The sequence below is a fragment of the Desulfovibrio sp. DV genome (assembly GCF_001936595.1).
In the GTDB taxonomy this organism is placed as follows: Bacteria; Desulfobacterota; Desulfovibrionia; order Desulfovibrionales; family Desulfovibrionaceae; genus Solidesulfovibrio.
Genome location: NZ_MLBG01000027.1, coordinates 1 through 41,859 on the forward strand (window position 1 = coordinate 1; position 41,859 = coordinate 41,859).

The window sequence follows — 41,859 nt, forward strand, 5'->3', positions numbered from 1 at the left end:
TTCACGCCGGCCGACCACAACGGCCTTGACGAGACCGCCTTTGTCATGGTCACCATCGCCGGCGGCGATTTCAAACTGTTGCCCCAAGCGCAATAATCTCCGGCCCCACCCGGTTTCCTTCCCGCCCGGAATCGACTACAAGGCGGGACACGAATCGACGACACCGACGTTTTCCGCGCAACGGAGAGTCCGTTGCGCGGAAAACGCGCTTGAAGGAGCGAGCCATGCGCATCAAAGCGATCCTCCTGGCCCTTTGCGCCCTTTTTGCCGCCACCGGCCCGGTCCGCGCCGCCGAACCCATCCGGCTCGGTGCGGTGCTGTCCGTCACCGGACCGGCCTCGTTTCTCGGCGAACCCGAGCGCAACACCATCCAGATGGAACTGGACAAGATAAACGCCGCCGGCGGCGTCCTTGGCCGGCCCGTGGAAGTCGTCATCCTCGATGACGAGACCGACGTGAACAAGGCCGTTTTGGCCGTTGATCGCCTCATCAAAAAGGAAAACGTGGCCGCCATCCTCGGCCCCACCACCTCGGGCAACTCGCTTGCCGTCATGGGCAAGGCCGCTGCCGCCAAGGTGCCGCTTATTTCCTGCTCCGCCGCCGAAAAAATCACCAAGCCGGTGAATCCCTATATCTACAAGGTCGCCCCGTCCGACCGGCTGGCCGTGGCCCGCATCCTGACCCACGCCAAGGGCAAGGGATACAAAAAACTCGCCATCCTCACCGTGTCCGACGGCTTCGGCCAGGCCGGGCGCGAGGTGCTCAAGGAGCTGATCCCGGCCGGGGGCTTTGAAATGACCGCTGATGAGGTGTTTGGCCCCAAAGACACCGACATGACCGCCCAGCTGACCAAGATCCAGGGCACAAGCCCCGACGCCGTCATCTGCTGGGGCACCAACCCCGGACCGGCCGTGGTGGCCAAAAACCGGGTCCAGCTCGGCATCACCACCCCGCTCTACATGAGCCACGGCGTGGCCTCGAAAAAATTCATCGAACTGGCCGGCGATGCGGCCGAAGGCCTGCTCCTTCCTGCCGGCAAGATCACCGTGGCCGAGAAACTCCCGGACACCGATCTGGAAAAAACCCAGCTCGTGGCCTATGCCAAGAGCTATGACGAGCGCTTCAAGGCCCCGGTCTCGACCTTTGGCGGACACGGCTACGACTCGCTCCATCTGGCCGTGCGGGCCATTGCCGACGCCGGCTCCGACAAGCCCGAAGCCATCCGCGACGCACTGGAAAAGATCAAAGGCTTCGCCGGCATCGGCGGCATCTTCACGTTTACCCCCGAGGACCATGCCGGTCTTGGTCCCGACGCCTTCATCATGCTTGGCATCGAGAAGGGCGACTGGGTCATTGTTGGTCAGTGATGTTTGCCGGCGCGCCCCAATACATCGTTTCAGGACTCACCCAGGGGGCCGCCTATGGTCTGATCGGGCTTGGGTTCACCATGATCTTCAACACCACCGGCATCATCAACTTCGCCCAGGGCGAGTTCGTGATGCTCGGCGGGATGTTGTCGGTGTGCCTGCTGGGGGCGGGGCTGCCCCTGCCCCTGGCCATCGTGGCCGCCTGTCTGGCCACGGCCGTCATCGGCGGCCTCATGGAACGGCTGACCATCCGGCCGCTGGCCGGTGCGCCGGCCGTTAACGCCGTCATCATCACCATCGGCGTCTCCATTCTCCTGCGCGGCGGGGCCATGCTGGCCTTTGGCAAGGACACCGTCGCCCTGCCGGCCTTTTCCGGGGTCAAGCCCATCCTGGCCCTGGGCGCGGCCATCCAGCCCCAGAGCCTGTGGGTCCTGGCCGTGACGCTGGCCCTCTTGGCCGCCCTCAAGCTCTTTTTCTCCGCCACCATCCAGGGCAAGGCCATGCTGGCCTGCGCCTGCCAGAAGAAAGCCGCCAGCCTCGTCGGCATCTCGGTGGCCCGCATGGCGCTTTTGTCCTTCGCCATAAGCGGCCTGATCGGGGCCACGGCCGGGGCCATCCTCGCCCCCATCACCATGACTGCCTACGACGTCGGCATGATGCTTGGCCTCAAGGGCTTTGCCGCCTGCATCCTGGGGGGCCTGGGCAATCCCTTCGGCGCAGCCGCCGGCGGGCTGCTCCTTGGCGTCCTGGAATCCTTTGGCGCAGGCTACGTGGCCTCGGGCTACAAGGACGCCTTTGCCTTCATCGTCCTGCTCCTGCTGCTCTTCGTCAAACCCTCGGGCCTTTTTGGCAAGGCCGGGGTGGAGCGGGTATGAAGCGTCCCATTCTTGGCCAAAACGCCGCCCAGGCGGTTCTTTTTTTCGCCCTGCTCCTGGCCGTGCCCTACGGCCTGCCCAACGAATACTATTTGAGCATCTGCATTCTGGGGAGCCTTAACGCCGTCATTGCCGTGGGCTTAAATCTCCTCATGGGCTACGCCGGGCAGGTCTCGCTTGGCCACGCCGCCTTCTACGGCCTCGGGGCCTATGCCACGGCCATCTGCACCACCCGCTTCGGCCTGCCCATCCCGGTCGGCATGGCCGCCGGCGTCACCCTGGCGGCAGCCGTGGCCTGGATCGTGGCCCTGCCCACGCTCAAGCTCAAGGGCAACTATCTGGCCATGGCCACGCTTGGCTTTGGCATCATCGTTTCCATCGTCTTTAACGAGGCCGTGGACCTGACCGGCGGCCCGTCCGGCTTCGTCGGCATCCCCCGCCTCGCCCTTTTCGGCCACACCTTCGAGTCCGACCACGGCTATTACAATCTCATGGCCGTGGTTCTCACCCTGGTCGTGCTCCTGGCCTTGAACCTCATGAAATCGCGCACCGGCCGGGCGCTGCGGGCCCTGCACGTCAGCGAAAAGGCCGCCTCCAGCCTTGGCGTCGACATCGCCGCCCACAAGCGCTTCGTCTTTGTCCTGTCCGCTGCCCTGGCCGGTCTGGCCGGGGTGCTCTACGCCCACTACCTGAGCTTCATCGCCCCGGCCTCCTTCGGGTTCTCCTTCTCGGTCCAGCTCGTGGTCATGGTCGTCCTCGGCGGCATGGCCAGCGTCTGGGGCTCGGTTGCCGGCGCGTTCTTTTTAACCGCCCTGCCGGAAGCGCTCCGGGAGTTCGAAGACATCGACATCCTGGTCTACGGAGCCATCTTAGTGCTCACCATCATGTATCTTCCCGACGGGCTGGCCGGCGGCATCAAACGCCTTTCCCGCAAACTGCGGCGCACCGGGGTGGATGATGCCCGCAGCTAACGCCGTCTCCCCCGCCCCGCCGGCTCCGCTGCTCGACGTTTGCGCCGCAACCGTCCGTTTCGGCGGCATCCACGCCCTGACCGAGGCCGATTTCGCCATTGCCCGGGGGTCGGTCACGGCGCTCATCGGCCCCAACGGCGCCGGCAAGACCACCATGTTAAACGCCATCACCGGCATGGTGCCGCTCACCTCCGGCGACATCCGCCTGGACGGGGCCGACATCGCTGGCCTGCCCCCCCACAAGCGGGCCGCGGCCGGCGTCGTGCGCACCTTCCAGAATCTCGAAGTCTTCACCTCCATGTCCGTCCTGGAAAACGTCATGGCCGGCCGCCATGCGCTCACCCGCTACACCGTGGCCGCCAGCATCCTGCGCACCCCGGGATTTCGTCGCGCCGAAGCAGCCTGCCGCGAAGCAGCCCTGGACTGCCTGGAGTTCGTCGGACTGGCCGATGAGGCTGATACCCCGGCCGGAGATCTGCCCTACGGCAAACAACGCCTCCTGGAGATGGCCCGGGCCCTGGCCGCCGACCCCAAGCTGCTGCTCCTCGACGAGCCGGCCGCCGGACTCAATTCCAAGGAAACAGCCCGACTCGGCGACCTCATCCGGGCCGTGTGCGACCGCCGCCACGTCACCGTCGGTCTGGTCGAACACGACATGGAATTGGTCATGGCTGTGAGCGACCACATCACCGTGCTCCACTTCGGCCACCCGCTGGCCGCCGGCACACCCGACGCCATCCAGGCCAACCCGGAAGTCATCAAGGCGTACCTGGGTGAGGACGAGTGATGTGAGAGGGAAGAGGTAGAGAGAAGAGAAGATGCCTCCGGCGGCCGGGGGGATGATCCCCCCGGACCCCTGCAAAGGGGAAAGTTTTAAAAGGGTTGCTGCTGGGGTGTAAGATGTCCCAACCAACCGGCATCCCCCAGGTGGGATTCCAAAGGGCTCAGCCCTTTGGCCGCCGGAGGCTCTCGAAATTTTGCAACAGCCGTAAAGTAAATAATCTGTCCCCCGCCCAGGGGGTCCGGGGGGATGATCCCCCCCGGCGGAGAGGTCCAGGAGAGGCAGCGCCTCTCCTGGCCGCCGGAGGCAAACCCCACAATGCTGACTCTTCGTAACATCGATATACACTATGGCCGGGTGCACGCGGTGCGTCGGGTGTCGCTCCATGTCGCCCCGGGCGAGATCGTGGCCCTGATCGGGGCCAACGGCGCGGGCAAGACTACGCTGTTATCCGCCATCTCCGGCGTCATGCGCGTCTCCGGCGGCGACATCGAATTTGACGGCCGCTCCATAGCCACGGAAAAGCCCGAGCGTATCGTGCGCCTGGGGCTGTCCCATGTGCCCGAGCGGCGGCTGGTCTTTGGCCCCATGTCGGTCGAGGACAATCTGCTCCTTGGGGCCTATACGAAATTTCGCCGCCGCGAAGTGGCGGCCGATCTGGAAGAGATTTACAGCATGTTCCCGGTGCTGCTCGACCGCAAAGGCCAGCAGGCAGCCGCCCTCTCCGGCGGCGAGCAGCAGATGCTGGCCATTGGCCGGGCGCTCATGGCCCGGCCGCGCTGCCTGCTTTTGGACGAACCCGGCATGGGCCTTGCCCCCCAGATCTGTAAGGAAATCTTCCGCCACGTGGCCACCCTTCGCCGCGACAAGGGCCTGACCGTCCTTTTGGTCGAGCAAAACGCCAAGAGCGCCCTGGCCGTAGCCGACCGGGGCTACGTGCTGGAGACGGGCCGGGTGCTCCTCTCCGGCACCTCCGAAGAGCTGCTCGCCAACCACGACGTCCGCCGCGCCTATCTCGGGCGAGAGAAGGATAATTAAGAGAGAAGAGGAAAGAAAGAAGAGAAGATGCCTCCGGCGGCCGGGGGGATGATCCCCCCGGACCCCTGCAAAGGGAAAAATTTTCAAGGGGCGACTGTTGTTGCAGCAACAGACGTTGTTCCCCATGAACCCCTTGCCTTCCAGGAGGGATTCCAAAGGGGTCACCCCTTTGGCCGCCGGAGGCACTCTTTCTCTCACTCTCACTCTCACGGGAGCCTGACCATGCGCGAATGTTTTGAGCCGAAATTCGAGACCATGGAGCGTCGGGAGCTGGCCCAGTTGCAGTTGGAGCGATTGCAGGAAACGCTGACCCGCGTGGCCCGCAACGTGCCGCTGTATCGCAAGCGCTTTGCCGAGTTGGGCGTCGATCCCGAAACATTCTCCGATCTGGCCGACGTGCGCCGCCTGCCCTTCACCACCAAGGCCGATCTGCGCGAGGCCTATCCGTATGGGCTTTTTGCCGTGCCCCTGCGGGATGTCGTGCGCCTGCACGCCTCGTCGGGTACATCGGGCAAGCCGGTGGTGGCCGGTTATACGCGCAATGATGTGAAGACCTGGTCGCGCCTCGTGGCCCGGGTCATGGTCGCGGCCGGCGTGTCCCGCGACGACGTGGTGCAGATTGCGCTCGGCTACGGCCTTTTCACCGGCGGTATGGGCTTTCACTACGGAGCCGAGACGGTCGGTTCGGCCGTGATTCCGGCCTCGAGCGGCGGCACGCGGCGGCAGGTGGCCATCATGCAGGACTACCGCACCTCGGTTTTCGTGGCCACACCAAGCTACGCCCTGCATCTGGCCGAGACGCTGACGGCCATGGACGTCAACGTCAACGCGCTCTCCCTTCGCTACGGCCTGTTCGGAGCCGAGACCTGGACCGAGGCCATGCGCGGGGCCATCGAAGACCGGCTCAAGCTCACGGCCACGGACAACTACGGCCTAAGTGAAATCATGGGACCGGGCGTGGCCGGCGAATGCCTGGAAAAAGCCGGTATGCACGTGAGTGAAGACCATTTCCTGATCGAGATCGTCGACCCGGCCACCGGCGAACCTCTCGCCGACGGCGAGGAAGGCGAACTAGTCATCACCACCCTGGCCAAGGAAGCCTACCCCATGATCCGGTTTCGCACCGGCGACATCACCCGCATCATCCCCGAGCCCTGCCCCTGCGGGCGCACCATGCGCCGCATCGGCCGCATCCTCGGACGCTGCGACGACATGCTCATCATCCGGGGCGTCAATGTCTTTCCCTCGCGGGTCGAGGCGCTGTTGCTCGAAGTCGAAGGCGTCACCCCCAACTACCGCATCGTGCTCACCCGCCAGGGAGCCCTGGACGAAGCGCTGGTCGAGGTGGAACCTTCCGAAGATCTGCTCTTTGACCGCATTTCCGAACATCAGGCCCTGCTGGAAAAGCTCGAGCGCCGGCTGGCCTCGGAACTCGGCGTCGGCTTTGCCGTGCGCTTCGTCGAACCGGGCAGCCTCACGCGCAGCGAGGAAGGCAAGACCATCCGTGTCGCCGACCGCCGCGGCCTGCTATTGGGGAAGTAGGGAAGAGTAGAAAAGAGAAGAGAAGAGAATCGGGGCGCTGCCCCGAGCCCCTCCGGGGGGATCATCCCCCCGAACCCCCGGAAAGGGTGGGGTTGGGGGATGGGAAGCGTTTTAAACCGTGCACCGGAGCGAATGCGCGGCCGGGCAAGCAGAGAAGAAGAGAATCGGGGCGCTGCCCCGGCCCCGCCGGGGGGTTGATGCCGAAAAGCGGCCCGGGAATCTGGCGATTCCCGGGCCGCTTTGCATGTGGCCTAGCGCGTCTTTTGGATCACGGGCGGCTGCCAGCTCCCCTGGCCGGGCGGCAGCACGGACGGTGCCTCGGTCCTTGGCCAATACAGCCGCAGGACCAGATAGATCGGCCCGTCCGGGGCCGGCAGCCAGTTGGCTGCCTTGTCTTTGCCCGGCGCTTTGTTTTGGATGTAAAGCGTCAACGAACCGTCCGGATTCTTGTGCATCTGCGGCACCATGGGCGCGTTGATGAGATAGCGGTTGATGGGGTTTTTGATCAGCAACTGGGTCTTGCCGTCATACATGGTCAGAGACCAGAAGGCGTTGACCGGCGGATACTGCCCGGCCGGGAAAGTGATGGCGTAGTCGTGCTTGCTGCCGTCGAGCAGTTCTCCATCGGCCAGGGTTTTGGTCATGGGGTAGACGGCTTCCACTGCGTCGTTGCCATAGATGCCGGCCTTGGCGGCGGCGGCTCGCAGCAGCCAGTCGCCGTTGTAAAAGGACCGATCGCCAAAAGCCGAAGCCACCCGCCAGCCATTGATGTCCTTGCCGACGGTTGCCACAGCCTGATCCACTTTGGCCGAACCGGCCTGCATTCCGAGCAGGATTTCCGCCTTGTGGGCCAAGGATAAGTCCTTGAAGTTGAAGGTCTTGCCCGGCCCGACACCGATACGGGCAAGCTTCTCCCGGATGGCCGCCTCTTCAGGCCCGGCCGGGGCGAAGGCCAAGGCAAAATCCAGATATTCAAAGAACTCGAGCTTCACCAGTTCCTTGTCGATTTTCGGGAAGGCGATGGCCGACGGCGCGGCCGGCGGCTGCTTTTTCAGATAAGCCGAGAGCGGGCGCGCTTTGTAGCCGGACTGCACCTTTTTGACGTTGGCCATGTCCGTGGCACTCAAAAGCTGGGTCCGGAAAATCGCTATGGCGAACTGCGTGCTCGATCGGAAGACCGACTTGATTCCCGGCGGGACTTCGCCGGTATAATCCGGGCCGATGACCATGTAATCGCCAGCCTCCGTGCCTGTTGTCCGGCTGCCGACATATCCGAAGTTAAACGTATTGCCGTCCACAAGCTGTACGCTGTAGTAGCGTTTTCCGGGCACGGCCGGGACAGAGAGCACCATGGGTTCGGCCCGAAGATCCATCGAGAGGAACGAATACGGCGTATCGCTGTTTGGCGTAACAACAGCCGTGTCCTTATATGTCAGCACCTGGGAATCGTTGCAGAGCTGGTTGAATGGGGCCTTGTATTGTCCGGAATTGCGATCAATGGAATATTCATAAACGACTGCATAGTTCATAACGATAGGCAGTCCGTAAATGAAGCCTTCCTCCGCTATGGCTCGAATTTGTGCGAAATCGAGACGATCCTTGTCCTGTTCCCGGGCCTTGGCGACAACGTCGCCATGTCTGGCGCAACCAGCCAAAAGCAGCATCGTCGCCATGACGGCCAAGAAGGCACGCCGAGCCGGACCACCTTTCATGTTGGTTCTCCTGTGAAGTGGTGTTGAACGCGGGCAAAAGATCGCGGCGGCACCGTTGCACGCCCCGGTGCCAGTGCCGCATTCCGGGTATCTATACTGCGAGAATACAGAAAATCGGGAGTTGATGGCAAGGATTTATCGGGCGGCTGAAACGTGTGCGGGAAATACACCGCAACAGGGCAGGGCCCGGTGCAACAGTCCGGGTGAACGCCGGATGGGGGGACATTGAACCAGAAGCGGAGGAGCCTGCCCTGGGCAAACCACAAGACGCCGACGGTCCGGAGGATCTTGGCGATACGGCTGCCAACGGGTGGCGACTGAAGTTTCCACCCGAAAGGGCGAGGTCTATCGGCCGAGGTTGATTTCGCCGGTTTTTTTCAGGTGTTGCAAGAGCTTGGCATCGGTCTTGGCCAGGCGCGGAGCATCAGCCGCGAATGCCGCCAGGATCATACCGCAAAACTTCTCGCCCTTGTAGACTTCCACCCGGTAGACCGTGCCGGCCTTGTCCACGGAAAATTCCTTCTTGAGATCGGCCCTGGTCAGGGCTACCCCGGCCTCGTCGGCAAGGCCCGGCCTGGAAAAGCCGATGACATTGACCCGGTAGTCCCCGCCCGGAGCCACGGCAAAGCCCTTGCGCACGTCCACCACCTTGCCAAAGGCCACGTCCCGGCGCACGCCGTCGATGTCCATGGGCACGGCCCCGAGGCTCGAATCAAATTCCATGAACTGCGGATCAAGCTCGGTGACGTTGGTGTTGCCGAAATAGACCTTGAGGCTCTTGTCCGCCGACACCAGGGCGAGCAGCGGGCTGGCCGGCTGGTATTCCACGGCGCTGTCCTTTTTAAGCGGAATAAAGCGCAACCGCTCCCGGGCGTTTCGCAGATCAAGGTAGACCTTGTTGTCGAAAAAGGACACGGCCACGTTGCTTTGCAGCGCCTCGGCCACTTGGGGCGCGCCAAGCTCGAAGGTGCGTTCGTATTCCACGCCAAAGGATTTGAGAAACGATTCGATGACCCGCAGATGGTAGTAGGAGCGCATGGGCGGCGGCAGATTCTTGCTGCCCTCGATGCCAAAGGCCGGCTTGCCCTGGCCGATGGCAAAATACGTCAGGGTCTTGGCCATTTCCTTGGAGGTCTCGTCATCGAGCGTCTTGGTGTGGGTGTTTTTGACGTGGTAGGCGTGCAGCGGTTCGTAGAGATGGTCGTTGGCGGCGGACACGGCCCGCTCGGCCAGTTCCTGAAGATTGCCGAACCGGCCGGCCTCGGCTGTCTCCTGGTCGATGATGACTGACTGGCCCCACCGCAGCGGGCACTGCCACTCGGTGATATAGGTCGGGCTGTAATAGCCCCAGCCGTCGTGGAGGTGGAGCACGGCTGTCACCTGCTCATCGCGGATGATGGCCTTGATCTTCTGCACGGCCTCGTATTCCGGGTCTTTGGGGTCAAGCTCGGCGAACTTGCGGTTCATGTCGCCGTACACCCCGCGCGAACAGCGGATGATGCTCAAGAAATTGAGATTGGGCACCACCCAGACCGAGCCGGACTTGATCTTGTAGTGGGAAACCAGCAGGGCCGCAGCTGAAAAGCCCCCGGGTTCGTCGCCCTGGATGCCGCCGATGACCAGGATGGTCGGACCGGGACGGCCGGAATCGAGTTTGTGCAGGGTGAAATCGAGGTTGCCGCAGGGTGCGGCCGCAGCAGTCAGCAACAGAAGCAGCAAGGCCAGAATGAAACGCATGGGACCTCGACGCGGCGGGGTTTGATGGTTTGACCACGCCAAGTCTAGCCCAAACGCCCGGAAAAGTCATCTCGCCGGACACCCGTTTGCAGTGTGTTCTCCAAGACCGTCGCCCCACTGGCTGACGGCACGCCGCCCAAGGCCCGTACCAGGACCGCCTACACGGCCCGTTCATCCCGGAATCGACGTTCCCCCGGCAACAACGCGGGACGCCCGTGGCCGGACGTCCCGCTTCCTGACTGGTTCCCGGCAGAGGGGGAACTATTTCATATCCACAGTTTTGACCCAGAGAAGCGCATCCTGGGACAGGGGTTTGCCATCAAATTCTTTCACCGGGCCGGTGCCCATGGCGGCAAAGCCCCACCAGCCGGCCTTGGGCATGGCGTAGACAAACACGCCATTGGCGTCGGCCTTGATGGCCTGGGTGATGAAGCAGTCGTGGGGAGCGGTGGCCACGGCCTTCTTGTCAAAGCTGTTGGTACCCATGGCCGGGGCGTGGTTTAGATATTCCACCTCGATCTCGGCATCGGCCACGGGTTTGCCGTCGGCCAGGACCTGGCCCACAAAGACGTTGCCGGTATAAAGGCCGTAGGGCTTGGCCAGGGGCACGATTTCGGTGGCTAGGCCGACCGGCTTGCCCCAGTTGCCGGGAATGCCGCCGACGTTGAGCACCAGCTTGGTGATCTGCTGCATGTAGGACTTGTCTTCCGGCTCGAAATAAGGGGCCGGGACCAGGGCGAACACGTAGTCGCCGGGGCTGCGCAACTTCTGCTTGAAGGCATAGGCTTTGCCGGAATTGGTCAGGCTTTTCCAGGTGATGGGGGTCAGCCCCGCCTTGAGGTCGGTTTTTTGGGCCTCGCCTTCGGCACCGCGCTGAAAGACCATGAAGAACTGTTCCGGCGCGCCCATATCCATGGTGTGCCCGGCCTCGAAGGGATGGGTGAAGACAAGGCGCATGTCCACCTCGCCCCCCTTGTCCAGGGCGATTTCCGGGGTGTAGATCATCTGGAAGTGGGCGCTGGCCAGACCCGGCAGGGCCAGGGCGAGAACCAGGGCAACGAGCAGTCCGGCCAAAGTCTGTCTGTGCTGCATGTCGTCCTCCTGTTTGGGGTTTTTCCGCGTTATTCCAGGATCTTTTTGCCGTCGATCTCGATCTTGTGGCCTTCGCCGGCATCGTAGACGACAGCGTAGGCGCCCTCGGGTTTCTTGAAGGTGTACTTCGAAGTCTTGTCCATGGCCCCCTGCTCGATGACCTTGCCCGAGCCGTCCTTGACGATCAGGCCCACGCCCGAGGCCGAGGAACCGTCGGAAAAGCCGCCCTCGCAGGTGATGGTGCCGTCGGCGTTGTCAAAGCACGAGCACAAGGCGGTGTGGGCCAGGGCTGCGCCGGGCAGGGCCAGGGCCAGGGCGATGAGAGCGAGAGCAATTTTCATTCTCAATTTCATAGGAAAGCACTCCGGAAATCCGCGTCCGCTGCGGGTTGAGGTTTGGCGGGACAGGGGGCGCAGAGGCCCGGCCACAGTGCTTGCCGGGACAGGCGTCCCGACGGGTTGCTGTTTGGGGGCCGAGCCGGTTCGGCCCTGCCCGGCTTGGAATCAGGCGTTTTGCGCAGCCTCTTCGCAGGCTGCCGGAACCACGGGCCGGGGCCCCCGGTTGCGATGGGGAATGAGCCCGGCCAGGATGGTGGCGGCCACGGCCAGACCGTAAAAGCTCCACATGGCCGCGTTGCCGTCAAGGCCGAGCAGCCGGCCGCCGGTAAAAACGGCACTGGCCACAATGATGCCGACGAACATGGGGTAGAGGATGGCCAGCACCATCCACCTGGCCTCGCCGGTCTGGACCTTGATCATCATCGAAGTGGCCATGCACGGCGGATAAAGGGCCATGAAGAGCATGAGCGCCAGGGCATGGAGGGGCGTGAAATCAGCCTCGCCGTGTCGCATGGAGACCTCAAGCGACTGGTTGTCGTTGCCGCCGGCTTCGAGCTTGTAAATGGCTCCCATGGTGGCCACGGCCGATTCCTTGGCAGCAAAGGCCGAGAGCAGGCCGGCGTTGACCCGCCAGTTAAAGCCGGCAAACCGGGTAACCGGCTCCAGCGCCCGGCCGAGGATGCCGAGGAAACTCGTTTCCAGGCGCTCCCGGCGCATTTCCAGGCCGATGCTGTCGCGGCTCTGGGCAAAGGCCCGAACCCCGGCCAGGGCCGCCTTGGCCGCAGCGTCGGTGCGGGGTTTTAAAATAGCGAAGAAGTCCGGGTTTTCCTCGCGAAACCGGGTATCGACGGCCTTGGCCGCCTCGGCGTCGGTAACCCCTGACCGGGCCGCCTTGTAGGCGTCCTCGTAGCGCAAAAACCCAAGCAGCCCTTTGCCGTGAAGGACCGCCTCGAACTGCGAGCCGGCCACGGCCGCGTCGAGCCGGCTGCGGGAGGCGTCCAGCCGGGTCTGATAGGCGGCCTTGTGCTCGCGGCTGATGCCGGGAAACTGCAGCAGGACAAAGACGATGATGGCCACGGCCGCCACCACGGTGATGATCTTCCGGATGAAAAGGGCCACCTTCTCGATGGCCCGGGTAAACAGGTTGCGCAGGGTCGGCAGGTGGTACGGCGGCATCTCCATGATAAAGGGCGCGCTGTCGAGGTTCGAGAGCAGGGTCGAGGACAGCAGCCGGGCAATGGGCAGGGCCATGAACAGGGTGACCGTGGAAATGAAGAACATGGCTGCCGAGGCGTCGCCCGGAAAAAAGGCCCCGACCAAAAGGATGTAGAGTGGCACCTTGGCCAGGCAGTTCATGAGCGGAATGATAAGGATGGTGGCCAGCCGCGACTTGTCGTCGGGAATGGCCTTGCAGGCCATGACTCCGGGCACGCAGCAGCCGCCAAGATAGACCCCGGCCAGCACCATGGGCAGGGTGGATTGGCCGTGCAGGCCGTAGGATCGAAACAGCCGGTCCAGGATGAAGGCCATGCGCGGCATGTAGCCGGTGTCCTCCAGGCAGGCCACGCAGAAAAAGAGCAGGAAAAATATGGGGATGTAGTTCAAAAGCGAATTGACGGAATCCATGAACCACAGGCCAAGCGAGCGCAGGAGCGGGTCTTCGAGCATCCCGGCCGGAGGCAGGTAACCGGCCACAACGGTCTTGAGACCGGCCAAAAGCGGCCACGTGTAGTTGGTGAGCTTATACCCCCAGACGATGGAGACCTGATACAGGACAAAAAGCACGCCGATCAGGATAACGGGGCCGAGGTACTTGTGGCACACGAAATCGTCGATGGCGTCGGTCCGGGTTTTTTCCGGTCCGGCCGCCTTGACCGTGGCCGCCCGGGCCAGGGACCGGGCCAGCCGACGCCGGGCCAGGGCGGCAAAGGCGGCGACCGTCTCCCCGGACGACTCCCGGAAAGTTTCCTGACGCTCGGCAACCAGCGCGGAGAGGCGCACCGGATCGAAAAACACCTCGGCCACGAACTGCCGCGCCCCTTCGTCGTTTTCGAGCAGCCGTACGGCCAGCCAGCGCCGGGGCGCGCCCAGGTCGCCGCCCTTGGCCAGCACATCTTCCACGGCCTTGATGTGCGGCTCAAGCGGACCATAGTCCACCCGAAACGGTTCATCCTTGGCCGGCAGGTCCACGGCCGCCGTCATGACCGCGGCAAGCGCCTCGCGGCCCTGGCCCTTGCGGCCAACGCCCGTGGACACCGGCACGCCCAGGCGCTGGGACAGGATGTCGGTGTCGAGCACCTGGCCGCGCCGCCCAGCCACGTCCATCATGTTGCAATGGACCACCACGTTGCTTTCCAGTTCAAGCAACTCCACGGTCAGGCACAAATGGCGGCGCAGGTTGGAGGCGTCGATGACGTTGACCACCACCCGGGGATGGTCAAAAAGCAGAAAATCGCGGGTGACGCGCTCTTCCGGGGAGTACGAACTGACGGAATAGGCTCCGGGCAGGTCCACCAGCTCGCAGGTCCGGCCGCCGAGCTTGAAATGGCCGGATTTCTTCTCCACCGTGACGCCGGGAAAGTTGGCCACATGCTGGCGGGCACCGGTCAGCATGTTAAACACCGTGGATTTGCCGCAGTTGGGTTGGCCGGCCAAGGCGGCCAGGATGCGGCGGCTCATTGGGCCATCACCTCGACCAGCGAGGCCTCGCAGCGGCGCAGGCTGACCAGAAAGCCGCTGACCTTGATCTCGATGGGGTCGCGCAGCGGCGCATTGCGCACCACGAGAATCTCCTCGCCAGGCACCAGCCCCAGATCGCCCAACCGCTGGCCCAGACAGCCGTCGCAGCCGACCCTGGCCACCGTGCACCGTCCGCCCGGGGCAATGGCCCCCAGGTGCGTGCGGCCACTCGATGTGCGTTCGTCCATGTCCACCTCCGGCAAATGCCTGTGTCTTGGAAAATTCGTTTGAGGCTGCCAGGCAACACTCAGGAACAGGCCGCGGTTTCCTCTTCGGCTGCCGCGCCGCACAACCGGGCCATGAGCCGATCCACGCCGGCCAGGGCCTCGCGCACGCCCCTGGCATGGTCCTGGCCGGCCAGGGCGGCCTCCTCGATGGCCGTGGCCTTGGCCAGGGTTTCGTGCAGGGCCTGCCCGGCCCGGCCAAGGGGCGAAAGGGAGCGGCTGACGGTGTCGGCGCTGGCCTCGCCCTGGTTGCGGGCGGCCACGGCGTTGGCGGCGATGTCGGTCAGGGCTGTCCCGACCCTGGAGGACAGGGTCAGGAGATCGCCGGTTGCGGCATTGGCGGCCCGAAGCAGCCCGGCATTGCCCTCGGCCTGGGCCATGACCCCGCCCAGGCGGGCGGCGGCCTGGGCGGCGGCCTCCTTGGAGCGTTCGGCCAGCCGGCGCACCTCGTCGGCCACCACGGCAAAGCCCCGGCCGTGGTCCCCGGCCCGGGCCGCCTCGATGGCGGCATTCAAGGCCAGCATGTTGGTCTGGTCGGCAATGTCGGAAATGGCCTCGCCGGTGGTGGCGGCAAAGCGCAACCCATCAACCAGCGCCTCAAAAGAGCTGGACAGCCCCTCCATGGACTTGGCCACGCTGCGGCAGGCCCCTTCCAGGCCGATCTCCAGGTGATGCCCGGTTTCGGCGATGGCCGCCGCCTCCTGGGCCTTGGCCGCAGCGCCCAGGGCGTTTTCGGCTGCCTCGCGCACGGCGAGCAAGGCCGTGTCGAGGAGGGTAAAGGCCTCGCCCAGGCTGTGCGACTGGGAGGCGACCAGCTCGATGGTGGCCGCGCCGTCGGCCAGCAGGGACTCGGCCCGGACCGAGGCCGTCTCGATATGGCCGCGCACCTCACCCACCACCTCCGACACGGCAGCCAGCCGGGCCTGCCCGGCAGTGCGGTGGGCCTTGGCCGCGTCGCGCAGGGCCTTAAGGGCCTGCCTGTTTTCAGCAAACGCCTGCTTGCGCTGGTCCTCGGCCTCGGCCCTGAGGCTGGAAATCGTCTCGGACACCCGGGCGGCGGTGTCCCACACCCCGGCCAGGGGACTGACGGCCAGTCCCGGGGCCGGGAGATCAACGACCGGCTGGCCGGCCAACGCGGTGCCGAGTCCGGCAGCCAACTGGCGGGCCGGCATGTCCACCAGGGCGGCCCAGGCGACAAGTCCGGCCAGCAGCGTGGTCCCGCCGGCCAGGAGCACGGCGGCAGCCGGGGGCATGTCCCAGGCCGCGCCGGCTCCGGCGGCGGTGGCGGCCACGGCGGCCAGGAGGCCGGAGACGGCCAGGGAGGCGGGATGCGGGGCGCGCCAGCAAAGCGGTGCGTCGGCCAGGCCGGCCGCTGTCGAGTCGTCCATCATGTCCTCCGGCGGGCGGCGGTTAGAGCGCCACCAGTTTGAAGGCCAGGGCCTTGGCGTCCTCGGCGAATTCCTCGCCGCACTCGCAGGCAATGTCGTTGTCCTTGTCGTAGCGCCAATTGACCGTGATGCGCATTCCGCCGGCAGCGGCGATTTCGAGCATCTCGAACAAGTCGAGCAGGGCCTTGGACGAGGACGAATTGAAGTAGACCAGTTCCATGTCAAAGGTGACCGGCGCGGTCGGCTTGGCAGCCAGATAGGAGCGCAGCCAGGCAAAAATCGGACTGAAAAAAGCGGCGGCGTTTTCCGGGTAACACTCGCCTTTCATGCGATGCTGGTGGCTTACCGCATCGAAACGGATTTCGGGCGTGGAGCGCGTTGGCGCACTAACAAAGGGCTGCATGTCGGCTCCTCTAGGCAATGACGACGTCCAGGGCGAACCAGGCCAGATCGTCGGAGATGGATTGGATTTGGTAGCGCATGGGGCGAACGGACCGGCGGGCCATTTCCAGAAAGCCCAGGCCCGCGCCCCGGGACTGGTCGTCGGGACCCTGCTGGCGGCAGGATTTGTACAAGGCCTTAAGCGTCTCCCGGTCGGTGCCGGCCAGGACGTCGAGGCGTTCCCGGATACGGAGGGCCAGCGACTTGCGGATCAGGTTGCCGCAACTCAGGCACAACCCGTCGGGATCGAGGCGTATGATCAGTTCGCCCGAGGCCATGCGGCCGGTGGCCATGTCCACGGCGTCGGCAGCGTAGCGCAGGACGTTTTGCAGCTGCTCGACCAGCACGGCAAAGGCCATGGCCGCCCGGGTGCGGTTGGCGATCTCGAAGTCCACCTTGCGCCGGATCATGGAGCCAAGGCCCTCCACGACCTCCTGGGTCACCGGTCCCTTGAAGTACAGGACCACGCCGCCTTCCCGAAGCAGTTCACGGCATTTGTCGAATTGGGGGCCGCCAGTCATCAGATCCCTCCCAGGGCAATGGGGCGAACGGCCAGCACGGCCACATCGTCGCGGCGTCCGTTTCGGCCCCGGTGTGTTTCAAAAAGTTCGACCAGGGCGTCCCGGCGTCGGGCCAGGGGTTGGTCGCCCGTGTCGGCGAGCCACTGGCGCAAGGGACGCTTGCCAAGGGGCAGGTCGCGCCCGCCGCCAACCTGATCGGTGACGCCGTCGGAAAAAAGGACAAAGGCATCGCCCGGCAAAAGGGCCACCGGCACATTGGCAAAGACCGCCTCGGCCGGGGTCTTGGCGTAGCCAAGGCCCATGCGGTCCGGGCCGATCTCGACCACTTCGGCCCCGCGCTTGATCCAAAGCGGCCGGCGCGCTCCGGCGTAGACGAGCCGGGAGCAATCGTCGGCGTCGAGATAGACCAGGCCCATGTCCATGCCGTCGTCCACCTCGCCGCCACCCTGGAGGAGCAGCCACTGCTGCATGAACCGATTGACCTCGGTGAGCACCCCGGCCGGATCGCCCTCGAAGCGTTCCAGGCGCACCCGGTCCAGGGCCGCCTTGGCAATGAGGGTCATAAACGCCCCGGGCACGCCGTGGCCGGTGCAGTCGCCGATGCCGACAAAGACACCGCCCTGGCAGCGGGCGATAAAAAACACGTCGCCGCCGACCACGTCGCGCTGGTCCCACCATACAAAGCTGTCGGGAAAGACCTCGGCCAGTTCGGCCGGACTGGAGAGAAAGGCCCGCTGGATACGGGCGGCGTAATCCAGGCTGGACTCGATCTGGCGGTGGGCGCTTTCCAGATTGACCAGCGTGTCGTTGAGCCGCCGTTCGCGCACGGCCACGGCGTGGCCAAGCCAGTAGATCTGGCGGGCCAGTCCCGGAAAATCCCCGGCCTCGCCGCGCACCGGCGGGGCGCAAGCCGTGGCGTAGTTGCCCTGCTTGATGCGCATACAGCTGTCCATGAGCCGCCCGACCTGGTCGAACACGATGGATTTGCCGGCCAGGCGCACCAGCGGGTAATAGAGGATCACGCCCAGGGTGACGTAGCCGGCCAGCATGGCCTTAAGCGTCCCCTCGTCCAGGGCGGCCTGGCCGAACATCAGGGCCAGGGGAGCAATGACGACAAAGGGAAAGAGGATCAGCCCGAGTTTGGCCGGGGTGCCCAGTCCCGCCGCCATGAGGCCGGCTTCCCCGCTGCCGCGCCATTTTTCAAGAAGCCTTCGCACGGTTGCCTCCTTGCAGTCTCAGACGTCCCTGTCCGGCCGGGTTAGGCCGCAGACAGCGCTCCGGGCAGTGTTTTATTGAGACTGAAAACAACTTTCAAAATCAATTACAGCCGGGCAGCGTGCCCGGGCCGGCGGCTTCGCTTAGGCCATTTCGGCCGCCCCGCCCCGTAACGCCGGCCACAGTCCGCAATCCAGGCAGACCCGGTTGCGCCCGCTGCGCTTGGCGGCATAAAGGGCCTTGTCCGCCCGGGCCAGGCAGGCGGCCGGTTCGGGGTCCAGCCCCTCGGTGAAAACCGCCACCCCAAAGCTGGCCGTCACCCGGACGCACTGGCCGCCGGCCTCGACGCAAAGCCCCTCCAGGGCCCGGCGCAACCGTTCGGCCAGTTCCTCGCCGCCGGCCAGATCCGTTCCCGGACACAGCACGGCAAATTCCTCGCCCCCGACCCGGCCCACCATGTCCGCCACCCGCACGCTGTCGCGAAGCCTGCCGGCCACGGCCCGCAGCACCGCATCCCCGACGTCGTGGCCGTAAGCATCGTTGACGTTTTTAAAATGATCCACATCAACCATGATCATGCCAAGCGGCGCTCTGGAGCGGGCGGCCGCAGCCTGGGCCCTGACAGCGTTTTCGAAAAACCCCCGGCGATTGGCCAGGCCGGTCAGCGAATCGGAGGTGGCCCGGCGCACCAGCTCGTCTTCCAGGGCCTTTCGGGCCGAAATATCCTGGGTCATGCCGACCACGTGGCCGTCGGGTTCGATGACCGAGGCCCCAACCAGGCACCACACCGGCCCCCGGGGAGTGACCAGCCGCACTTCCATGCGCCGCACCCGGCCCGAAGCCTGCAAAACCTGCTCAAACACCCGGAAGTCGGCGTGATCAAAAAACAGGGAGGCAACCGTCGCGGTTTCGGCCAGGGCGGCCTCGCCAACACCTGCGCCTGGCCCGGGCGGCGGGGCCAGCAATTCGACCAGGGCCTGGTTGACGGTCAGGAGCCGGCCGGCGGCATCGGCCAGAAAGATGCCTTCGGTGGAATTCTCGAAAATGCCCCGGTACTGCTCTTCCTGCTGGCGCAGCCGGCGATTGAGGTCCACCATCCGGGCCTGGGTGCGGTCGCCGATGCGGGCCAGTTTTTCGGCCCGGCTGACCATGCGCGAGGCCAGATCGAGGAACTCCCCGGCCAGGGCCAGCACGCGCTGCGGATCATCGCGCACCCGTTCCAGGCGCTCCCGCATCTGGTCAAGGCTCTCGTCGGTCAAGCTCGCCACCGTATGAACACCCCCGGCGGCCCGTCCCGCCTCGTCTGTTCCGCAAGCCCAGGTGCCGCCGCGACGCAAACGTTTCGGGGGTGATAATTGAGAGCGATTGTCAATGTCAAGACGAATCGCGACTGCGCCGGGTGCGGGCCATTCCTGCCTGCTTGTGCGCCCCAGGATGCGCTGCGCAACAACAGTCTCGTAATATTTGAAAATAATTACGGTATGAACAACATCTGCCACGGCGGTCCGGGGACACGAATTTCCCGAACATGGCACGAGAGCATCCGTTCCGGAGAAACGACATCCTGCTGCCGGCCACTGTCCGGCCGGCGGACCGGTCCTGGCCAAGTGGCTGGCGGAAGCAGGCTACCCCTTCATTTTATTAACTATATTTCTCGACAAGACCTCTTCCCTCTTGGCCGCCTTCGCGTATACTGCGCGGAAGAGCATTGTGAAAATCCGCAATTGCCGAAGAAAATTTTCTTATAAAAGGACGTACCAATGACCAATCGAAGACTGTGGCTGATTGATGCCGGGTATATGTACAGGGGGCAATCCTATTACAATAGGGAATATAGCATCGACTACGTCAAATTGCGCAATAAACTGGAATACGAAAGCCCCATCTGGCGCGCCTATTATCTCAACTCCGTGCCCAATCCCACCCCCGATTCCCAGGTTGCCTTCTACAACTGGATGCGCTCCGCTCCGCCCCAGGGACCGAAAATCATCACCAAGCTCTACGAACTGCGCACCAGCGAAATAAACGAACTTTACTGCGAACAGTGCCGCCGCAAGGTTCCCATCACCTGCTCCCATGACCGGACCCATCGCCTGAGCCGCGAACAGCAAAAGGGCGTGGACGTCGGTCTGGCCACCCTGGCGCTCACCCACATCGAGAACTACGACACCCTGATCCTCTCCTCCGGCGACAGCGATCTCCTGGATGCCGTGGAATACATCACCGAAAAAAACAAACAGTTCGAGTTGCTCGTCTTTAAAAACGGTGTCTCAACAGATCTCCAGTGCCGGGCCGACCGCATCTGGTGGATCGACGACTTTGCCCAGGAAGTCGCCCGCGAACCCAGGCCCGTGGCCCCGTAACCCGCCAGAGACCGCCTGCGCATGCCGGCCGGGACCGCTGTCCCGGCCTTTTTTGCGCCCTCTTCCAAGGATTCGGGCGTATTATTCGCCCACCTGAAAGACGCTCTCCAAGCCCGTTCCCCCAGCCCCGGCCCATCCGCCGCCTTTTCCCGGCCGTGGCTGCCCGGACCCGGCCTTTGCGGGCTATTAATTCGCCCGAAACATGTCGCATGGGCAATAAATACGCCCGCGCTGTCTGCTGCAAACCGCCAATTTTCACCAACCCATTGCCAGGACAGTCTTTCTCACACTGGCACGGTTCCTGCCTCTTGTCGGGCGAGGTTCCACTATGCCCCCGCTCCCCCACGACCCGACGCCGCCCCGCTGCCCCAGGATCTGCCTGGCCTGCCACGGCGGGCGATTGGCCTCCCTGCTGGAAACGGCTTCGGCCTTTCGCAGCTACCACGTTGAAGCCGGCCAATTCCTGGCCGACGCCGTCTGGCCCATGCCGGCCGAGGGGCTGCCCGGACTGGCCGCCCTGTTGGCCCGATCCGGCGTGGAACTGCTCGTATGCGGCGGGGCCACCTGCTGCTGCCTCGCCCCCTTTGTCCGATACGGCATTGCCGTAGCCCCCTGGATTGCCGGAGATGTGCCCACTGTCATCGCCGCCCTGGCCCAAAACCGCCTCGACACCCTGCTCGCTCCGGGGGCCCGCCCCGGCCGCCGCCCGACCGGCCGCCGGGGCCGGCTACCGGGACAGCCAGGGTGCGGGGCCATCCATACGGAGTACGAACCATCATGAATGAGCAAGGCCTTCGCGACTTGAACGAGGAAATCGCCACCCCCCCAAAGCCACCGGCCTTGACAGGGTGGCCGCCGTCATCGTCGTCCTGTCCGGCAAGGGCGGTGTGGGCAAATCCACGGTCTCGGCCAATCTGGCCGCCGGACTGGCCATGGAAGGCCTTAAAACCGGCCTGCTCGACGTGGACGTCCACGGCCCGAGCATCCCGCGCCTGTTAAAACTCACCGGCTATCGCCCGGAAATGTCGGAAAAGGGCATGTTGCCCGTGGAGTGGCACTGGAATCTCGGCGTCATGTCCATCGGCTTTCTCCTGCCCGGCAAGGACGATGCCGTCATCTGGCGCGGACCGGCCAAGGCCGGGGTCATTGCCCAGCTGGCCGAACAGGTGAATTGGGGCGAGCGCGACGTGCTGGTGGTCGACTGCCCGCCCGGCACCGGCGACGAACCCCTGTCCGTGCTCCAGATTTTCGGCCCCAAGGCCATGACCTTGATCGTCACCTCGCCCCAGGACGTGGCCGTGGACGACGTGCGCCGCTCGGTCACCTTCTGCCGCCAGCTTGGCAATCCCATCCTCGGCATTGTGGAGAATTTAAGCGGCTTTGCCTGCCCGGACTGCGGTGCCGTCCACCACATTTTCAGCACCGGCGGCGGCGAGCGGCTGGCCGAAGAGGTCCAGGTTCCGTTCCTTGGCCGCATCCCCATCGACCCGGAAGTGGCCCGCTCGGGCGACGACGGCGACGTCTATCTGGCTGTTGCCGGCCAAAGCCCGGCCGCCCTGGCCTTTAAGGGCGTCATCGCCGCCGCCGTCCAGGCCGTGGGAGGAAAAAAGGAGCCGGCCGATGCCAACTAGCCCCGAAGCCGATCCCCTGGACATGATCCTCGACGTGTTTGAGCAGGAGCAGCAGGCCGAGCTCGTGGCCCGCTTTGGGGAGCGCGGCTACGCCATCTGGCGCGACGCCCCGGACCGCCCCCGGCTGGCCGAACCGACCAGCGTCGGCACGGTCAAAGGCTCCTGCGGCGACACCATCTCCATCGCCATTGCCGTGGCCGGCGAGCGCATCACGGCCACGGATTTCAGCACCGACGGCTGCGCCTCAAGCCTCATTGCCGCCGCCACCGCCGCCCGGCTGGCCGCCGGCATCTCCCTGGATGACGCCGTGGACATCGACGAGGCCGCCATCGTGGCCGCTGTCGGCCGGTTTCCCGACGACGACCGCCACTGCGCCTATCTGGCCGCCGCGGCCGTGCGCGAGGCTGTGCACCGCTGGATGATCCACAGCGGGGCGCTGGTCGCCGGACAACACACCGAACAATCGCCTTCTGCCTAGGCCCGGACCCGGACAGAGGACACGGAGACCCGCATGAGCAAGAAAATAGCCGTCAGCAGCGAAGGACCGACCCTTTCCGATGCCGTGGACCCGCGCTTTGGCCGGGCCGCCGGTTTTGTCATCGTGGATGACGCAGGCACCACGCAATACCTCGACAACGGCGGCTCCCAGGCCATGGCCCACGGAGCCGGCATCGAAGCGGCCCGGCGCATCGCCGAGGCCGGAGCCACGGTCCTTTTATCCGGCGTGGTCGGCCCCAAGGCGGCCAGCGCCCTGGCCGCCGCCGGCGTGGCCGTGGTCGAGGGCATGGAAAGCCTGACCGTTGGTGAAGCCGTGGCCCAATATCGGGCCGGCCAGGACGCCTGACATGCTCGTCGCCATCGCCAGCGGCAAGGGCGGCACCGGCAAGACCACGGTTGCAGCCGCCCTGGCGGCGGTCTGGGGCCAGGCCCTGCTGCGCCCCCTGACTGTGGTTGATCTCGACGTGGAGGAACCCAACCTGCACCTCTTCCTGCGCCCGGTCATCCGCCGGGCCGAAACGGCCTGCCTCGAAATCCCGGTGGTAGCTGACCCGGCTGCCTGCTCCGACTGCGGAGCCTGCCGGGAGTTGTGCCAGTTCGGCGCGATCACGGTCATGGCCGGCAAGCCGCTGGTTTTCCCGGAAATGTGCCACGGCTGCGGCGGCTGTCTGGCCGTGTGCCCGACCGGGAGCCTTACGGCCGGGTCGCGGGAGCTTGGCCGCATCGAGGAAGGAACCACCGGCCTGGCCGATTATCTGGCCGGACGCCTGCGCATCGGCGAGTCGCAAAGCCCGCCGCTGATCCGGGCCGTGCTGCGCCGCCTGGCCGCAGTGGCCGACCCGGAAGGCGACGTCATCCTGGACGCCCCGCCCGGAGTGAGCTGTCCGGCCATGACCAGCGTGGCCGCGGCCGACGTGATCGTGCTGGTGGCCGAACCCACGCCCTTTGGCATCCACGACTTCCTGTTGGCCGTGGAGGCGTTTACCCCCCTGGGCAAACCCATGGCCGTGGTGGTCAACCGCTCAAGCGACGGCACCCCCCAACTGCTCGACCTGTGCCGGGAGCATGGCCTGCCGGTCCTGGCCGCCATTGCCGATGATCGGGCCGTGGCCGAAACCTATGCCCGCGGAGGCCTCCTTCCCGATGTCGGGGCGCATTACCGGGCCGTTTGCCACGAACTGGCCCGGTCCATCACGGTCTTTGCCGGGGAGACGGCCCATGCGTGAAATCGTCATCTTAAGCGGCAAGGGCGGAGCCGGCAAAACCTCCGTCACCGCCGCCTTTGCCGCCCTGGCCCAAAACGCCGTCCTTTGCGACCTCGATGTGGACGCCCCGGATCTCCACATCCTGCTTGAGCCCGCCGGCACCATCCGCGAAGCCTTTGTGGCCGGCCATCTGGCCTCGGTACGCCCCGAGGCCTGCGACGGCTGCGGCGAATGCGCCAGACGCTGCCGCTACGGGGCCGTGGCCCAGACGCCCGAAGGCCACTACGCCGTCAACACCGGCCACTGCGAAGGCTGCAAGGTCTGCGTGGCCCTTTGCCCCAGGCAGGCCATCGACTTCACCCCGCGCACCTGCGGCTTCAGCGCCGTGTCCGACACCCGCTTTGGCCCCCTTGTTCATGCCCGGCTCGATCCCGGGGCGGAAAACTCCGGCCGGCTGGTGGCGCTGTTGCGCAGCAAGGCCAAGGCCCTGGCCAAGGCCCGGGGCCTGGACTTTATCATCAGCGACGGTGCGCCCGGCATTGCCTGCCCGGTGGTCAGCTCCCTGTCCGGGGCGACCCTGGCCGTACTGGTCACCGAACCCACCCCGTCCGGAACCCACGATCTCACCCGTGTGGCCAAACTGTGCGACCATTTCCGGCTGCCAAGCGCCGTCATCATCAACAAGGCCGACCTCAATGCCCACGAGGCGGCCCGCATCGAGGACTTCTGCGCCGATACCGGCCGCCCGATAATCGGCCGCCTGCCCTACAGCCCCGACGTGGTGCGGGCTATGACCGCCCGGCGCACCCTGCCCGAATACGGCGGCCCCCTGGCCGAAGCCCTGGCCGAACTGTGGCAGTCCGTGGCCGCCCTGGCCGCCGCCCCGGTCCGGCCGCAACCGCAACGGCAACCACTCTAGAAAAAAAGGAATACATCCATGGAAACCATCCGTATCGCCATTCCCTCGACCCAACCCGGCGGCCTCGACAGCGAAGTCGGCGCCCATTTCGGCCACTGCGACTGCTACACCCTGGTGGACGTGGCCGACGGCCGCGTGGCCAACATCGAAACCCTGGCCAACATGCCCCATGTCCACGGCGGCTGCATGGCCCCGGTCAACCATCTGTCCCAAAACGGCGTCCAGGTGCTCCTGGCCGGCGGCATGGGCATGCGCCCGCTCATGGGCTTTGCCCAGGTCGGCATCACGGTCTACCACGGCGGCGATGCCGCCTCGGTCAAAGACGCCGTGGACGCCTTCCTGTCCGGAACCCTGGTTCCCTTTGACCGCAACCAGACCTGCGGCGGCGGTTGCGCGTAGTTCATTTGAGGGAAAAAGAGTGCCTCCGGCGGCCAAAGGGACTGAGTCCCTTTGGAATCCCCTCCCGGGGTACATTTGATGTGACGGTGGGCGCGACCAAGAACCAATACGGCCGGGAGGGACTCCTTTCCGGCCTTTAACGGAGACAATATGCCGCTGTATGAAATCGTTTGCGACGCCTGCTCCTTTGCCGGCGAAGTGTTGAGCCCCGGCGTCACCGATGCCCCGGCCTGCCCCCAGTGCGGCGCGCCGGCCCGAAAGCTGCTCTCGGCCACAAGCCCGCTCACCGGCAAGGCGGCAACCGGCAGCCTGCCCGGCCCCTCGGACCACGGCTGCTGCGGCTCCCGGCCCGGACAGGCCACCGGTTGCGCCGGTCCCGGCTCCTGCTGCGGCAAGGCGGGTTGACCCCATGGCCTACATTCTCATTGCCAGCGCCCGGCCAGACGCCCTGGCCCCGTTTATTGCCGCCCTGGCCGAAGCCGGCTGCCGGGTGGACCTCGCTCCCACGGCCAAGGCCGCCCAGGAAGCCGTGCGCCACGAAGCCCCCACCCTGTGTCTGGTGGACGGCGACCTGCCCGACCTGACGGCCCTGGGACTGGTTTCCCGCTTGGTCGAAATCAATGCCTGCGTCACCTCGGCCGTGGTATCGCCACTCACAGACGAGGCCTTCCACGAGGCCGGCGAGGGCCTGGGCATCCTCACCCGCCTGTCCCCCGGCCCCGGCCCGGACGAGGCCAAAACCCTGCTGGCCGCGCTGGCCGCCATCGCCTGAAAAGGAACACCATGGCATCCCTGCGCATCCTGGCCGACAACCGCAGCACCGAGGCTGCCCTGCCCTTTGAGCACGGCTGGTCGGTCTGGGTGGACCTGGGTCCGGCCGGGGCCTGGCTGTGGGACACCGGACAAACCGGCCTTTTTTGGGACAATGCCGCAGCCTGCGGCATCGACCCGGCCACGGCTGCCGGCGTGGCCTTAAGCCACGGCCACCACGACCATGCCGGCGGTCTGCCCAGACTGCTGGCCGCCGGCTACAGCGGTCCGATCATCGGCCACCCGGACGTCCTGTCCCGGCGCTACAGCCGGCGCGGTGGCACCACCTTCCGCTCCATCGGCATGGGCGACGGCCGTCTGGCCGGGGGGATCCCGAAGTTCCACCCGGTGGCCGACTGCCTCGAACTGGCTCCGGGCCTGACCTTTGTCACCAACATCGAACGCCGTCCGGGCAATTTCGAAGCCACGGAACACCTCTACCGCGACACGGCCGGACTTGCCCCCGACTGCGTCCCGGACGACGCCTGTCTGGTCATCGAAGGCGGGTGTGGCTCGACTGTGCTGCTCGGCTGCTGCCATGCCGGGTTGGCCAACACGCTTGCGCATCTGCGCCGCTGCCTGGGCCTGACGGCCGTGCCAACGCTCATCGGCGGCCTGCATCTTGCGGGCGCGCCGGTGCAGGCCCTTGATGAAATCGAACGCACCCTGGCTGCCTTTGCCGTCCAAACCGTCTATACCGGGCATTGCACGGGCGAGGCCGGCGAGAGCTCCCTGGCCCGCCGCTTTGCCGGCCGGGTGGTCCCAACCGGCTGCGGACTGCCCATCACCGTTTAAAACACGGCCGCACTCAAGGAGGCAGGCATGTATTTCAAGCAGATCACCACGCCCGGACTGGGCTGCTTTTCCTACGTCATCGGCTGCCCGGCCGCGGGCGAGGCCGTGGTGGTGGACCCCCGGCGCGACATCGCGCCGTACCTGGAAATCGCCCGGGACGAGGGGATGCGCCTCACACGCGTCATTGAAACCCATCTCCACGCCGACCACATAAGCGGTGCCCAGGAACTGCGGGCGGCAACCGGCGCCACCATCCACATCCACCCGGTCGCCAATCCGGACTATGCCTTCGTGCCGCTGGCGACCGGACAGGTCATCACCGTGGGCGCGGCCCGGTTCGATGTCCTTTTTACTCCGGGACACACGCCCAATTCCATCTCGCTGGTGGTCAGCGACCTGGCCCGCTCGCCCGAAGCGGCCATGGTGCTGACCGGCGACGTGCTCTTTGTCGGCGACATCGGCCGGCCCGATCTGCCGGGGTCGGAGATCCTGGAGGAGCAGATCGAAAATCTTTACCACAGCCTCTACACCACCCTGGGCCGGCTCCCGGCCGACCTGGAGGTCTACCCGGCCCACGGCCAGGGGTCGCTGTGCGGCCGGAGCATGAGTGCCAAGGGCGTGTCCACCCTGGGCTACGAGCGCCGGGCCAATCCCATGCTGGGGTTTGCCGATTTCGCCGGCTTCAAGGCCGCGGTCATGGCCCGGTTTCCGGCCCGGCCCAAGAGCTTTTCCCACATCATCGAGACCAACCGCCGGGGCGCGCCGCTCCTGGACCGCTGCCCCGTGGCCCGGGAACTGTCCCCGGAGCGCTTCGAAGCGGCCATGGCCGCCCCGGGCACGGTGGTCATCGACACCCGTGACGCGGCGGCCTTTGGCGGGACGCATATCCCGGGCAGCCTCAACATCGGCTTTGAAAAACAACTCGCCAACTGGGTGGGCATGTCGGTGGCCCCGGACTCGAAAATCCTGCTCGTGGCCGAAAACCGGGAGCGGGCCGCAGCCATGCGCGTCGAACTGTTGCGCATCGGCTACGACGACATCCTGGGCCATCTGGCCGGCGGCATGGCCGCCTGGACCCAGAGCGGCCGGCGGGTGGCCTCCCTGGCCCAGTTGTCCGTGGCCGATCTGGCCGTGGACCTGGGGAGCGCCACCCCGCCAAGCCTGCTTGACGTGCGCACCGATGCCGAATGGGAGACCGGGCACATTGCCCAGGCCGTCCACCACAGCTTTGCCGACATCATCGATGGCGGCGTGGACCTGTGCTTTGCCGGCCCCGTGGCCGTGGTGTGCGGTTCCGGCTACCGCTCCAACATTATCGGCAGCGCCCTGGCCGCCAAGGGCTGCACCCATGTGCGGTCGGTGGCCGGCGGCATGACGGCCTGGACCCGGGCCGGGCTGCCGGTGGCCATCGGCTGACCGGCAAGGCCCTGCCCGCCGGACCCAAACCGGGCAACAAAAAAAGAACCGGGAGAAGGCCACGCCCCCTCCCGGTTCTTCTCGTTTTCGCCATGATGCGGCTTTTGCCGCCGCAAGGCTAGCTGTCCATCTGCTGGATGGCGTCGAGCTTCCAGCTGTCGCCCGGAACGGTTTCCCGGCGCACGAAATGCCAGACCTCGCGCACCTGCTCGGGCTGGCCCGCCTTGGGGTCCTCGCGAAGCAGGGTATCGAAATAGGCCGAGGCAATGGTCACCCCGTTTTGGCTGCGCACCTCAAGAAGCTTGGCGTCCACGAGCAGCACGTCGGTTGGCGTCGGCGTGGGATCGGCCGCGGCCTGCTGGCGCACGTCGGCCATGAAGGCCGCAGTGGAAAAAGCCTCAATGTCGGCCAGATTGCGCTGGCTCCAGGAGCGTTGCATCCGGGCGAACAGCGCCTTGGCTCCGGCCAGGAATTCCTCGGTGTCAAAGCCCGGCGGCAGGGTCGGCCCGGCCGGTGCGGCCTCGGCCCCGAGATTGGCCCAGCCGCCGGCGGCGGCCGCAGCCTGGGGGGCGGGCTGGGGCTCGTAGGTGCGCTCCATGGGACGGCCCATGGCCGGCCCGCCGGCCGTGGCCTGGCGTCTGGAACGCAGGAACTTAAAGAGCAGGAACAGGCCGCCACCGATCAAGAGCATGTCGAGAATGCCCGGACCGCCGTAGCCGTGTCCGCCGCCGCCAAACAGCATGGAGCCAAGCAGGCCGCCAACGGCCAGGCCGCCAAGCATCCCGCCGATGCCCGGACGGGAGAAAAAGCCGCCGCCGGGCGTGGCCCCTGTCGGATTGGGCCGGGCCTGCTGCGAACTGAAGCTGCCGGATGGCGCACCCATGTCCGGCCGGGGCGTGGTGGACGTGCTAAACGACTGCCGGTTGCCCATGGAACCGCCTCCGCCCAACCGTTTGGCGGCGGCGTACTCCACGCCTGCAAAAAGCAAAAGAAAAACAGCCAGCAAAACGCAAGTGGTTCTCCCCACGAAAGGCCTCCTTGATGCGTGCCCGGTACGGTCGTCCGGGACTGTATTGTGCCACCGCCACTCCTGGCAACGCCACGGACATTTGCCGTTTACGTCGCCGGGGAAGCGAGGATCGCCGCGCTACGGCCGCTCCCACACAACGGGAGCAGCCGGCTTCGGTCTTGGATGTTCTCTTATATCAGTCGCCAAGGGGGAGTCGTCAAGGGAAACCGGCCTACATGGAACATTGTTTAGGTGCGAAGCTGACGGCAAAAGCGGAGACAAAGGGGCGCACCGTGAACTGGACGCCCGCGCGGGGGATGACGGCAAAGGGTTTGGCCGGGCCGTAGCTGGCCGAAAGGCTGTCCTCGGCAAAGGCCAGCAAAAGCGGCGTGAGTTCGTGGTCGCCGTCGCCGCAGATGCTGTCGCGCACCTGGGGGGCCAGCTCCCGGCGCGAGCCGTCGGCCAGATGGGCGATGACCACGGAGCGCACGGTGGCCGCCCGCACCACCTGCCCGTCCGGGTCAAAGGCCAGGGAATTGTCGTCGCCGGCAATGCCCACGGCGTCGGGATCATAGGCCCACACCGGCCCGACCGGGGTCGGGGCCTCGACCGGCCGGGCCGGTTCCAGGGAGCGCAGGCCGCCGCCGGGGTGAAAGCTCAGGCCCAGGCGCACCGGCACCTTGCCGCAAGGCGCGCGCACCACCACTTCCTCGCCGGGCCACAGCGTCAGGCTGCGCAGCCGGCCGGCCTCGTCAAAGGCCACAGCCACAAACTTACCGGCAACGTCCCCGATGGGCGTGGGCACGGTCAGCACCTCGGCCAACCCGGCCTCGTCAGCCTCGGTCCAATAGCCCGACAGCTTGCCGTTTAAGGGAAAGACCCGGGCGATGGCCCCGTTTTCGTGGAAGGTGACCAGTTCCGCCGGCAGCGGCCCCACCGGGGTTTCCACCACGGTGCGGGTTTCCAGAGGCACGGAGCGGGCCTGGCCATTTTGATGGAAGGTCAGCGGCGGCTTGTACATCCGCCGGGCGTCGTCGATGGAGTGCTGGGGAGCGAGCCGGCCGATGGACGTGTCCATGGCAAAGGGGGCGGCCACGGCCGCGGCAAGGAGGCTGCCGTCAGGGTGGCGCTCCACCAGACCGTCTGTGGGCAGGGGACCGTAGCGGGTGTCGATGGTTTCCATGGCAGGTGGTAAGCAAAACCCGGTCCATTTATTTCCTTGTTGCATTCCAGGCTGTTGCCGCCGGGGCATCCGGCCGGGCCGAACAAAAGCGTCGGCCCGGCCGACAAAAACGTCGCCTGCCGCCGACGTCATACGGCCGTAACGCGCCCCGCCCATAGTTTTTTGGCAATGCATCCAGAGTGTGAGGCCGTATGCTGACCTTTGCCCATTCCAGCTATTTTCACGATCTGCTCGACAGCTTTACCGCCGGCGTGGTCATTTTAAACATCCGGGGGCTGGTCTATGCCGCCAATGCCGCCGCTTCGGACCTGCTTGGCTACGACGCCCGCCAACTGGCCGATCCGGCCCTGTCCGCAGCCATCATCGCCCGGGCCGACGCCCCCAGGCGGCTGGCCCGGTTCCTGGCCGCGCCGCTCAAACACGGCCGAAAGCCCGAGCCGCTGGCCGTGGCCTACAACCACCCCGACGGCACGGTGCGCCACTTTCGCCTGTCCGGATCGCTGTTGCTGGAAAATGACAAGATTTTCGGCATCCTCATCGAGATCACCGATATCACGGAGATTTCCCGCCTCCACGAACGGGAGCGGGCCATGCATCTGGGCATCCACGCCGCCCAGCAGGAGCGCATCGAGAGCCTTGGGCAGTTCTCCCTGGCCGTGGCCCACCAGATCAGAAATCCCCTGATGGTCATCGGCGGGTTCACCGGGCGGCTCATGCGGGGCAGGCCGGCAGACGACCCCGAAACCGAACCGCTGTGCATGATCCTTGACGGGGCCAGACGGCTGGAAGCCGTGGTGCGGGCGGTGTCGGAGTACGCCCGGCGGCGGGCGCTGGCTCCGGCCATGTGCGATCCGGCCGATCTGGCCGCCCGGGCCTTTGAGGCCGCGAACCTTCGCACCGGCCTTTCGGCCTGTCTCAGCCTGGACGCCGGCATCGGGCTGGTGCGCACCGATGCGGCCTGTCTGACGGAAATTCTGACCGAGCTGTGCGCCAACGCCCTGGAGGCCATGGCCGGCACGGATGGGCCGGCCGAGCCAACCGCCGGCGTCACCGTCACCTTCACCCGCAAGCCGGACGGGGTGGAGGTGGTGGTGGCCGATGCCGGCAAAGGCCCGGACGATGCCGCCCTGGCCTTTGCCTTCGACCCCTTCTACACCACCAAGGCGGTGGGGGTCGGCATGGGGTTGCCCATCGCCAGACGCCGGGCCGAGGACCTGGGGGCGAGCCTCACCCTGGTGCGCCCCGCCTCGGGAGGCGGAGCGGCCCGACTCTTCCTGCCGGACCAGGGGCAGATTTCTGCCGCCCGGATACCGCCGGCAGCGCCTATTCTTCCATAAAAACGGAATCGCCCCGGCCAGTCTGCATGGCGTGGCGACCCATATCTTCCAGCAGGGATTTGCAGTGGACGCATAATGTGGCCGTCGGCTGGGCCCGAAGCCGGGCCAGGCCGATCTCTTCGCCGCATTCCTGGCAGATGCCGTATTCGCCTTCCTTGACACGGGCCAGGGCTTCATGAATTTCGCCAATGAGCTGGCGGTCACGCTCACCCATAAGAAGGGCCAGATGGCGATCGGATTCCACCGTCGCCCGGTCTGCCAGATCGGCGCAGACTGTCTCTTCCCGGGCCATTACATCCAGCGATTCCCTCGACTTGCCCTGTAATATTTCGAGCATGTCTCGCAGCACTTCACTGAACCGATCAACGTCAAGATGTCCCATGGCGTTTCTCCCTTGGCGTCAGTTGTAACACAGTTATCCGGGGCCGTCCCACAGAAACTGTATGTTCGCCTTTTGCCCGGGATATTTGAAACCGCAGTGACGGCTGTGTGGAGACTGCGTGACGCCGGCCAAAGGTCCGCCCCCCCTGCCGGCAAATTCTGCCGCCCTCCATTTTGACATATCCTACAAAATAAGCGTGTTATGAAATAAAAAACAGGTGGCAGGCTTATTGCTCCCTTCCCGGCCAGACGGTCCCCTCCCTTCGGAGACGGGCCGAACTTGCCGCCCGGAGGCGTTTATGGCCACCTCAGTCAATACCAGCGATGTCGTCAATTGGGCCTACAAGTACAGCCTGGCCAGCATGAAGCTCTCGACCGCCCAGAGCGCAGCCAGCTCCTCGGCCTCGCGGCGGGAGGACATTGCCACGGCCCAGGCCGATTTCAACGCCACCATGAAGAGCCTCGTGCCTGAAGCGGCCCAGACAAGCGTCCAGTTCCAGTATTTCGACGCCTACACCAATTACAATACCGCCCTGGCGGCAGCCGACTCCGAAAAAGAACGCCAGGCCGCCATGGACGGCCTCATTACGGAACTCGGCGGCATCACCATGCCAACGCCCACTTCGGCCACCCTGGACGCCCTGGTCACCGACACGTTGGCGGCCCAGAAGACCAACCTGTCCAATGCCGCTGCCAGCATCAAGGCCATGGCCGCCAGTGCCGCCAAGATGGCCTCCAATGCTTCGGCCGCCTGGAATAGCAAGATCACCAGCGGGGCCAACACGCTCAATTCCAAGGGCACCGAGCTGACCGATTCGCTCAAGACCCTGCTGGCCTCCATGGGCCTTGACACCGCAAACATCACCACCCCCACCGTGACCGTCCCCCCGACCTCGGCCTTTGCCGCCGGCTCGGCCACGGCAGCCACCAACGGCACCCCGGGGTCCATCATGAGCGCCGCCCTGATCGGATACCTGGCCGCCAGCGATGCGGCCAACAGCAGTTGAGCCCGGTCCGGCCGGGGCCGGGCCATGCGCCGCACCCATCCCTTCCTTGGGGCTTTACATTCCCGGCGGTCTTCATAATGATGTAAAGCGCTATCTCTCACGGACCAAACGCCAGGAGCCGCCCCATGGCCGCCGAGCCCGACACGACCTGTTTCGCCCCATCCGAACGGGCTTGCACTGACGAGATCGACAGACAGTTCTCGATCCTCTCCGCCCATGCCATACCGATTGTCTTAAATGCCATTCCGGTCATTGCCATGGTGCTCAACCGGCAACGCCAGGTGGTGCACGGCAACCACAAATTCATTGACGTGCTGGGCATCGGCGACATCCGCGAGGCCCTTGGCAAACGTCCGGGCGAGGCCTTCCGCTGCGTCCATGCCGCCGAGCATCCCGGAGGCTGCGGCACCAGCGAATTTTGCGCCCATTGCGGGGCCGTGCGCTCCATTCTGCTTGGGCTGGCCGGCCAGAACAACATCCAGGAATGCGCCATCAACCGGGACACCGGCTCCGGCATCGAGGCCCTGGACCTGCGGGTGTCCTCGGCTTCGGTCCAGCTCGACACCGAGCCGTACCTGATTTTCTCCATCCACGACGTGAGCCACGAAAAACGGCGCCGCACCCTGGAACGGCTGTTTTTCCACGACATGTTAAATACTGTCGGCGGCATCCAGGGGCTTATGGAATTCATGGTGGACGAAGCCCCGGAGGACCTGCAGGCCGACGCCCGGCTGATCCACCGGGCGGTCACCCAGCTCACCGACGAGATCAGCTACCAAAAGCAGCTCCTGGCCGCCGAGACCAACGAACTGGAAACCAACATCACCCCCCTGCGTTCCACGGACATCCTGGAAGTGGTGGAAGCCACGTTCCAGAGCGGCGAACAGGCCCGGGACAAACGCATCGAACGCCATGACGGCTGCCGGGAAGTGATTTTTTATTCCGATCCGGTGCTGCTGCGCCGGGTGCTCGGCAACATGGTCAAAAACGCCCTGGAGGCCACGGGCACGGGCGGCGTGGTGCGGTTGGGCTGCTCGGTCGACCAGGAAGCGGTGGAATTGTGGGTGCAAAACGACGGGCAGATCCCCCGCAGCGTGCAGATGCGCATTTTCAGCCGGTCGTTTTCCACCAAGGGCGTGGGCCGCGGCCTTGGCACCTACAGCATCAAGCTGCTCACCGAGCGCTACCTTGGCGGCCGGGCGAGCTTCACCTCCACCAGGGAGCACGGCACGGTTTTTCGCGTCCGCCTGCCCCTGGACCCGGCCTCCCACAGCACCGCCTGATCCCGGCAACACACCCGGTCCAATCAAACTTTCCCCAGGCGGGTTTCCAAAGGGTGTCAGTCCCTTTGGCCGCCGGAGCAACGGTGTGTTCCGTCAAGCGCCAACTGCCGCTCTTCGGCTCAGCAACGCCCACAGTCAAATCAAACTCCTCCAGGAGGGGATTCCAAAGGGACTCAGTCCCTTTGGCCGCCGGAGGCATCTTCTATCTTCTGCTTCTGCCTTCTCTCTTCTGTCTTCATCCCCGGCCGCGCTTAGCGGGCCACCACCGTCACATCCACCCGGGCCGCGCCGGCTTGGCGCAAGGCCCGCACCGCCGTCTCCACCGTGGCCCCGGTGGTCATGACATCGTCGATTAAAAGCACATGCCGTCCGGCCACCAGCCGGGCCTGCCCCGTAAAGGCGCCGGCCAGATTGGTCAGGCGTTTGCGGCCCGGCAAGCGGCTTTGGGGGATGGTGTCGCGCACCCGCAAAAGCCCGGCCGGGCACACCGGGCGGGCAAGCTCCCGGCCAAGCAGCCGGGCCAGTTCCAGGCTCTGGTTAAAGCCCCGCCAGGACAGGCGGCGGGGATGAAGCGGCACGGGCACGAGGCAATCCGGCGCGCCGGCGTCCATGGAGCCGGGACCGTGCCTCCCGGCCGCGCGCTGCCAGGCCTCGGCCAGAAAACCGGCCAAAAGCCGGCCCTGGCCGAGCCGGCCGCTGAATTTGAACCCCAGCACCAGTTCGCGCAACAGCCCCTCGTAGCGGCCGTGGAAGGCAAAACCGTCCCACACCCGTCCGCCGTGGCGGCAGTCCAGGCAAAGCTCGGGCGGGGCGTCGGCATCGACGGCAAAAGCGCCGCAGCGCGGGCAGAACCCGCCGCACCGGGGAGCCAGCCCCGGCGCGCACACCGGGCACACCGGACTCTTTTTTCCTCCGATCCCCCCGTGCCAGGACCCGGCTCCGGCTCCTCCCCCGCCGCCAGCTCCGGGCAAGAGGCCCCGGCAGACCTGGCAGCGGTCGCACAGCGGCAGGAGCGCCCGGCCCAGGCGGCCGGCCAGAGCGGCCACGTCCGCCAGACAGGCCGGCACGACCCTCACCGCCCGGCCGCCTCGCCGGCAGCGGCAAACCCGGCCAAGGCCGCCACGTTGCCGGCCAGATCGCCCGGGGCGTCCAGGCCGCGCACCAAAACCGGCTCGGCAGGCACAAATCCAAACGGCCACAGGAAATACTTGAGCGTCAAAAGCGCCCCCTCAAACAGCCGCTCCCCCTGGGGCCGGCCGGCCACCAGCAGGGGATAGGCCGGACGGGCGGGCAGGGCCCTGCCCGCCTCCCCGGCCGCTGCCCGGATCTCGTAGCGGCGCTGGGCCCGGTCAATAAGCGCCTTAAAAAGAGCCGGCACATGGTAGAAGTAGATGGGCGCGGCAAAGGCGGCCAGTGGTGCTGCGTCCAGGGCGGCAAAAAGGGTTCGGGCCGCGTCCCCGCCCGTATCCAGCGGACAGCGGTGGGCCGCCCCGGCACAGGCCCCGCAGCCACGGCAGGGGGCCACGGCGTGTTCGCGCAGGGCAATCACCTGCGCCTGCAGCCCGGACCGGGCCAGCCCCTCGGCAAAGGCCAGCCCGGCCGTATCGGAATTGCCGCCGGCCCGGGGGCTGCACAGAAAGACGACCGGGGGGCCGGGCATCACTTGGCGAATTCCGAGAAAAACGGATTGTGGCGTTTTTCATCGCCAACGGTCGTGGCCGGGCCGTGGCCGGGATAGACAAGCGTCTTGTCGGGCAGGGAAAAGATCTGGGAAACAACCGCCTTTATGAGCACGTCATAGTCGCCGCCGGCAAAATCCGTGCGGCCGATGGAACGGTAAAAGAGCAGGTCGCCGACGAAAACCGCCTGGGCGGCCGGGAAATAAAACGACCGGCTGCCCGGAGAATGGCCCGGGGTGGCCAGCACCTGGCAGGGCTCGCCGGCAACGGTCGTCTCGCCCGGGGCCACCGGCTGCCAGTCAAAGGGGTCGACCAGGGGCAGGCCCATGAGTCCGCCCCGGCCAAGTTCCGTATCCATAAGCATGGCGTCCTCGGCCCCGGCCAGGACCCTGGCCCCGGTCTCGCGGGCCAGGGCGGCCACGCCGTAGAGGTGGTCGCAGTGCAGGTGGGTGAGGCAGATGGCGTCCAGGGTCAGGTGACGGGCCGCAAGCTCGGCCAGCACCGGGCCGGGGTGGCCGCCGACGTCCACGGCCAGGGCGTCTTGGCCGGAAACAGCCAGATAGCAATTGGTCTCAAGCGGTCCCAGGGGAAACGAAACAATATCCATGCAAGCCTCCGCTATGGCGATGCGGGAACGATGCGCCTTGGCCGGGCGGGCCGGGCCAGGGCAGACGCTTTCCCGTTGCCTGGGTCTGCCGCGACTTGCGCCAGGGCGTCAAGGCCCGGCTGTAACCCTTGTTTTCCCGGCCCGGTGGCGCTACACGTTGCCCGGCCTGTATACGAAACGGGAGAACACCATGCCTGGCGCTGCCCTGACCCAACACGACCTGATCGCCCACGAACATTTTCTGCGCGACATTTTCTCCCGTTTCCTGGCCTTTAAAACCCACAGCCTGTATTTTCCCAAAACCGCCGACGATGCCCTGGCCGCCGGATTCGGGCCGGATTTCGCCACAGCCGTGTCCCTGCCCGGCGAACGCCGGGTCATGGTGCCGCTTTGCGCCGAGGGCCGCCTGCTTGGCGTATTCGTGGCCCGGGGCGCAAGCCTTGGCGCGCCGCGCACCCTGCTTCCCCTGTTGCCGCGCGTGGCCGCCATGGCCCTTGGCCAGCTGCGCCTGACCCTGGCCGCGGCCACGGACAGCCTGACCGGGCTGGCTACGGGCGGCACGCTCCTGGCCGCCGTCACCCGGGAAATCGAATGCGTCCAGGACCGCATCCTGCCCGGCGCGGCCAGCCTCGTCGATCCCGGACTGTCGGGCTGGCACGGCGGGTTCGGGCTGGTCGTCCTTGACCTCGATCATTTCAGCCGGGTGGCCGGCCGGTTCGGCTTTGTGGCGGCCGAGGACGTGCTGGCCCGGGCCGGGGCGGTCATCGGCCGGCTGTGCCCGGAAGGCGGTCTGGCCGCCCGGCTCCACGACGACCTGTTCGGGCTTTTTTTTGCGGGCGGCCTCGGCGGCCAAGTGCCGGGAGACGGCCGAAGCCGTGCTTGGCGAACTGTCCCGGACCGCCTTCCCCATCCAGTCCATGGGCGAATCCCTGACCCTGTCCGCCAGCGCCGGCTGCGTCACCTATCCCCAGGACGTGCGCGGCGGCCAGTTTGCCGCCTCCCCGGCCGAACAGGCCCGGCTTTTGGTCCATAAGGCCAAAAAGGGCCTGGCCGTGGCCAAGGATCTCGGCCGCAACCAGGTCATGCCCTACAACCGGATTCTGCCCGAGGGCGGGACGGTGCTGGAAAACCTGCCCATGTCGCGTCTGGCCGTGAGCCTTGGCCGCTGGGTGGATGCCGAGGCCGGGCAGCGGTTTCTGGTCTGGTCGCCGCGCCTGGAGCGCACGGTGGACGTGCGCACGGCCGACGGCCAGCGCCTAAGCGGCCGCACCCCGGCCACCATCAAGGGCGAGATCGTGCTGGTGGAAGTGGGCGAGGACATGGCTTTTGCCGAGGTGCTGCACCTGGGCGACCCCCACCTGCCCCTGGAGCCGGGCGACCGGCTGGCCCTGGTCCCGGAAACCGACGACGAGGCCGGCACAGCGCCGGCCGGGCCGCCGCGCAAGGACCCGGCGTCGGGCCTCTACGGCCATCGCGATTTTCTCCGGGCCACCGCCGCCGATCGGGAGAAACGCCCGGCCTTTGCCCAGGTCCTGGTTCTGTTGCCCGAAGTGGCCACCCAGCGCCGGCCGGGCCGGCCGGCCGAGGTCGATATGGCCGAGGCGGCCGGGCTGTGCCGCCAGTTTTTCGGCCCTAAGGCCGTGGGCGGCCGCTTCAGCGCCGCCAAGCTGGTCTTTTTCCTGCCCGAACGCGCCCCGCAGGAACTGGCCGAGGCGGCCGAGAACCTCATGGCCGCCCTGCAGGAACGCCTGGGGCTGGCCTCGGCCATCGGCATCGCCGGCTATCCCTGCCTGGACTACGCCCGGGGCGATGTGGCCGAAAACTGCCGCAAGGCCCTGGACCACGCCCGGCTGTTGCCCAAGGAGCCGCGTCTGGCCGTGTTCGACTCCCTGTCGCTGACCGTCAGCGGCGACCGCCATTTCGCCATGGGCGACATCTACGCCGCCATGGAAGAGTACAAGCAGGCCCTGCTCGCCGACGAGACCAACGCCCTGGCCCGGAACTCCCTGGGCATCTGTCTGGCCCGCCTGGGCCGGCTGCCCCAGGCCCGGGCGGAATTCACCCAGGTCATCGGGCGCGACGGCAAGAACACCATGGCCCTTTACAACCTCGGCTGCGTCCTGCAGCGCCAGGGCGATCCGGCCGCGGCCCGGAGCGCCTTCCAGAAGTGCCTGCGGGCCAATCCCGGCCATGTGTCCAGCCTGTTGCGGCTGGGGAGGATGGCCGAGGAGTCCCGGCGTCTGGCCCCGGCGCTCAAATATTACCGCCGGGCCGCCGCCACCGGCAACGCCCCGGCCCTGACCCTGCGCCATCTGGCCCGGCTGGCCCTGGCCCGGGACCGGCTCGACGAGGCCCGGGAGCATCTCCATCAGGCCCTGCTCCTCGATCCCAAGGACGCCTTTTCCCTCCAGCTCATGGCCCGGCTCTACCTGACCGAAGGCGAGGACCCGGCCATTGCCGAGGCCATGGCCCGGCAGGCCGTGGCCCTTCGGCCCGAGAAAAAGGAATTCTGGGTCGAACTGTCCCGGGCCCTGGCCGCCCAGGGCCGCCACGACGAGGCCAGTCAGGCCAGCGCCCGGGCCGAGGGGGTCTAGGCCGGCCCGCTCCCCGGCCGGCTCCCGGCCCGATCAGCCGGTGCCCCCTGCTCTGCCCGGCCCGGGCCATTGCGTTCGATCCGACCGGCTGTTTTTTTGTGGCCTTTGCGCAAGAAAGTCCTTAGGAAAAGCATCGGATCGGGACAAAGCCGCAAGTCGTCCCGCCGATTTCCTTCACATTGCACCGGGGACGAACACAACCTTCATGCGTTACTATTCCATCCAGATTCTCCGCATCCTTTTCATGTCCATGGTTCTGTATCTCCATGTCCGGGCGTATCTTTTCATCTACGGAGCCCAGACCGGAACCTTTTTCAATATGGTTCCGGACGCCTTCATGGCCGTGGCCCTGCCTTTCTTCAGCATCTCGGGCTTTATCATGGCCTTTCTCATTGATATCGGGTACCGCAACTTTCTCTCCAGACGCCTGCTGCGGGTCTACCCCACCTATCTGTGCGGCGTGGCCATTTCCCTTATCATTGGCTATGTGCTGTGGGGAAACCTGCCCGGCAAGAGTTTGTTCGCGGCGGCCTCGCTCCTGCCGCTCGGGCCGGTTGACCTGCCGCTGCGGGTGGAATGGACGCTCATTTACGAAGTCGTCTACTATGTTCTCATCGCTCCCTTTGCCACGCCCAGGCTGCGCCGCTATTTCCCGGCCTTTCTCGTGGTCTGGGCGGCGGCGGTAGTGGTCGCCTACTTCGCCTTCGGCCTGCAGGACGCCTATGTCTTCAACACCTGGCGCACGGTGCTCTTTTCCGCCTACAACCTCTATTTCATCACCGGCGCCCTGGTCTATTACGTCCAAAAGCGCACCCCGGCCCTGCCCTGGATCATTCCGGTCGGCATCCTTGTCGCCTGCGCCGTCTACACCGTGGCCTCGGGCTGGCACCGGCCCCTTGGCGTCATCAAGTCCATCACCGAGATCGGACCCTGGAGCCTTTGCACGGCTGCCACCATCTTTGCCGTGGTCAAGCTCGAAGACCGCTTCCGTCATCCGGCGCTCATGGCCATGGCCGATTTCGGCGAATATGCCTACGCCTACTACCTGATCCACGCCGTGATCCTGGCCGCCGTGTTTTCCATCATGGTCTACGGCCTGGGTTGGCAGCTCGACAATCTGCGCGCCTTTTTGGCCCTGGGTGTCGTGGCCGTTGGCGGCTATTTCTTCGGCCGGCTCGATCTGGCCCTGCACAACTTCTTCAAAACCCGCCTGCGCTGAGGTTTGGCCATGCAACATCCCGCCTGCCGCCTGTCGCGCCTGTGCATTCTCGTGCTTCTGGCCGTCCTGCTGCCGGCCCTGCCGGCCCGGGCCCAGGAGTTCCCCCCGGACCCGGTCTTCGACCAGATCGCCGCCAACCGCGACGCCTACGGCCAGGTGGTGTTCCTTTTTGGCGACTCCGTGGTCATGCTGTGCATGCTGGAAGAAATCGATTTCTCCACCCTCAAGGAGAAGGCGAACGACGCCGCGTATATGGTTTCAGCCATGGCCGACCTCATGCGCAAGACCGAACAGCCGGCGGCCAAGTCCGCCGATCCCCTGTGGCCCATGCATTCCCTGGCCTCGGCCATGAATTACCTGTTTGCCGCCCAAGGCCTGCTCGACACCCCGGACGGCGGCGCAACCGTGCCCGCGGCCCGGGTCGTGGCCACCTATGCCGGGTCCCTGGGCCTGCCCTTTCCCAAAGAGGTGGCGGCCAGGGCCGAACGGATCACCCGGCACATCAATGACGGCCTGATTCGCGACGGCGACATCCTGATCTTCGAGGATGCCGGCTTCCACGGCCAGGACCCCGACGCCTACGAGCGCAACTGGATGCTCCTTGGCCAGGCCGCCCTGTCCCGGGCCAAGGTCACGCTGGTCCTAAGCGACATGTTCGACGCCATTCCCGACGGCATGGTCATGGGCTTTCCGGCCGAGGCCTTTCGGTTTGAGGCCCCCTATCCGTCGGCCGGCGGCCAACGCAGCCACAACCAGGCCCTGCGCGACGCCGCAGCCCGGCTGGCGGCCTGGCCCGAGAGCAAGGGCACGGTGGTCTTTCTCGACCTGCGCCAGCGCATGAACGCCTTCAAACAGGCCCTGGAAACCGACCTTGGCGGCCAGGCCATCATGCCCGAAGGCATCCACCCCAGTCCCTGGGGCGTGGCCTTCATGGCCCGGGAATACCTGCGGGCCACCGGACTGGCCGAGGGGCTGACCAACAGCCAGCCCTACCTCGACCTCCTGGCCGCCAACGCCGCCCGCCTGTCCCAGCCCCGGCGGGAAGTCGATCCCACCCTCGCCAAGACCTTCATCGAGGCCTGGATCGCCCCGTAGAAACGCAAACCGGCGTGTGCGCACCTTCTGGTGCGCACACGCCGGCCCTGTCTCCCTGACCCGGCTATCTGGCCCAGTGGGGCGGCGGCGGATAATAGCCCGGCGCGGCGTAGACCGGCGGCGGCGCGTACGCCGGGCCGACATAGACGGCCGGCGGTTCATAGGCCGGAGCCACGTACACCGGAGCCGGGACATAGACCGGCGGCGGCGGCGCGGCATAGATGGGGACGCTGACGGCAAACCCGGGCGTCACCACGGTGAAGGCCTCGACCGAGCCGGCCAGGACGGCCAGCAGGCCAAGCGTGGCCAGGATGATAAAGAGTCGGCGCATAGTGGGATACCTCCCCGTGTTGAACCAAGAAAACGAACAGGCCAAAGCCAGAAGCGTGCCAAGGGCGGGGCACGGCGCTGCGCCGGCCCGCCCTTGGCACGCTTCTGGCTTTGGCCT

Annotated in this window: 42 protein-coding genes and 1 pseudogene; 25 read left to right on the top strand and 18 right to left on the bottom strand. The window is 66.0% G+C overall.

The annotated features are described in order from the left end of the window. Window positions 1-224 precede the first annotated feature (224 nt). The 6 genes from DVDV_RS08430 to DVDV_RS08455 all read left to right on the top strand — a co-directional run bounded on the left by DVDV_RS08430 (window position 225) and on the right by DVDV_RS08455 (window position 6,574). A complete protein-coding gene (locus DVDV_RS08430; RefSeq protein WP_075354240.1) occupies window positions 225-1,367 on the top strand; it encodes an ABC transporter substrate-binding protein in 1,143 nt (380 codons plus the stop codon). Next, window positions 1,367-2,242, top strand: coding sequence for a branched-chain amino acid ABC transporter permease (locus DVDV_RS08435; protein WP_075354241.1), 876 nt, complete (start codon window positions 1,367-1,369; stop codon window positions 2,240-2,242). Before DVDV_RS08430 ends, DVDV_RS08435 begins: the two co-directional genes overlap by 1 nt. Further along, on the top strand, window positions 2,239-3,213 hold the full coding sequence (locus DVDV_RS08440) for a branched-chain amino acid ABC transporter permease (RefSeq protein WP_075354242.1): 975 nt from the start codon (window positions 2,239-2,241) through the stop codon (window positions 3,211-3,213). The genes DVDV_RS08435 and DVDV_RS08440 overlap by 4 nt, the downstream gene beginning before the upstream one ends. Further along, the gene (locus DVDV_RS08445) at window positions 3,197-4,000 is read left to right on the top strand and encodes an ABC transporter ATP-binding protein (RefSeq protein ID WP_254845312.1); all 804 of its coding nucleotides are present in this window, start codon (window positions 3,197-3,199) and stop codon (window positions 3,998-4,000) included. The genes DVDV_RS08440 and DVDV_RS08445 overlap by 17 nt, the downstream gene beginning before the upstream one ends. A gap of 312 nt (window positions 4,001-4,312) precedes the next feature. Then, entirely contained in the window at window positions 4,313-5,032 is a 720-nt protein-coding gene (locus tag DVDV_RS08450) for an ABC transporter ATP-binding protein (RefSeq protein ID WP_075354244.1), read from the top strand. 222 nt (window positions 5,033-5,254) lie between these two features. Next, entirely contained in the window at window positions 5,255-6,574 is a 1,320-nt protein-coding gene (locus DVDV_RS08455; RefSeq protein ID WP_075354245.1) for a phenylacetate--CoA ligase family protein, read from the top strand. A 251-nt stretch (window positions 6,575-6,825) separates the two neighbouring features. Here DVDV_RS08455 and DVDV_RS08460 read toward each other — a convergent pair whose 3' ends face one another. The 11 genes from DVDV_RS08460 to DVDV_RS08510 all read right to left on the bottom strand — a co-directional run bounded on the left by DVDV_RS08460 (window position 6,826) and on the right by DVDV_RS08510 (window position 19,240). Next, a complete protein-coding gene (locus tag DVDV_RS08460; RefSeq protein WP_075354246.1) occupies window positions 6,826-8,286 on the bottom strand; it encodes a DUF1254 domain-containing protein in 1,461 nt (486 codons plus the stop codon). 345 nt (window positions 8,287-8,631) lie between these two features. Continuing rightward, on the bottom strand, window positions 8,632-10,023 hold the full coding sequence (locus DVDV_RS08465; protein WP_075354247.1) for a M14 family metallopeptidase: 1,392 nt from the start codon (window positions 10,021-10,023) through the stop codon (window positions 8,632-8,634). 261 nt (window positions 10,024-10,284) lie between these two features. After that, complete coding sequence (locus tag DVDV_RS08470) at window positions 10,285-11,115, bottom strand: DUF4198 domain-containing protein (RefSeq protein ID WP_075354248.1); 831 nt, start codon at window positions 11,113-11,115, stop codon at window positions 10,285-10,287. Window positions 11,116-11,144: 29 nt separating this feature from the next. Further along, on the bottom strand, window positions 11,145-11,456 hold the full coding sequence (locus DVDV_RS08475) for a hypothetical protein (RefSeq protein ID WP_254845313.1): 312 nt from the start codon (window positions 11,454-11,456) through the stop codon (window positions 11,145-11,147). A 162-nt stretch (window positions 11,457-11,618) separates the two neighbouring features. Then, window positions 11,619-14,132 carry a ferrous iron transport protein B gene (gene feoB / locus DVDV_RS08480; RefSeq protein WP_075354250.1) on the bottom strand — a complete coding sequence of 838 codons (2,514 nt, stop codon included), beginning with the start codon at window positions 14,130-14,132 and terminating at the stop codon, window positions 11,619-11,621. Continuing rightward, window positions 14,129-14,380 (bottom strand): FeoA family protein, encoded by a 252-nt coding sequence (locus DVDV_RS08485; protein WP_075354251.1) that lies wholly within the window; start codon window positions 14,378-14,380, stop codon window positions 14,129-14,131. The genes feoB and DVDV_RS08485 overlap by 4 nt, the downstream gene beginning before the upstream one ends. Before the next feature lie 59 nt (window positions 14,381-14,439). Further along, on the bottom strand, window positions 14,440-15,807 hold the full coding sequence (locus DVDV_RS22940; protein WP_217694123.1) for a methyl-accepting chemotaxis protein: 1,368 nt from the start codon (window positions 15,805-15,807) through the stop codon (window positions 14,440-14,442). Between the two features lie 19 nt (window positions 15,808-15,826). Continuing rightward, a complete protein-coding gene (locus DVDV_RS08495) occupies window positions 15,827-16,207 on the bottom strand; it encodes a DUF1987 domain-containing protein (protein WP_075354253.1) in 381 nt (126 codons plus the stop codon). A 10-nt stretch (window positions 16,208-16,217) separates the two neighbouring features. Continuing rightward, complete coding sequence (locus DVDV_RS08500) at window positions 16,218-16,766, bottom strand: SiaB family protein kinase (RefSeq protein ID WP_075354254.1); 549 nt, start codon at window positions 16,764-16,766, stop codon at window positions 16,218-16,220. Beyond that, window positions 16,766-17,983: a PP2C family protein-serine/threonine phosphatase gene (locus DVDV_RS08505; protein WP_075354255.1), complete on the bottom strand. Its 1,218-nt coding sequence runs from the start codon at window positions 17,981-17,983 to the stop codon at window positions 16,766-16,768. The genes DVDV_RS08500 and DVDV_RS08505 overlap by 1 nt, the downstream gene beginning before the upstream one ends. A 141-nt stretch (window positions 17,984-18,124) precedes the next feature. After that, window positions 18,125-19,240, bottom strand: a complete 1,116-nt coding sequence (locus DVDV_RS08510) for a sensor domain-containing diguanylate cyclase (RefSeq protein WP_075354256.1) — start codon at window positions 19,238-19,240, stop codon at window positions 18,125-18,127. Window positions 19,241-19,741: 501 nt separating this feature from the next. Between DVDV_RS08510 and DVDV_RS08515 the strand changes: the two genes are divergently transcribed. The 12 genes and pseudogenes from DVDV_RS08515 (at window position 19,742) to DVDV_RS08570 (ending at window position 28,017) form a co-directional block, all read left to right on the top strand. Further along, window positions 19,742-20,344, top strand: coding sequence for an NYN domain-containing protein (locus DVDV_RS08515; protein ID WP_075354257.1), 603 nt, complete (start codon window positions 19,742-19,744; stop codon window positions 20,342-20,344). Window positions 20,345-20,672: 328 nt separating this feature from the next. Then, window positions 20,673-21,125, top strand: coding sequence for a hypothetical protein (locus DVDV_RS08520; RefSeq protein WP_075354258.1), 453 nt, complete (start codon window positions 20,673-20,675; stop codon window positions 21,123-21,125). Next, a pseudogene (locus DVDV_RS08525) lies at window positions 21,122-21,975 on the top strand (P-loop NTPase). The gene DVDV_RS08520 and the pseudogene DVDV_RS08525 overlap by 4 nt, the downstream one beginning before the upstream one ends. Continuing rightward, window positions 21,965-22,453: an iron-sulfur cluster assembly scaffold protein gene (locus DVDV_RS08530; protein WP_075354259.1), complete on the top strand. Its 489-nt coding sequence runs from the start codon at window positions 21,965-21,967 to the stop codon at window positions 22,451-22,453. The pseudogene DVDV_RS08525 and the gene DVDV_RS08530 overlap by 11 nt, the downstream one beginning before the upstream one ends. A gap of 33 nt (window positions 22,454-22,486) precedes the next feature. Next, window positions 22,487-22,819: a NifB/NifX family molybdenum-iron cluster-binding protein gene (locus tag DVDV_RS08535; RefSeq protein ID WP_075354260.1), complete on the top strand. Its 333-nt coding sequence runs from the start codon at window positions 22,487-22,489 to the stop codon at window positions 22,817-22,819. Window position 22,820: 1 nt separating this feature from the next. Continuing rightward, the gene (locus tag DVDV_RS08540; RefSeq protein ID WP_075354261.1) at window positions 22,821-23,699 is read left to right on the top strand and encodes a 4Fe-4S binding protein; all 879 of its coding nucleotides are present in this window, start codon (window positions 22,821-22,823) and stop codon (window positions 23,697-23,699) included. Then, window positions 23,692-24,597 (top strand): ATP-binding protein, encoded by a 906-nt coding sequence (locus tag DVDV_RS08545; RefSeq protein WP_075354262.1) that lies wholly within the window; start codon window positions 23,692-23,694, stop codon window positions 24,595-24,597. Before DVDV_RS08540 ends, DVDV_RS08545 begins: the two co-directional genes overlap by 8 nt. 18 nt (window positions 24,598-24,615) lie before the next feature. Beyond that, window positions 24,616-24,996: a NifB/NifX family molybdenum-iron cluster-binding protein gene (locus DVDV_RS08550; protein ID WP_075354263.1), complete on the top strand. Its 381-nt coding sequence runs from the start codon at window positions 24,616-24,618 to the stop codon at window positions 24,994-24,996. Window positions 24,997-25,146: 150 nt separating this feature from the next. After that, on the top strand, window positions 25,147-25,401 hold the full coding sequence (locus tag DVDV_RS08555) for an FmdB family zinc ribbon protein (RefSeq protein ID WP_075354264.1): 255 nt from the start codon (window positions 25,147-25,149) through the stop codon (window positions 25,399-25,401). Window positions 25,402-25,405: 4 nt separating this feature from the next. Further along, window positions 25,406-25,768: a hypothetical protein gene (locus tag DVDV_RS08560; RefSeq protein ID WP_075354265.1), complete on the top strand. Its 363-nt coding sequence runs from the start codon at window positions 25,406-25,408 to the stop codon at window positions 25,766-25,768. A gap of 11 nt (window positions 25,769-25,779) precedes the next feature. Next, window positions 25,780-26,601, top strand: coding sequence for an MBL fold metallo-hydrolase (locus tag DVDV_RS08565; RefSeq protein WP_075354266.1), 822 nt, complete (start codon window positions 25,780-25,782; stop codon window positions 26,599-26,601). A gap of 27 nt (window positions 26,602-26,628) precedes the next feature. Next, complete coding sequence (locus DVDV_RS08570) at window positions 26,629-28,017, top strand: rhodanese-like domain-containing protein (protein ID WP_075354267.1); 1,389 nt, start codon at window positions 26,629-26,631, stop codon at window positions 28,015-28,017. 118 nt (window positions 28,018-28,135) lie between these two features. Here the strand turns inward: DVDV_RS08570 and DVDV_RS08575 are convergent, their stop codons facing one another. Next, window positions 28,136-29,044, bottom strand: coding sequence for a Tim44 domain-containing protein (locus tag DVDV_RS08575; protein WP_075354268.1), 909 nt, complete (start codon window positions 29,042-29,044; stop codon window positions 28,136-28,138). A 214-nt stretch (window positions 29,045-29,258) separates the two neighbouring features. Further along, a complete protein-coding gene (locus DVDV_RS08580; protein WP_075354269.1) occupies window positions 29,259-30,209 on the bottom strand; it encodes a hypothetical protein in 951 nt (316 codons plus the stop codon). Window positions 30,210-30,400: 191 nt separating this feature from the next. On the opposite strand from DVDV_RS08580, the gene DVDV_RS08585 reads away from it, so the two are divergent. After that, the gene (locus tag DVDV_RS08585; protein WP_075354270.1) at window positions 30,401-31,546 is read left to right on the top strand and encodes an ATP-binding protein; all 1,146 of its coding nucleotides are present in this window, start codon (window positions 30,401-30,403) and stop codon (window positions 31,544-31,546) included. On the opposite strand, the gene DVDV_RS08590 is transcribed toward DVDV_RS08585, so the two are convergent. Next, window positions 31,533-31,928 (bottom strand): TraR/DksA C4-type zinc finger protein, encoded by a 396-nt coding sequence (locus DVDV_RS08590; protein WP_075354271.1) that lies wholly within the window; start codon window positions 31,926-31,928, stop codon window positions 31,533-31,535. The two genes, DVDV_RS08585 and DVDV_RS08590, sit on opposite strands and share 14 nt — an antisense overlap. Window positions 31,929-32,226: 298 nt before the next feature. On the opposite strand from DVDV_RS08590, the gene DVDV_RS08595 reads away from it, so the two are divergent. Together DVDV_RS08595 and DVDV_RS08600 are read left to right on the top strand one after the other, a co-directional pair. After that, entirely contained in the window at window positions 32,227-32,934 is a 708-nt protein-coding gene (locus tag DVDV_RS08595; protein ID WP_075354272.1) for a hypothetical protein, read from the top strand. Between the two features lie 125 nt (window positions 32,935-33,059). After that, window positions 33,060-34,217 carry a HAMP domain-containing sensor histidine kinase gene (locus DVDV_RS08600; RefSeq protein WP_075354273.1) on the top strand — a complete coding sequence of 386 codons (1,158 nt, stop codon included), beginning with the start codon at window positions 33,060-33,062 and terminating at the stop codon, window positions 34,215-34,217. A gap of 251 nt (window positions 34,218-34,468) precedes the next feature. On the opposite strand, the gene DVDV_RS08605 is transcribed toward DVDV_RS08600, so the two are convergent. The 3 genes from DVDV_RS08605 to DVDV_RS08615 are packed head-to-tail and all read right to left on the bottom strand — an operon-like array spanning window position 34,469 to window position 36,503. Next, window positions 34,469-35,293, bottom strand: a complete 825-nt coding sequence (locus DVDV_RS08605) for a ComF family protein (protein ID WP_254845314.1) — start codon at window positions 35,291-35,293, stop codon at window positions 34,469-34,471. Continuing rightward, complete coding sequence (locus DVDV_RS08610; RefSeq protein ID WP_075354274.1) at window positions 35,290-35,877, bottom strand: flavodoxin family protein; 588 nt, start codon at window positions 35,875-35,877, stop codon at window positions 35,290-35,292. The genes DVDV_RS08605 and DVDV_RS08610 overlap by 4 nt, the downstream gene beginning before the upstream one ends. Continuing rightward, window positions 35,877-36,503, bottom strand: a complete 627-nt coding sequence (locus DVDV_RS08615) for an MBL fold metallo-hydrolase (protein ID WP_075354275.1) — start codon at window positions 36,501-36,503, stop codon at window positions 35,877-35,879. Before DVDV_RS08615 ends, DVDV_RS08610 begins: the two co-directional genes overlap by 1 nt. Window positions 36,504-36,693: 190 nt before the next feature. On the opposite strand from DVDV_RS08615, the gene DVDV_RS23285 reads away from it, so the two are divergent. From DVDV_RS23285 to DVDV_RS08630, 4 genes are all read left to right on the top strand, one after another. Further along, window positions 36,694-37,536 (top strand): GGDEF domain-containing protein, encoded by an 843-nt coding sequence (locus DVDV_RS23285; RefSeq protein WP_254845315.1) that lies wholly within the window; start codon window positions 36,694-36,696, stop codon window positions 37,534-37,536. Between the two features lie 913 nt (window positions 37,537-38,449). Beyond that, a complete protein-coding gene (locus DVDV_RS23290) occupies window positions 38,450-39,097 on the top strand; it encodes a lipopolysaccharide assembly protein LapB (RefSeq protein WP_254845316.1) in 648 nt (215 codons plus the stop codon). 205 nt (window positions 39,098-39,302) lie between these two features. Beyond that, entirely contained in the window at window positions 39,303-40,316 is a 1,014-nt protein-coding gene (locus DVDV_RS08625; RefSeq protein WP_075354276.1) for an acyltransferase, read from the top strand. A 9-nt stretch (window positions 40,317-40,325) separates the two neighbouring features. Next, on the top strand, window positions 40,326-41,411 hold the full coding sequence (locus DVDV_RS08630; protein ID WP_075354277.1) for a hypothetical protein: 1,086 nt from the start codon (window positions 40,326-40,328) through the stop codon (window positions 41,409-41,411). A 64-nt stretch (window positions 41,412-41,475) separates the two neighbouring features. Here the strand turns inward: DVDV_RS08630 and DVDV_RS08635 are convergent, their stop codons facing one another. Beyond that, window positions 41,476-41,742: a hypothetical protein gene (locus DVDV_RS08635; RefSeq protein WP_075354278.1), complete on the bottom strand. Its 267-nt coding sequence runs from the start codon at window positions 41,740-41,742 to the stop codon at window positions 41,476-41,478. Window positions 41,743-41,859 lie beyond the last annotated feature (117 nt).

What these genes read in the sequence shown, in the direction of transcription:
- DVDV_RS08430 (WP_075354240.1), top strand. Translation starts at nt 225, where the DNA reads ATGCGCATCAAAGCGATCCTCCTGGCCCTTTGCGCCCTTTTTGCCGCC.
- DVDV_RS08435 (WP_075354241.1), top strand. Translation starts at nt 1,367, where the DNA reads ATGTTTGCCGGCGCGCCCCAATACATCGTTTCAGGACTCACCCAGGGG.
- DVDV_RS08440 (WP_075354242.1), top strand. Translation starts at nt 2,239, where the DNA reads ATGAAGCGTCCCATTCTTGGCCAAAACGCCGCCCAGGCGGTTCTTTTT.
- DVDV_RS08445 (WP_254845312.1), top strand. Translation starts at nt 3,197, where the DNA reads ATGATGCCCGCAGCTAACGCCGTCTCCCCCGCCCCGCCGGCTCCGCTG.
- DVDV_RS08450 (WP_075354244.1), top strand. Translation starts at nt 4,313, where the DNA reads ATGCTGACTCTTCGTAACATCGATATACACTATGGCCGGGTGCACGCG.
- DVDV_RS08455 (WP_075354245.1), top strand. Translation starts at nt 5,255, where the DNA reads ATGCGCGAATGTTTTGAGCCGAAATTCGAGACCATGGAGCGTCGGGAG.
- DVDV_RS08460 (WP_075354246.1), bottom strand. Translation starts at nt 8,286, where the DNA reads ATGAAAGGTGGTCCGGCTCGGCGTGCCTTCTTGGCCGTCATGGCGACG.
- DVDV_RS08465 (WP_075354247.1), bottom strand. Translation starts at nt 10,023, where the DNA reads ATGCGTTTCATTCTGGCCTTGCTGCTTCTGTTGCTGACTGCTGCGGCC.
- DVDV_RS08470 (WP_075354248.1), bottom strand. Translation starts at nt 11,115, where the DNA reads ATGCAGCACAGACAGACTTTGGCCGGACTGCTCGTTGCCCTGGTTCTC.
- DVDV_RS08475 (WP_254845313.1), bottom strand. Translation starts at nt 11,456, where the DNA reads ATGAAAATTGCTCTCGCTCTCATCGCCCTGGCCCTGGCCCTGCCCGGC.
- feoB (WP_075354250.1), bottom strand. Translation starts at nt 14,132, where the DNA reads ATGAGCCGCCGCATCCTGGCCGCCTTGGCCGGCCAACCCAACTGCGGC.
- DVDV_RS08485 (WP_075354251.1), bottom strand. Translation starts at nt 14,380, where the DNA reads ATGGACGAACGCACATCGAGTGGCCGCACGCACCTGGGGGCCATTGCC.
- DVDV_RS22940 (WP_217694123.1), bottom strand. Translation starts at nt 15,807, where the DNA reads ATGATGGACGACTCGACAGCGGCCGGCCTGGCCGACGCACCGCTTTGC.
- DVDV_RS08495 (WP_075354253.1), bottom strand. Translation starts at nt 16,207, where the DNA reads ATGCAGCCCTTTGTTAGTGCGCCAACGCGCTCCACGCCCGAAATCCGT.
- DVDV_RS08500 (WP_075354254.1), bottom strand. Translation starts at nt 16,766, where the DNA reads ATGACTGGCGGCCCCCAATTCGACAAATGCCGTGAACTGCTTCGGGAA.
- DVDV_RS08515 (WP_075354257.1), top strand. Translation starts at nt 19,742, where the DNA reads ATGACCAATCGAAGACTGTGGCTGATTGATGCCGGGTATATGTACAGG.
- DVDV_RS08520 (WP_075354258.1), top strand. Translation starts at nt 20,673, where the DNA reads ATGCCCCCGCTCCCCCACGACCCGACGCCGCCCCGCTGCCCCAGGATC.
- DVDV_RS08530 (WP_075354259.1), top strand. Translation starts at nt 21,965, where the DNA reads ATGCCAACTAGCCCCGAAGCCGATCCCCTGGACATGATCCTCGACGTG.
- DVDV_RS08535 (WP_075354260.1), top strand. Translation starts at nt 22,487, where the DNA reads ATGAGCAAGAAAATAGCCGTCAGCAGCGAAGGACCGACCCTTTCCGAT.
- DVDV_RS08540 (WP_075354261.1), top strand. Translation starts at nt 22,821, where the DNA reads ATGCTCGTCGCCATCGCCAGCGGCAAGGGCGGCACCGGCAAGACCACG.
- DVDV_RS08545 (WP_075354262.1), top strand. Translation starts at nt 23,692, where the DNA reads ATGCGTGAAATCGTCATCTTAAGCGGCAAGGGCGGAGCCGGCAAAACC.
- DVDV_RS08550 (WP_075354263.1), top strand. Translation starts at nt 24,616, where the DNA reads ATGGAAACCATCCGTATCGCCATTCCCTCGACCCAACCCGGCGGCCTC.
- DVDV_RS08555 (WP_075354264.1), top strand. Translation starts at nt 25,147, where the DNA reads ATGCCGCTGTATGAAATCGTTTGCGACGCCTGCTCCTTTGCCGGCGAA.
- DVDV_RS08560 (WP_075354265.1), top strand. Translation starts at nt 25,406, where the DNA reads ATGGCCTACATTCTCATTGCCAGCGCCCGGCCAGACGCCCTGGCCCCG.
- DVDV_RS08565 (WP_075354266.1), top strand. Translation starts at nt 25,780, where the DNA reads ATGGCATCCCTGCGCATCCTGGCCGACAACCGCAGCACCGAGGCTGCC.
- DVDV_RS08570 (WP_075354267.1), top strand. Translation starts at nt 26,629, where the DNA reads ATGTATTTCAAGCAGATCACCACGCCCGGACTGGGCTGCTTTTCCTAC.
- DVDV_RS08580 (WP_075354269.1), bottom strand. Translation starts at nt 30,209, where the DNA reads ATGGAAACCATCGACACCCGCTACGGTCCCCTGCCCACAGACGGTCTG.
- DVDV_RS08585 (WP_075354270.1), top strand. Translation starts at nt 30,401, where the DNA reads ATGCTGACCTTTGCCCATTCCAGCTATTTTCACGATCTGCTCGACAGC.
- DVDV_RS08590 (WP_075354271.1), bottom strand. Translation starts at nt 31,928, where the DNA reads ATGGGACATCTTGACGTTGATCGGTTCAGTGAAGTGCTGCGAGACATG.
- DVDV_RS08595 (WP_075354272.1), top strand. Translation starts at nt 32,227, where the DNA reads ATGGCCACCTCAGTCAATACCAGCGATGTCGTCAATTGGGCCTACAAG.
- DVDV_RS08600 (WP_075354273.1), top strand. Translation starts at nt 33,060, where the DNA reads ATGGCCGCCGAGCCCGACACGACCTGTTTCGCCCCATCCGAACGGGCT.
- DVDV_RS08610 (WP_075354274.1), bottom strand. Translation starts at nt 35,877, where the DNA reads ATGCCCGGCCCCCCGGTCGTCTTTCTGTGCAGCCCCCGGGCCGGCGGC.
- DVDV_RS08615 (WP_075354275.1), bottom strand. Translation starts at nt 36,503, where the DNA reads ATGGATATTGTTTCGTTTCCCCTGGGACCGCTTGAGACCAATTGCTAT.
- DVDV_RS23285 (WP_254845315.1), top strand. Translation starts at nt 36,694, where the DNA reads ATGCCTGGCGCTGCCCTGACCCAACACGACCTGATCGCCCACGAACAT.
- DVDV_RS23290 (WP_254845316.1), top strand. Translation starts at nt 38,450, where the DNA reads ATGGAAGAGTACAAGCAGGCCCTGCTCGCCGACGAGACCAACGCCCTG.
- DVDV_RS08625 (WP_075354276.1), top strand. Translation starts at nt 39,303, where the DNA reads ATGCGTTACTATTCCATCCAGATTCTCCGCATCCTTTTCATGTCCATG.
- DVDV_RS08630 (WP_075354277.1), top strand. Translation starts at nt 40,326, where the DNA reads ATGCAACATCCCGCCTGCCGCCTGTCGCGCCTGTGCATTCTCGTGCTT.
- DVDV_RS08635 (WP_075354278.1), bottom strand. Translation starts at nt 41,742, where the DNA reads ATGCGCCGACTCTTTATCATCCTGGCCACGCTTGGCCTGCTGGCCGTC.